At 72.3% G+C, this 54203-nt stretch carries 62 protein-coding genes and 2 pseudogenes (2 of these 64 running past the window's edge); 35 read left to right on the top strand and 29 right to left on the bottom strand.

The window, feature by feature from the left end; genetic code table 11:
* Positions 1–580, top strand: partial view of an NADP-dependent oxidoreductase gene (locus Aut01nite_RS26810; RefSeq protein WP_043527305.1) — the 3' portion only. 356 nt of this gene lie to the left of the window's left edge; the window shows 580 of its 936 coding nt (coding positions 357–936); its start codon lies off the left edge, out of view; it ends in the stop codon at positions 578–580.
* Positions 581–618: 38 nt separating this feature from the next.
* On the opposite strand, the gene Aut01nite_RS26805 is transcribed toward Aut01nite_RS26810, so the two are convergent.
* Positions 619–1077 carry an SRPBCC family protein gene (locus tag Aut01nite_RS26805; protein ID WP_043527303.1) on the bottom strand — a complete coding sequence of 153 codons (459 nt, stop codon included), beginning with the start codon at positions 1075–1077 and terminating at the stop codon, positions 619–621.
* A gap of 52 nt (positions 1078–1129) precedes the next feature.
* On the opposite strand from Aut01nite_RS26805, the gene Aut01nite_RS26800 reads away from it, so the two are divergent.
* Both Aut01nite_RS26800 and Aut01nite_RS26795 read left to right on the top strand, forming a co-directional pair.
* The gene (locus Aut01nite_RS26800) at positions 1130–1750 is read left to right on the top strand and encodes a hypothetical protein (protein WP_043527301.1); all 621 of its coding nucleotides are present in this window, start codon (positions 1130–1132) and stop codon (positions 1748–1750) included.
* Between the two features lie 54 nt (positions 1751–1804).
* A complete protein-coding gene (locus Aut01nite_RS26795) occupies positions 1805–4099 on the top strand; it encodes a glycoside hydrolase family 9 protein (RefSeq protein ID WP_052163990.1) in 2295 nt (764 codons plus the stop codon).
* Here Aut01nite_RS26795 and Aut01nite_RS26790 read toward each other — a convergent pair.
* Positions 4096–4680, bottom strand: a complete 585-nt coding sequence (locus Aut01nite_RS26790; protein ID WP_043527298.1) for a TetR/AcrR family transcriptional regulator — start codon at positions 4678–4680, stop codon at positions 4096–4098. The two genes, Aut01nite_RS26795 and Aut01nite_RS26790, sit on opposite strands and share 4 nt — an antisense overlap.
* A gap of 1049 nt (positions 4681–5729) precedes the next feature.
* Between Aut01nite_RS26790 and Aut01nite_RS26780 the strand changes: the two genes are divergently transcribed.
* Both Aut01nite_RS26780 and Aut01nite_RS26775 read left to right on the top strand, forming a co-directional pair.
* Entirely contained in the window at positions 5730–6116 is a 387-nt protein-coding gene (locus tag Aut01nite_RS26780) for a VOC family protein (protein ID WP_173476703.1), read from the top strand.
* Positions 6117–6192: 76 nt separating this feature from the next.
* Positions 6193–6519: a hypothetical protein gene (locus tag Aut01nite_RS26775; protein WP_043527296.1), complete on the top strand. Its 327-nt coding sequence runs from the start codon at positions 6193–6195 to the stop codon at positions 6517–6519.
* Between the two features lie 11 nt (positions 6520–6530).
* Here the strand turns inward: Aut01nite_RS26775 and Aut01nite_RS26770 are convergent, their stop codons facing one another.
* Complete coding sequence (locus Aut01nite_RS26770; protein WP_043527294.1) at positions 6531–6827, bottom strand: helix-turn-helix domain-containing protein; 297 nt, start codon at positions 6825–6827, stop codon at positions 6531–6533.
* Positions 6828–6872: 45 nt separating this feature from the next.
* Between Aut01nite_RS26770 and Aut01nite_RS26765 the strand changes: the two genes are divergently transcribed.
* The gene (locus Aut01nite_RS26765) at positions 6873–7718 is read left to right on the top strand and encodes an SGNH/GDSL hydrolase family protein (RefSeq protein ID WP_083999294.1); all 846 of its coding nucleotides are present in this window, start codon (positions 6873–6875) and stop codon (positions 7716–7718) included.
* A 108-nt stretch (positions 7719–7826) separates the two neighbouring features.
* Positions 7827–8291, top strand: coding sequence for an SRPBCC family protein (locus Aut01nite_RS26760; protein WP_201775550.1), 465 nt, complete (start codon positions 7827–7829; stop codon positions 8289–8291).
* A gap of 51 nt (positions 8292–8342) precedes the next feature.
* Here Aut01nite_RS26760 and Aut01nite_RS26755 read toward each other — a convergent pair whose 3' ends face one another.
* Positions 8343–8699 (bottom strand): YciI family protein, encoded by a 357-nt coding sequence (locus Aut01nite_RS26755; RefSeq protein ID WP_043527293.1) that lies wholly within the window; start codon positions 8697–8699, stop codon positions 8343–8345.
* A 124-nt stretch (positions 8700–8823) separates the two neighbouring features.
* Here Aut01nite_RS26755 and Aut01nite_RS26750 point away from each other — a divergent pair, with 124 nt between their 5' ends.
* From Aut01nite_RS26750 to Aut01nite_RS26725, 6 genes are all read left to right on the top strand, one after another.
* Positions 8824–9051, top strand: a complete 228-nt coding sequence (locus tag Aut01nite_RS26750) for a hypothetical protein (RefSeq protein WP_043527291.1) — start codon at positions 8824–8826, stop codon at positions 9049–9051.
* Positions 9052–9101: 50 nt separating this feature from the next.
* On the top strand, positions 9102–9545 hold the full coding sequence (locus Aut01nite_RS26745; protein ID WP_043527289.1) for a DUF4440 domain-containing protein: 444 nt from the start codon (positions 9102–9104) through the stop codon (positions 9543–9545).
* Between the two features lie 211 nt (positions 9546–9756).
* Positions 9757–10401, top strand: coding sequence for an AzlC family ABC transporter permease (locus Aut01nite_RS26740; RefSeq protein ID WP_043527288.1), 645 nt, complete (start codon positions 9757–9759; stop codon positions 10399–10401).
* Positions 10402–10420: 19 nt separating this feature from the next.
* Positions 10421–10687 (top strand): AzlD domain-containing protein, encoded by a 267-nt coding sequence (locus Aut01nite_RS26735; protein ID WP_201775549.1) that lies wholly within the window; start codon positions 10421–10423, stop codon positions 10685–10687.
* A gap of 198 nt (positions 10688–10885) precedes the next feature.
* The gene (locus Aut01nite_RS26730; protein ID WP_043527286.1) at positions 10886–11326 is read left to right on the top strand and encodes a hypothetical protein; all 441 of its coding nucleotides are present in this window, start codon (positions 10886–10888) and stop codon (positions 11324–11326) included.
* Positions 11327–11725: 399 nt separating this feature from the next.
* Positions 11726–12964 carry an RNA polymerase sigma factor gene (locus tag Aut01nite_RS26725; protein WP_043527284.1) on the top strand — a complete coding sequence of 413 codons (1239 nt, stop codon included), beginning with the start codon at positions 11726–11728 and terminating at the stop codon, positions 12962–12964.
* A gap of 85 nt (positions 12965–13049) precedes the next feature.
* Here Aut01nite_RS26725 and Aut01nite_RS26720 read toward each other — a convergent pair whose 3' ends face one another.
* The gene (locus tag Aut01nite_RS26720; protein WP_043527282.1) at positions 13050–13709 is read right to left on the bottom strand and encodes a TetR/AcrR family transcriptional regulator; all 660 of its coding nucleotides are present in this window, start codon (positions 13707–13709) and stop codon (positions 13050–13052) included.
* Between the two features lie 80 nt (positions 13710–13789).
* Between Aut01nite_RS26720 and Aut01nite_RS26715 the strand changes: the two genes are divergently transcribed.
* Together Aut01nite_RS26715 and Aut01nite_RS26710 are read left to right on the top strand one after the other, a co-directional pair.
* A complete protein-coding gene (locus Aut01nite_RS26715; protein WP_043527281.1) occupies positions 13790–14686 on the top strand; it encodes an alpha/beta fold hydrolase in 897 nt (298 codons plus the stop codon).
* Positions 14687–14762: 76 nt separating this feature from the next.
* A pseudogene (locus tag Aut01nite_RS26710) lies at positions 14763–14954 on the top strand (transposase); the annotation flags it as partial.
* Here the strand turns inward: Aut01nite_RS26710 and Aut01nite_RS26705 are convergent.
* The gene (locus Aut01nite_RS26705; RefSeq protein WP_204037695.1) at positions 14954–15523 is read right to left on the bottom strand and encodes an ester cyclase; all 570 of its coding nucleotides are present in this window, start codon (positions 15521–15523) and stop codon (positions 14954–14956) included. The pseudogene Aut01nite_RS26710 and the gene Aut01nite_RS26705 overlap by 1 nt on opposite strands.
* Between Aut01nite_RS26705 and Aut01nite_RS26700 the strand changes: the two genes are divergently transcribed.
* Positions 15517–15984: a MarR family winged helix-turn-helix transcriptional regulator gene (locus tag Aut01nite_RS26700; protein ID WP_043527277.1), complete on the top strand. Its 468-nt coding sequence runs from the start codon at positions 15517–15519 to the stop codon at positions 15982–15984. The two genes, Aut01nite_RS26705 and Aut01nite_RS26700, sit on opposite strands and share 7 nt — an antisense overlap.
* A 282-nt stretch (positions 15985–16266) precedes the next feature.
* On the opposite strand, the gene Aut01nite_RS26695 is transcribed toward Aut01nite_RS26700, so the two are convergent.
* On the bottom strand, positions 16267–16794 hold the full coding sequence (locus Aut01nite_RS26695) for a GNAT family N-acetyltransferase (RefSeq protein WP_043527353.1): 528 nt from the start codon (positions 16792–16794) through the stop codon (positions 16267–16269).
* Positions 16795–16976: 182 nt separating this feature from the next.
* On the opposite strand from Aut01nite_RS26695, the gene Aut01nite_RS26690 reads away from it, so the two are divergent.
* Positions 16977–17384 (top strand): alpha-L-rhamnosidase-related protein, encoded by a 408-nt coding sequence (locus Aut01nite_RS26690; RefSeq protein ID WP_043527275.1) that lies wholly within the window; start codon positions 16977–16979, stop codon positions 17382–17384.
* Here the strand turns inward: Aut01nite_RS26690 and Aut01nite_RS26685 are convergent.
* From Aut01nite_RS26685 to Aut01nite_RS26670, 4 genes are all read right to left on the bottom strand, one after another.
* Positions 17353–18462: an EAL domain-containing protein gene (locus tag Aut01nite_RS26685; RefSeq protein WP_161790672.1), complete on the bottom strand. Its 1110-nt coding sequence runs from the start codon at positions 18460–18462 to the stop codon at positions 17353–17355. The genes Aut01nite_RS26690 and Aut01nite_RS26685 overlap by 32 nt on opposite strands.
* Before the next feature lie 337 nt (positions 18463–18799).
* Positions 18800–20125, bottom strand: a complete 1326-nt coding sequence (locus Aut01nite_RS26680; protein ID WP_083999290.1) for a serine hydrolase domain-containing protein — start codon at positions 20123–20125, stop codon at positions 18800–18802.
* Positions 20126–20129: 4 nt separating this feature from the next.
* Positions 20130–20405 (bottom strand): hypothetical protein, encoded by a 276-nt coding sequence (locus Aut01nite_RS26675; RefSeq protein ID WP_043527273.1) that lies wholly within the window; start codon positions 20403–20405, stop codon positions 20130–20132.
* Positions 20406–20408: 3 nt separating this feature from the next.
* Complete coding sequence (locus Aut01nite_RS26670) at positions 20409–20717, bottom strand: ArsR/SmtB family transcription factor (RefSeq protein WP_043527271.1); 309 nt, start codon at positions 20715–20717, stop codon at positions 20409–20411.
* 249 nt (positions 20718–20966) lie between these two features.
* On the opposite strand from Aut01nite_RS26670, the gene Aut01nite_RS26665 reads away from it, so the two are divergent.
* On the top strand, positions 20967–21521 hold the full coding sequence (locus tag Aut01nite_RS26665) for a DM13 domain-containing protein (RefSeq protein WP_236642826.1): 555 nt from the start codon (positions 20967–20969) through the stop codon (positions 21519–21521).
* 20 nt (positions 21522–21541) lie between these two features.
* On the opposite strand, the gene Aut01nite_RS26660 is transcribed toward Aut01nite_RS26665, so the two are convergent.
* The 6 genes from Aut01nite_RS26660 to Aut01nite_RS26635 all read right to left on the bottom strand — a co-directional run bounded on the left by Aut01nite_RS26660 (position 21542) and on the right by Aut01nite_RS26635 (position 25227).
* Positions 21542–21697, bottom strand: coding sequence for a hypothetical protein (locus Aut01nite_RS26660; RefSeq protein ID WP_161790671.1), 156 nt, complete (start codon positions 21695–21697; stop codon positions 21542–21544).
* 61 nt (positions 21698–21758) lie between these two features.
* The gene (locus Aut01nite_RS26655) at positions 21759–22490 is read right to left on the bottom strand and encodes a class I SAM-dependent methyltransferase (protein WP_043527267.1); all 732 of its coding nucleotides are present in this window, start codon (positions 22488–22490) and stop codon (positions 21759–21761) included.
* 80 nt (positions 22491–22570) lie between these two features.
* The gene (locus tag Aut01nite_RS26650) at positions 22571–23326 is read right to left on the bottom strand and encodes a 3-keto-5-aminohexanoate cleavage protein (protein WP_043527265.1); all 756 of its coding nucleotides are present in this window, start codon (positions 23324–23326) and stop codon (positions 22571–22573) included.
* A gap of 208 nt (positions 23327–23534) precedes the next feature.
* Complete coding sequence (locus tag Aut01nite_RS26645) at positions 23535–23996, bottom strand: Crp/Fnr family transcriptional regulator (RefSeq protein WP_043527264.1); 462 nt, start codon at positions 23994–23996, stop codon at positions 23535–23537.
* Between the two features lie 22 nt (positions 23997–24018).
* Positions 24019–24672: a CBS domain-containing protein gene (locus Aut01nite_RS26640; RefSeq protein ID WP_043527262.1), complete on the bottom strand. Its 654-nt coding sequence runs from the start codon at positions 24670–24672 to the stop codon at positions 24019–24021.
* 78 nt (positions 24673–24750) lie between these two features.
* The gene (locus tag Aut01nite_RS26635; protein WP_043527261.1) at positions 24751–25227 is read right to left on the bottom strand and encodes a Crp/Fnr family transcriptional regulator; all 477 of its coding nucleotides are present in this window, start codon (positions 25225–25227) and stop codon (positions 24751–24753) included.
* Between the two features lie 146 nt (positions 25228–25373).
* On the opposite strand from Aut01nite_RS26635, the gene Aut01nite_RS26630 reads away from it, so the two are divergent.
* On the top strand, positions 25374–26075 hold the full coding sequence (locus Aut01nite_RS26630; RefSeq protein ID WP_052163982.1) for a B3/B4 domain-containing protein: 702 nt from the start codon (positions 25374–25376) through the stop codon (positions 26073–26075).
* Between the two features lie 80 nt (positions 26076–26155).
* Here Aut01nite_RS26630 and Aut01nite_RS26625 read toward each other — a convergent pair whose 3' ends face one another.
* The gene (locus tag Aut01nite_RS26625; RefSeq protein ID WP_052163981.1) at positions 26156–26902 is read right to left on the bottom strand and encodes a L,D-transpeptidase family protein; all 747 of its coding nucleotides are present in this window, start codon (positions 26900–26902) and stop codon (positions 26156–26158) included.
* Positions 26903–27014: 112 nt separating this feature from the next.
* Here Aut01nite_RS26625 and lon point away from each other — a divergent pair, with 112 nt between their 5' ends.
* Together lon and Aut01nite_RS26615 are read left to right on the top strand one after the other, a co-directional pair.
* Positions 27015–29324 carry an endopeptidase La gene (lon, locus tag Aut01nite_RS26620; RefSeq protein WP_043527259.1) on the top strand — a complete coding sequence of 770 codons (2310 nt, stop codon included), beginning with the start codon at positions 27015–27017 and terminating at the stop codon, positions 29322–29324.
* A gap of 159 nt (positions 29325–29483) precedes the next feature.
* Positions 29484–30896, top strand: coding sequence for an FAD-dependent monooxygenase (locus tag Aut01nite_RS26615; RefSeq protein ID WP_152628834.1), 1413 nt, complete (start codon positions 29484–29486; stop codon positions 30894–30896).
* Positions 30897–30927: 31 nt separating this feature from the next.
* On the opposite strand, the gene Aut01nite_RS26610 is transcribed toward Aut01nite_RS26615, so the two are convergent.
* Entirely contained in the window at positions 30928–32274 is a 1347-nt protein-coding gene (locus tag Aut01nite_RS26610; RefSeq protein WP_204037693.1) for a M20/M25/M40 family metallo-hydrolase, read from the bottom strand.
* Positions 32275–32324: 50 nt separating this feature from the next.
* Positions 32325–34520, bottom strand: a complete 2196-nt coding sequence (locus Aut01nite_RS26605; RefSeq protein WP_083999288.1) for an Orn/Lys/Arg family decarboxylase — start codon at positions 34518–34520, stop codon at positions 32325–32327.
* 65 nt (positions 34521–34585) lie between these two features.
* Between Aut01nite_RS26605 and Aut01nite_RS26600 the strand changes: the two genes are divergently transcribed.
* From Aut01nite_RS26600 to Aut01nite_RS26590, 3 genes are all read left to right on the top strand, one after another.
* Positions 34586–35737, top strand: a complete 1152-nt coding sequence (locus Aut01nite_RS26600) for an MFS transporter (RefSeq protein WP_043527258.1) — start codon at positions 34586–34588, stop codon at positions 35735–35737.
* A gap of 22 nt (positions 35738–35759) precedes the next feature.
* Complete coding sequence (locus Aut01nite_RS26595) at positions 35760–36959, top strand: FAD-dependent monooxygenase (RefSeq protein ID WP_043527256.1); 1200 nt, start codon at positions 35760–35762, stop codon at positions 36957–36959.
* Between the two features lie 75 nt (positions 36960–37034).
* The gene (locus Aut01nite_RS26590; RefSeq protein ID WP_052163980.1) at positions 37035–38498 is read left to right on the top strand and encodes an aldehyde dehydrogenase family protein; all 1464 of its coding nucleotides are present in this window, start codon (positions 37035–37037) and stop codon (positions 38496–38498) included.
* Between the two features lie 115 nt (positions 38499–38613).
* Here Aut01nite_RS26590 and Aut01nite_RS26585 read toward each other — a convergent pair whose 3' ends face one another.
* Positions 38614–38973, bottom strand: coding sequence for a hypothetical protein (locus Aut01nite_RS26585; protein ID WP_236642831.1), 360 nt, complete (start codon positions 38971–38973; stop codon positions 38614–38616).
* Between the two features lie 77 nt (positions 38974–39050).
* On the opposite strand from Aut01nite_RS26585, the gene Aut01nite_RS26580 reads away from it, so the two are divergent.
* Positions 39051–39512, top strand: coding sequence for a DUF427 domain-containing protein (locus tag Aut01nite_RS26580; protein ID WP_043527253.1), 462 nt, complete (start codon positions 39051–39053; stop codon positions 39510–39512).
* Here the strand turns inward: Aut01nite_RS26580 and Aut01nite_RS26575 are convergent.
* The 4 genes and pseudogenes from Aut01nite_RS26575 to Aut01nite_RS26560 form a co-directional block, all read right to left on the bottom strand.
* A complete protein-coding gene (locus Aut01nite_RS26575; RefSeq protein WP_204037691.1) occupies positions 39481–40383 on the bottom strand; it encodes a hypothetical protein in 903 nt (300 codons plus the stop codon). The genes Aut01nite_RS26580 and Aut01nite_RS26575 overlap by 32 nt on opposite strands.
* Before the next feature lie 244 nt (positions 40384–40627).
* On the bottom strand, positions 40628–41257 hold the full coding sequence (locus Aut01nite_RS26570) for a lipoprotein (RefSeq protein ID WP_236642821.1): 630 nt from the start codon (positions 41255–41257) through the stop codon (positions 40628–40630).
* Positions 41258–41450: 193 nt separating this feature from the next.
* A pseudogene (locus Aut01nite_RS44890) lies at positions 41451–41576 on the bottom strand (VOC family protein); the annotation flags it as partial.
* Positions 41577–41657: 81 nt separating this feature from the next.
* Positions 41658–42635 (bottom strand): sialidase family protein, encoded by a 978-nt coding sequence (locus Aut01nite_RS26560; RefSeq protein ID WP_161790670.1) that lies wholly within the window; start codon positions 42633–42635, stop codon positions 41658–41660.
* An 82-nt stretch (positions 42636–42717) separates the two neighbouring features.
* Here Aut01nite_RS26560 and Aut01nite_RS26555 point away from each other — a divergent pair, with 82 nt between their 5' ends.
* Positions 42718–43416, top strand: a complete 699-nt coding sequence (locus Aut01nite_RS26555) for a hypothetical protein (protein WP_052163977.1) — start codon at positions 42718–42720, stop codon at positions 43414–43416.
* 66 nt (positions 43417–43482) lie between these two features.
* On the opposite strand, the gene Aut01nite_RS26550 is transcribed toward Aut01nite_RS26555, so the two are convergent.
* Complete coding sequence (locus Aut01nite_RS26550) at positions 43483–43908, bottom strand: hypothetical protein (RefSeq protein ID WP_052163976.1); 426 nt, start codon at positions 43906–43908, stop codon at positions 43483–43485.
* A gap of 97 nt (positions 43909–44005) precedes the next feature.
* Here Aut01nite_RS26550 and Aut01nite_RS26545 point away from each other — a divergent pair, with 97 nt between their 5' ends.
* On the top strand, positions 44006–44977 hold the full coding sequence (locus Aut01nite_RS26545; protein WP_043527247.1) for a hypothetical protein: 972 nt from the start codon (positions 44006–44008) through the stop codon (positions 44975–44977).
* Complete coding sequence (locus tag Aut01nite_RS26540; protein WP_043527246.1) at positions 44964–45389, top strand: DUF1810 domain-containing protein; 426 nt, start codon at positions 44964–44966, stop codon at positions 45387–45389. The genes Aut01nite_RS26545 and Aut01nite_RS26540 overlap by 14 nt, the downstream gene beginning before the upstream one ends.
* Positions 45390–45473: 84 nt before the next feature.
* On the opposite strand, the gene Aut01nite_RS26535 is transcribed toward Aut01nite_RS26540, so the two are convergent.
* A complete protein-coding gene (locus tag Aut01nite_RS26535; RefSeq protein ID WP_043527244.1) occupies positions 45474–46220 on the bottom strand; it encodes a ribonuclease FAU-1 family protein in 747 nt (248 codons plus the stop codon).
* 378 nt (positions 46221–46598) lie between these two features.
* Between Aut01nite_RS26535 and Aut01nite_RS26530 the strand changes: the two genes are divergently transcribed.
* Positions 46599–46997, top strand: a complete 399-nt coding sequence (locus tag Aut01nite_RS26530) for a VOC family protein (protein ID WP_043527243.1) — start codon at positions 46599–46601, stop codon at positions 46995–46997.
* A 69-nt stretch (positions 46998–47066) separates the two neighbouring features.
* Here Aut01nite_RS26530 and Aut01nite_RS26525 read toward each other — a convergent pair whose 3' ends face one another.
* Positions 47067–47432, bottom strand: coding sequence for a hypothetical protein (locus tag Aut01nite_RS26525; RefSeq protein ID WP_152628831.1), 366 nt, complete (start codon positions 47430–47432; stop codon positions 47067–47069).
* A gap of 83 nt (positions 47433–47515) precedes the next feature.
* Here Aut01nite_RS26525 and Aut01nite_RS26520 point away from each other — a divergent pair, with 83 nt between their 5' ends.
* The 3 genes from Aut01nite_RS26520 (at position 47516) to Aut01nite_RS26510 (ending at position 49095) form a co-directional block, all read left to right on the top strand.
* On the top strand, positions 47516–47854 hold the full coding sequence (locus Aut01nite_RS26520) for a hypothetical protein (protein ID WP_152628830.1): 339 nt from the start codon (positions 47516–47518) through the stop codon (positions 47852–47854).
* Between the two features lie 9 nt (positions 47855–47863).
* Positions 47864–48673 carry an NAD(P)H-binding protein gene (locus Aut01nite_RS26515; RefSeq protein ID WP_043527238.1) on the top strand — a complete coding sequence of 270 codons (810 nt, stop codon included), beginning with the start codon at positions 47864–47866 and terminating at the stop codon, positions 48671–48673.
* Positions 48674–48885: 212 nt separating this feature from the next.
* Positions 48886–49095: a DUF4177 domain-containing protein gene (locus Aut01nite_RS26510; protein WP_043527236.1), complete on the top strand. Its 210-nt coding sequence runs from the start codon at positions 48886–48888 to the stop codon at positions 49093–49095.
* A 68-nt stretch (positions 49096–49163) separates the two neighbouring features.
* Here the strand turns inward: Aut01nite_RS26510 and Aut01nite_RS26505 are convergent, their stop codons facing one another.
* Complete coding sequence (locus Aut01nite_RS26505) at positions 49164–52409, bottom strand: DUF4132 domain-containing protein (protein ID WP_052163975.1); 3246 nt, start codon at positions 52407–52409, stop codon at positions 49164–49166.
* 42 nt (positions 52410–52451) lie between these two features.
* On the opposite strand from Aut01nite_RS26505, the gene Aut01nite_RS26500 reads away from it, so the two are divergent.
* The 3 genes from Aut01nite_RS26500 to Aut01nite_RS26490 all read left to right on the top strand — a co-directional run.
* The gene (locus tag Aut01nite_RS26500) at positions 52452–53585 is read left to right on the top strand and encodes a hypothetical protein (RefSeq protein WP_204037689.1); all 1134 of its coding nucleotides are present in this window, start codon (positions 52452–52454) and stop codon (positions 53583–53585) included.
* A complete protein-coding gene (locus Aut01nite_RS26495; RefSeq protein ID WP_043527231.1) occupies positions 53582–53992 on the top strand; it encodes a hypothetical protein in 411 nt (136 codons plus the stop codon). The genes Aut01nite_RS26500 and Aut01nite_RS26495 overlap by 4 nt, the downstream gene beginning before the upstream one ends.
* Positions 53993–54065: 73 nt before the next feature.
* A protein-coding gene (locus Aut01nite_RS26490; protein ID WP_043527230.1) for a hypothetical protein crosses the window boundary here: on the top strand, positions 54066–54203 show its 5' portion. It continues 51 nt past the right edge of the window; the window shows 138 of its 189 coding nt (coding positions 1–138); its start codon is at positions 54066–54068; its stop codon lies beyond the right edge, outside the window.

The raw sequence follows: 54203 nt of genomic DNA, 5'->3' as shown, positions 1-54203 counted from the left end.
CGCGGCGGGTCTCCCGCTCGCCGGGCTCACCGCCTGGCAGGCCCTGGTGGACCGCGCCCGGGTGCGGCCCGGCCAGCGGGTCCTCGTCCACGCGGCGGCCGGCGGGGTCGGGCACCTCGCGGTGCAGATCGCCAAGAACCTGGGCGCGTACGTGATCGGCACCGCTCGCGCCGGCAAGCACGACCTGCTGCGCGACCTGGGCGCGGACGAGGTGATCGACTACACCGCGGTGGACGTCGCCGAGGCGATCGAACCGGTCGACGTGGTCCTCGACCCGATCGGTGGCGAGAACGGGCCGCGCAGTCTGCGCACCCTGCGCCGGGGCGGCGTTCTGGTGTCGATCAACTCCCCGGCCGAGCAACGGCTGGCGCCGCAGGCCGAGGAGCTGGGGGTGCGGGCCGGGTTCCTGCTCGTCGAACCGGACCGGTCCGGCCTGCTCGCGCTGGCCGACCTGGTGCGGGCCGGCCGGCTGCGGGTGCTGGTCGAGGCGGAGTTCCCCCTCGCCGACGCCACGAAGGCGCACGAGCTGAGCGAGACCGGCCGGGCCACCGGCAAGATCGTGCTCATCACCGGCGCCTGATCACGCCTCGCCCTCTCGACGTCGCGGGCGAGGCGTGATCAGGCCGCCCGCTCCAGGTCGCGGGCCAGCCCGCGCAGGGTGGCCGTGAACCCGGCCCGCCCGATCAGCGTCACCACCGGCCCGAGAAACCGGGTGATCCGGCGGGGGGACACCGTCACGTCCTCGACCCACGTCACCCGGCTCCGGCCGCCCGGCAGCGCGGCCACCGAGAACCAGGCGCGCCCGTGCACCACCCGCCCGTGCTTGGTGATCTCGCACCGGCCGGGCCGGTCACCGGACGGCGGCTCCCACACGACGATCTCCATCGGATCGTCGAACCCCAGCGGTCCCAGCCCGGTGCGGGCGACGAACCGGGCGCCGACCCCGTCCGGCCGGCCGCCGAGCACGCGCACCGTGGTCAGCGGCACCCAGTCACCGTGCCGCGGCCAGTCGACGAGCATGTTCCAGGTGTCGGTGGCGCTTGCGCGCAGATCGCGGGTGACGGTGAACCGGGCCATGCCGTCACGGTACCCAGGTGGACCGGCGCCGACTCCCGGGTATGACACCGGAATGGATCATGTGCGTCTGCGTTTCGACGGGTGGATCGCCGGGCTCGGCACGGCGGGCGGCACCCGTCTCGTCGTCGGTCACTGGCCCCGCTCCCCGCTGGGGCCGGTCACCGACGTGATGGTGGAGCTTCCGGACGGCCATCGGCTGCTGCTGGCCGAGACCGCCGAGCTCGCCGACTTCGTCGCGAAGACCTACACCTTCGACGAGGTACGGGTGGAGCCCGTCACCGTGGAACGCACGGCGTCGGCGTGGACGGTGACCGCCGGGCCGCTCACACTGCGGTTCACCACCGGCGGCCGCGGCCTGCTCGGCCGGCTGCTGAGAGCGGTCCCGCCGACGCTGGCTCGGCGGCTGTGGTGGGTGCGGCTGATCGACCGGCCGGCCCGTCTGCTGCGCGGCGTCCGCACGTACGGCAGCGCCGGCAACGGCAGGCGCGAGTGGTACGCCGTCCAGGACCTGCACGTGATCACCACCGCCGCCGCCACCCTGGACGGGCTGGACCTGGGCCCGCTCGCCGACGTGCATCCGCCGGTGCGGTTCGGGTTCGGTTCGGCGCCCCGCTCCCCCGCCCTCGTCCGGATCACCACCACCGTGGAAGTAACACGTCCGCAACACCATTGAACTGGGAGCGCTCCCATGCAACGATGACGGTCACTGTCTCACGAGGTGGTCGCCATGTTGAAGAAGTTCGCCGGTGCCGTGACGGCCGCCCTGCTGGGGGCCGGCCTGCTCGGGGTCGCCGCATCGTCCGGGGCGGCCGCCGCGCCGGACCGCGGTTACGGTGCGGCGCTGCAGAAGTCGCTGCTGTTCTACGAGGCCCAGGTGTCCGGGAAGAAGCCGGACTGGAACCGGGTCTCCTGGCGCGGCGACTCGGCGATGACCGACGGCGCGGACGTGGGTCTCGACCTGACCGGCGGCTGGTACGACGCCGGCGACCACGTCAAGTTCGGCCTGCCGATGGCGTTCACCACCACGATGCTGGCGTGGGGCGCGGTGGAGAACCGGCAGGCGTACGCGGACTCCGGGCAGTTGACCCACCTGCTCGACAACCTGCGGGTACCCAACGACTACTTCATCAAGGCGCACCCGGCGCCAGACGTGCTGTACGGGCAGGTCGGCAAGGGCGACGACGACCACAAGTGGTGGGGGCCGGCCGAGGTGATGCCGATGGCGCGCCCGGCGTACAAGATCGATGCCACCTGCGGGGGAAGCGAACTCGCCGCGGAGACCGCCGCCGCGATGGCCGCGAGCTCTCTGGTCTTCCGCCCGACCGACCCGGCGTACGCGGACGAGCTGGTCGGCCACGCCGAGCAGCTCTACTCGTTCGCCGACCGGGTGCGCCGCAACTATCACGAGTGCATCACCGACGCGACGTCGTTCTACCGGTCGTGGAGCGGGTACGCCGACGAGCTGGTGTGGGGGGCGATCTGGCTGCACCGGGCCACCGGTGACGCCGCCTATCTGGCGAAGGCCGAGGCGGGCTACGACGCGCAGGGCAACGAGAACCAGACCAGCACCAAGATGTACAAGTGGACGATCTCCTGGGACAACAAGCAGTACGGCAACTACGTGCTGCTGGCCCGGCTGACCGGCAAGCAGAAGTACCTCGACGACGCGAACCGGTGGCTGGACTGGTTCACCGTCGGCGTCGCCGGCGAGAAGGTGCGCACCTCGCCGGGCGGCATGGTGGTCGTCGACTCGTGGGGCGCGCTGCGGTACGCCGCCAACACCGCGTTCGTCGCCCTGGTGCACAGCGACCATCTCAGCGACGCCACCCGGAAGCAGCGTTACCACGACTTCGCGGTCCGGCAGATCGACTACGCCCTCGGCGACAACCCGCGCAACGCCAGCTACGTGATCGGGTTCGGCGCGGACTCGCCGAAGAACCCCCACCACCGTACGGCCCACGGCTCCTGGTGGGACAGCCAGCAGGTGCCGGCCGAGACCCGGCACGTGCTGTACGGCGCGCTCGTCGGCGGCCCGTCGGCGCCGGACGACAAGTACAGCGACAGCCGTGGCGACTACGTGATGAACGAGGTGGCCACCGACTACAACGCCGGGTTCACGTCGGCGCTGGCCCGGCTGTACGGCGAGTACGGCGGGGCGCCGCAGGCCGGCTTCCCGGTGGCGGAGAAGCCGGACATCCCGGAGCTGTCGGTCGAGACGACGGTCATGCAGAACGAGACCCGGTCGACCGGGGTGAAGGTGGTCGTCTACAACAAGTCCGCGTTCCCGGCCCGCGCGCTGACCGCCGGGAGGTTCCGGTACTACTTCACCCGCGACGACGCCACACCGGTGCAGGTCGGTTCGCCGTACACGCAGGGCTGCCCCGGGCCCACGTCGGCGCGGCAGCACTCCGGCGACGTCTGGTACGTCGAGGTGGACTGCTCCGGCCACACCATCGCCCCGGCCGGGCAGTCGGCGCACCGGATGGAGGTCCAGCTCAAGATCGGTGTCGGAGAGGGTGGTGTGTGGAACCCGGCGAACGACCCGTCCTACCAGGCGGCGGCCGGGCCGAACGCCCGCGTGCCGCTGTTCGACGGGACCACGCTGGTGTGGGGCGCGGTGCCGGACGGCACGTCACCCTCGCCGTCGCCGTCGCCGTCCGACTCGCCGTCGCCGTCCCCGTCGGTGTCGGTGACCCCGCCGCCGCCGGCCGGGTGCCGGGTCGCGTACACCACCAGCGACTGGGGTTCCGGATTCACCGCGACCGTGACGGTCACGAACGGGCCGGTGGCGGCGAGCGGGTGGACGCTGACGTTCCCGTACGCGGCCGGTCAGAAGGTGTCGCAAGCCTGGTCCGCCGAGGTCAGCCAGTCGGGCAGCCAGGTGACGGCACGGAACGCCGCCTGGAACCCGGGCCTGCCCGCGGGCGCGACGGTCAGCTTCGGCTTCAACGGCACGCACACCGGCGCCAACCCGGCGCCGTCCACCTTCACCCTCAACGGCACGGCCTGCGCCGCCGGCTAACCCGCCCGGCCGCGGACCAGCGGCAGGAAGACCTCGTCGACGATCTCGACCAGGATCTCGTCCGGAACCGACGGGATGCCGCGGGTCGCGTACTCCCCGCGCAGCAGCGTCATCGGGGTGGCCGCGACCCGCGGGTGCGCGGCCTCCCCCGGCGCCTCGCCCCGCGCCACCGCCCGCTGGATCATGGCCAGCCAGGCGCGGTCCATGGTGTCCGCGCCGGACCGCTCCCGCATCAGGGTGAGCAGCTCCGGGTCGTCGGCCGCGGCGGCGAGCAGGCCGCGCAGGATCGCGCCGAACGGCGACGACCAGGTCTCGTTGGCCCGCCGCAGCATCTCCAGGGCGTCGCCGCGCAGGGTGCCGGTGTCCGGGTCGGGCATCGCGGCGTCGGCGAGATGCCGGTAGGCCGCGATGCCCAGGGCGGCCCGGTGCGGCCAGCGGCGGTAGATGGCGTTCTTGTTCGTGCCGGCACGGGCGGCGACCCGGTCCATGGTCATCCCCGGATATCCGGACTCGCGCAGCTCCTCGGCGGCCGCCGACAGGATCGCGTCCTCCAGGTCCTTGCCACGGCGCCTCGTCGTCACGTCTCATAGGGTACACGCCGTACCTTAAGAGAGGGGTTTCGTTGATGCGCGTCTTCGGCATGAACTACGACACCGGCTTCGTCAGCGCCGGATCGACCACCCACGAGCCGTTCGATCCGGAGACCGTGCGGCGCGACCTGCGCGTCATCCGGCAGGAACTGCACTGCGACGCGGTGCGGATCAGCGGCGGCGTCCAGGACCGGCTCGAGACGGCCGCCCGCATCGCCGCCGAGGAGGGCCTCGAAGTCTGGTATTGCCCGTTCACCAACGAGCTCGACCAGGATCGGCTCCGGAGCTTCCTGCTCGACGGCGCCGAGCGGGCCGAGCGGCTGCGGCGTTCCGGAGCCTCGGTCGTCTACCTCGCCGGGTCGGAGATCTCTCTGTTCACCGACGGGTTCCTGCCCGGCCGCGACCTGACCGAGAGGCTGGCGGCGATCAGCGATCCGCTACGGATCAGGGAGACCTTCACGGCCGCGCGGGCGGCGGTGCGCGCGTTCTTCGCCGACGTGGCGCCCGAGGTGCGCAAGCGGTTCGGCGGGCCGATCGGGTACGCGTCGCTGCCCTTCGAGGACGTGGACTGGTCGCTGTTCGACATCATCGCCAGCGACGCCGGATACCGGGACGCGAGCAACGCGGCGACCTTCCCGCAGAGCCTGGCGGCGGCGGTCGCGCAGGGCAAGCCGTACGCGGCGACCGAGTTCGGCTGCTGCACCTTCCGCGGCGCGGCCGACGTCGCCGGCGGCCGGGAGCCGGTGACGTTCGACGACCACGGCCGCGCCGCGACCCTCACCGCCGGTCTGGAACGCGACGAGCAGGAGCAGGCCCGCTACCTGGTGGATCTGCTGCGCGACTACGAGGCGGGCGGGGTGGAGGCGGCGTTCGTCTACACGTTCGCCAACCGGCACCTGCCCACCACCGACGACCCGGACCGCGACTTCGACCTGGCCGCGCGCGGCATCGTGCGGGTGCTGCCGGACGGCTCATGGACGCCGAAGGCCGCCTTCCACGCCCTCGCGGCCTACGGCGCCGCACGTGGTCAGGGTGACGGCATGGCGTCGATCAGGAGGTTCCAGGTGACCTTCGACTGCGCGGACCCCGACCGGGTCGCCCGTTTCTGGGCCGAGGTCCTGGGCTATGTCAAGCAGCCGGCCGAGAACCAGGGCACGTGGGCGGCCTGCGTGGACCCGTCCGGGGAGGGGCCGCGGCTCTACTTCCAGAAGGTGCCCGAGGGCCGGGTCGCGAAGAACCGGGTGCATCTGGACGTACGGGTGGGCACCGGTCTCGTCGGCGACGAGCGGCTGGCCGCGCTGCTGGCCGAAGCGGAACGCCTCGAGGCGCTCGGCGCGAAACGCGTGCAGGTGCTGTACGCCGACGGCGTGAACGAGTCGTGCATCCCGATGCAGGACATCGAGGGCAACGAGTTCTGCGTCGACTGACGGTCAGCCCCCGGCACGCCGCGCTCATCGGCGCCACGATCTTTACTGACGGGCGCGTTCGGGAGAGACTGCGGGAATGGGCGAGGTCTATCCGATGCCGACGGTCGGTGACGTGTTCAGCGACGTACGCGGCGGTGGTCGAACGATGCGGGTCAGCTACCACGAGAACCGCCAGGTGGTGGTGATCTCCCTGTGGGCGGACGCGCTGTGCCGCGGCTCCTTCCAGCTGCCCGCGGACGAGGTGGGCCGCCTGGCCGACCTGCTGTCCCGGATCGAGCCGCCGGCCGGGGCCGTCCCGCAGCCGGAGCCGGCCGGTCTTCCCGCACCGTCGCCGTCACCGGATCAGACCGGCGACGTCTCCCGCTCGGCGCTTCCGGCGATCGGCATTCCGCGAGTCGCCTGACCGATCGCCGGTCACAGCTGCGGGACGGTGGGCGCCTGTTCAGGAACACCCGCTCCGTCCCGGTGCGGAGTGGCGGTCGCCGCGTCGTGTGCCGCCAGCGCCGCGCTGAGCGTCAGAAGGTCGCGATGTGCGGTGGTGTCCAGGCCGGTCAGGACGGCGACACGCCGGATCCGGTAGTCGACCGTGTTGGGGTGGACGTGGAGCTGGGTGGCGACCTTGCGCCGGTTCAGGTCCGCCTCGAGGTAGAGGCGCAGTGTCGGAACCAGGTCCCCTTGCCAGGCCGGACCTCCTGACTTGGAATCCATCATGAATGGGCCGGTAACACGCTGGTAATACTCGTCGAGGGAGCCGCCATGCGCCTACGCCCACTCAGCCGGATCGCCGCCGTGTTCGCCACGGCCACCGTGTTGCTCCTCGGCAGCGGAGTGGCCGCTGCGGCCGACACGGTCCACTACGTCGCGCTCGGTGACTCGGCTGCCGCCGGCCCGCTGGTCGGCGGGCAGGACGGGAACCTGCTCTGCCTGCGATCGCGCAGTCAGAACTACCCGGCCGTCGTGGCCGGCCTCCTCGGTGCACGGCTGACCGACGTGACGTGCTCGGCGGCGAAGGTGCCCGACCTCTCCGCCCGCCAGTACGGGATCATCGCGCCGCAGCTCGACGCGCTGCGGACCACGACCGACCTGGTGACCCTGACCGTCGGCGGCAACGACAGTGAACTGGTGTCCCTCGCGCTGGGCTGCATCAACCTGCTGCGCGAGCCCTTCGGCGCCTCGTGCGCCGACCGGCAGCAGCAACAGGGGAACCCGGCCAGGGCGAGGATCGACGCGTTCGCCTCCGCGCTGGGCTCGACCCTCGACGAGATCCACCGGCGGGCGCCGCGGGCGAAGCTGGTCGTCACGGGGTATCCGACGTACATCCGGCCGGGTGGCTGTTTCCCGGCCCAGCCGATCTGGGCCCGGGACGGCGACTACCTTCAGTCGCTGGTGGCCGGCCTCAACACGGCCATCCAGCGGAAGGCCCGGGAGCACGGGGCCACCTACGTCGATCTCGCCGCGGTCAGCGTCGGCCACGACACCTGCGCCCCGGCCGCGCAGCGATACGTGGAAGGGCTCGTCCCGGTCAGCCCCGCCGCGCCGCTGCACCCCAACGCCAGGGGCATGGCCGCCTTCGGTCGCGCTGTCGCCGACGCCGCGCGATAGCCGGACGGCCGACGGGCCGCCGTATTCTTCGACGCGCGAATCGACGCAACTTGTTTGGGGCGCTGCGGGCCGGGTAGGTCAGGGTCACCCGGAACGAAGGAGAAGATCGTGAGCACCGTGACCGAGTCCGTGGACGTCAACGTGCCGATCAGCACGGCCTACAACCAGTGGACCCAGTTCGAGGACTTCCCGAAGTTCATGGACGGCGTCGAGTCGATCACGCAGATCAATGACACCCGTACCCACTGGGTGACCAAGGTGGCGGGGCAGACCCGTGAGTTCGACGCGGAGATCACCGAGCAGCACCCGGACGAGCGGGTCGCGTGGCGCAGCACCGGCGGCGACACCAAGCACGCCGGCGTCGTCACGTTCCACCGCCTCGCCGACGCGGAGACCCGGGTGACCATCCAGCTGGACTGGGAGCCCGAGGGTATCGCCGAGAAGGTCGGCAGCGTCATCGGCGCCGACAGTTTCCAGGTGAAGGCCGACGCCAAGCGGTTCAAGGAGTTCATCGAGAACCGCGGTGGCGAGACCGGCTCGTGGCGCGGCGACATCGCCCGCCCCGGCGCCTGATCGCACGGCCGGACCGCGGCGGGCATGCCCGCCGCGGTCCGGCCGTCCTGCTCACCCGTGGAACACCGCCGGCCGGATCTCCACGCCGCTGTGCGACGCCCGCGCCTCCGGCAGCAGCGACGCCAGCGCGATCGCCTCGTCCAGATCCGCCGCCTCGATCACGTAGAACCCGCCGAGCGACTCCTTGGTCTCCAGGAACGGCCCGTCCGTGGTCAGCGGCTCCCCGCCCGCAGCCCCCCGCAGAGTCGTCGCGGTCTGCGGCAACTCCAGCTCCTCCCCACCGAGGATCCGCTCCCCCGCGGCCTTGCTGAACGCCTCGTGCGCCGCCATGTGCGCCGCCTGCTCCTCCGCGGTCATCGCCTCCCACCGCGCCGGGTCGCCATAGAGCAACAGCATGTACTTCGCCACGTCGTCTCCCTCCAGATCACGGCCCGGAAGTGGGCCTCAACCGTACGACGATCGGCACGCACCCCGAATCGACAGCCGCGATAATCAGGTGACGCCGGGCCGCGCGGGCGATGAGGATACGGCGATGTCTGGCGTACCTGAAGGTTTCACCTATCGTCTCCGCAAGAACGGGGACGTCGAAGTTCTGCATCATGGTCGTTCCGCCAGCGTGCTGCGTGGCGCCGCGGCTGCCCGGTTCCTGGTCGACGTGGACAACGGGGATCCGCAGGAGCTGATGGCGCGGGTCACCGGGAACTACCGGCACGGCAATGAGCGGACCGCCCGCAACCATCCTCGCAACCGGGGGCGGTAGGCCGCTCAGAAACTCGGTATAATGTACGGAGTTTCTATCGGGAGGTTGCCTTGACCGAACAGAGCCCGTTCACCACCACCCCGTTCACGCCCACACCGGAGGAGACCCGGACGCTGCTGGACTGGTTCGACCGGTACGACGAGTACGCCCGCCGCAACGACACCGGCGCGATGGCCGACGTGGCCCGGTTCCCGCTGACGGTGACCACCAACGACTCCCGCGGCGAGTGCGTGACCCAGGAGTGGGACCGGGACACGTTCGTGCAGAGCATGAGCATGAACGGGTCCACCGCGAAGATCGACAACGAGCGCCGGCCGTTCTTCCTCGACAGCGACCTCGCCGTCGTGATCACCGACTCGACGGTGACCGGGGAGGACGGGACCCACCACATGCGCTACGCCGACGTGATGGCCAAGGTCGGCGGCGAATGGCGATTCACCCACATGATCCAGGCCGGCTGGGGCGACATGCTGCTGCAGTACCAGGCCGCCTGAGCCGGCGGTCGCGCGCCGACCCCGGCGGGGTAGGCGCGCGGCCCGGCGGCGGTTCAGGCGGCGATCACCGCTTGCGGCCGCCCGACGACGACCGCGGCGGTACGGGTGAACCGCCGGCCCCGTCGACCGGCGGTGTCCGGTGGCCGCCGACCGGGTAAGACGGCTGCCGGGGGTGGGCGTGGACGGGCGGCGGGACAGTTTCCTCGCAGGCATGCGGGTCGGGGTGGGGCTGGCCACGGCCGGCTTCGTGCTGGCCGTGACGTTCGGGGCGAGCGCCCGTGAGCAGGGCTGGAGTGCGCTCGCCGCGATCGTCGCCTCGGTGCTGATCTTCTCCGGCTCGGCGCAGTTCGCGTTGATGACGGCGCTCGCCTCCGGTGGCGCGGCGGGACCGGCCGTCGCGGCGGCGTTGCTGATCAACGGGCGTTTCCTGCCGATGGGGCTGGCGGTCGGGCCGAGCCTGTCCGGCGGCCGGTTCCGCCGGGCGTTGCAGGGGCAGGCCGTGGTCGACGGCTCGTGGGTGGCCGCGCATCTGGGCGGGGGCCGTTTCGACAGGTGGCGGATGTTCGGCGCGACGATCGTGCAGTGGCCCGCATGGGTGGCCGGAACCGTCGTCGGGGTGTTCGGCGCCCCCTCCCCCGAACTGGTCGAGACACTCGGCCTGGACGTGGTCTTCCCAGCGTTCTTCCTGGCCCTGCTACTGGACGAACTCCGGGAGGGCCGGCTCCCACTGATCGCCGCCGCTCTCGGCGCCGCCGTCGCGGCGGGTCTGCTGTGGTGGGTCCCGGCCGGCATCGCCCTGGTCGGCGCCACCGCCGGCGCCCTGGTCGGTCTCCGCTCCACCACAGTGCCGGAATGACGATGGGAAGAGTGCCGGGATGACGATCTGGCTGGTGATCCTCGTGGTGGCGGCGGGAAGCTTCCTGCTCAAGGCCGCGGGGCCGGCGCTGCTCGGTGACCGGGAACTGCCGTCGTGGAGCCGCGGCGTGATCGGTCTGCTGGCTCCCGCGCTGCTCGCCGCGCTGGTGGTGACCGAGGTGCTGGGCCGCCGCTGGAGCGCCGTCGACGTGACGGTCGTCGCCGCGCTGGCCGGTGTCGTGGTCGCTCCCGGCTGCTGCGGGCCCCGGTGCTTCTGGCCGTACTGATCGGGGTCGTGATCGCAGCCGCAAGCCGCGCGCTGACCTGAACCCCCTGACCGTCCGGGTGGTCCCGTCGCGCCGGATCGAGGCCACAGGCGTAGCGACAACCGCATCGACTCGCGGCATGTCCTGGGCTCCCGAGCAGCCCGCCGAGGCCGATGCCGGCGGGAGGAGGCACGGCCGGGGCTAATAGAGTCGTCGCTGATGAGCTCTCTTGAAGAAGTCGCCGAACGCGACGGCTGGCGCTGCTGGGTGTGCGACGAACCGGTCGACGCCGGCATGTCGGTCAACGATCCGCGTGGCCCCAGCGTCGACAGCCGCACCGCCGACCGGAAGGCCCGGCTCGCCGAACGGCTCGCCCACCGGGCCTGCAACTCCCGCAAGGGCGCGGTCAAAGTGGTGATCGCCTGGCCGGACCGGCTGAACGTGATCGAACCCGCCCCGCTGATCACCGTCGCCGAACGCCTCGAACGCAAGGGCGGCCGGGAGCTGGTGGGCCGCTGCCCGAGCCGCCGGGACGCCCAGGAGGCGGCGGACTGGCTGGCCGACCGGTTCTCCCGGCTGGTGCCCGGCCTCCCGGTGACCACCAGCGTCGAACCGGGTGGCGGGCAGTTCCTGGTCGCGCTGGCCACCGGCCGCCGCTGACGCCCGGTCTCCCGCATCCGGGACGGACCATCCTGCAGGACCCGCGTTCGTCTCGTCCCATGAGGTGATGGCCACCGTGCCCGCACCTCAGGTTCCCGCCGGCCCGACGATGGCGCGGCCCGCTGACGGACGCTTCGCGAGGCTGGGCACCGACGACGGCGGGCAGTATTTCCCGGCGGTACGGGCCGACGAGGGCGCCCTCCGGCCACGATCGTCCCGGCACCGGATCGGGCTTCGTGCTCACCTTCACGATTCCGGAACACGCCCGCCCCGCCCGGCTCACCATCCGTCTCGGCGAGTTCCAACCACACGCCCGGTGGATCGTGCACGGCTGACGCCGGTTGTCGATCGGGGCTGGTCGCCGTTCGTCGTGGGATAAACGACGGGGAGGTACGGGCGGTGGATGAGACGGTCGCGGCAGCGGTGGCAGAGGCGCACCGGCGGGAGTGGGCGCTGGTGCTGGCGACGACCGCGCGGTTCACCCGGGATCTGGATCTGGCGGAGGAGTGCACGCAGGAGGCGTACGAGCAGGCGCTCCGGGTCTGGCCGGAGGCCGGTGTGCCGGACCGGCCGGGCGCCTGGCTGACCCGGGTAGCCCGCAACCGGGCCCTGGACGTGCTGCGCCGGGAGACCGGGCTGCGCCGCAGGCTGCCGCTGCTGGTGGACGGCGAGACGACGCCGGGACCGGACGAGGGCGCCGACGACCGGCTGCGGCTGATCTTCACCTGCTGTCATCCGGCGCTCGGCAGGGAGACCCAGGTGGCGCTGACCTTGCGGCTGGTCTGCGGGTTGTCCACCGGTGAGGTGGCGCGGGCGCTGCTGGTGCCGAAGGCGACGATGGCGGCCCGTGTCACCCGGGCGAAGCGGAAGATCGAGACGGCGCGGATCCCCTATCGGGTGCCGTCGGCGGAGCAGCTCGGCGAGCGGGTCGGCGCGGTCCTGCAGGTGGTGCACCTGATCTTCACGACCGGGCACACCGCCCCGGACGGCCCCGAGCTGATGCGCCGTGATCTGGCGGCCTGCGCGGTCGATCTGGCCCGGCTGCTGCGGCTGCTGATGCCGACCGACCCGGAGACCGGCGCGCTGCTAGCGTTGCTGCTGCTGAACCAGGCGCGGGCGGCGGGCCGGGTGGGCCCGGACGGGCGGATGCTGCTGCTGTCCGAGCAGGACCGGTCCCGCTGGGACGCCGCGATGATCGCCGAGGGGGTGGCGCTGTTGTCGGAGGCGTTGCGGCGGGCGCCGAGCCGGTACGCGGTGGAGGCCGCCATCGCCGCCGTGCACGCCGAGGCCCCGGCCTGGGAGGCGACGGACTGGGACGAGATCGTCGGCCTGTACACGGCGTTGCGGCGGATGTGGCCGGGATCGCCGGTGGTCGCGTTGAACCGGGCCGCGGCGATCGGCATGCGGGACGGCCCGGAGGCGGGGCTGGCGGCGCTGGAGCCGTTGCTCGGCGAGCCGGCCCTGGCCACCTACGGATATCTGAGCGCCGCCCGCGCCGACTTCCTGCGCCGCCTCGGCCGGCGAGCGGAAGCCGCTGTCGCGTACACCGAGGCCATCGCGCTGACCGGCAACGACGTGGAACGGGACTTCCTCGCCCGGCGACTGCGGGAGGTCCGGGAAAGCCCCGGCCACGGGTAGCCGACGGGGTCTGAACTCGCGCCTCGGGGCCGACTTGTCGGTGCTGTTCGGCGCGACGACGGGTGTCCTGCGTGCCGCCGGCTGGTCACTGCCCCAGCAGGCCGACGAGGACTCGCGACACTGTGTCCTCGAAGCGTGGCGCCGGCACCAGCGGAGCGCTGGTCAGCGCCGCCGCCAGGTGGGGGTGTCGGCCGGCCGTGATCGCGTGTGCCAGGTATGCGCCCTGCCTCCGGCAAGCACCGGAGTCACCGTTGAGCTCGTTGAGGGCGAAGGCAGCAGTGAGCGTGTTCATCACCGCGAAGGTCTCCAACTTGCGGCCCACGTCCGCGGGGTGCCCGGCGAGGACCGCCAGCGTGTGTTCCAGCAGGTCGGTGCCGTGTGGGCCGAGTGCCGAGCGGGTCAGCACCAGCTCCGGCAGCCAGCCGTGCCGCAGCATCAGCTCGCGTCCCTGCCGACACACCTCCAGCAGGCCCGGCAGCCAGGGACCTTCCGGTGCCGGCAACTCATATCCGGCCGCCACCTCATCGCTCATCAGGTCGAGCAGGTCGTCCCGGCTGTCGACATAGCGATACAGCGACGCCGCGCCGGTGCCCAACTCGGCGGCGACGCGGCGCATCGAGACCGCGGCCAGACCCTCGCGGTCGGCCAGCGCGATCGCCGCAGCGGTCACCTCCGCTCGGGACCGCTCGGCAGGCCGGCCCACTCCCGTACGCCGTTCCCGAAGCCATACCGGCACCGCCTCCATGTCACCCCTCTCGATTGCGCCCACTCTACCGTTCCGACTACGTTGTTCGCGAACAGCGTTCCCGAACAAGCGAGGCGGCGATGACCAGAATTCCCTACACCGCACGCAACGGCGACGTGCATCTCGCCGTCGATGACCTCGGCAGCGCCGGCGGTGACCCGCTGCTACTCATCACGGGGCTCGGCGTCTCCCGCTTCCATTGGCCCGACGGCCTGGTCACCGCGCTGATCGAAGCCGGCTTCCACGTAGCCTCGTTCGACGGCCGCGACGCCGGCGGCTCCACCCACTTCGACGACGTCCCGGTCGGCAACCCGCTGTCCGCGTTGTTGCGCCGGCGACCGCCCGCCTACACCGCCGAGGACATGGCCGACGACACCGTCGCCGTGCTCGACGCGCTCGGCTGGCAGCGCGCCCACCTCTTCGGCGTCTCCCAGGGCGGCCTGGTCGCTCAGCGCACCGCTCTGCGCCACCCGGACCGGGTGCACACCGTGACCTCGTTCGCCGCCATACCCAGCGACGTCCGTGGCGCCGCCGTCCTGCGCTACGTGCGCCTGCCGTTCCTGGCCCGCCTGGCACGCATGCGCCACCCCGCCGGCCGCGACGGCGACGTGGCAGCCGGCCTGGACCTGTTGCGGGCGATCGCCTCACCCGGCTACCCGTTCGACGAGAAGGACGCCCGCCTCCGGGTGGAGCGCGAACTCGACGCCGGGCTGCCCAGCGGGGTCCGCGACAGCCGTGCCCAGGCCCGGCAGGTCGGTGCCTCCTGGCACGGTCCGCGCCTGCGCGAGATGCGCGTGCCCACCCTGGTGCTGCACGGGGAGAAGGACCCGCTGGGCCGCCCCGCCGCCGGCCGCCGCATCGCCGCGTCGGTGCCGGGCGCCCGCTACGTCGAACTTCCCGGCACCGGTCACGACCTGCCCCGGGAGATCTGGCCCACCGTGGTCAACGAGATCCGCGCCCATGCCACAGGCCGATGAACGCGTACGAGCAATTCAAGGCCTCGCCGGACGGCGCCGAGGGGCCGACGGTGCCGCCTCCGTCGTGGCAGGCAGTGGCCACGGCGCCATGCACGACGCGCTCAACCACGGCCGCATCGACGTCGAATCGCTGCGCCGGCAGCCGGCCGGCTTACCGTCGCCGCGGGCGGCGGACGGCCGCCTGGTCCTCGCGGTGGATGTCTCGCCGTGGCTGCGCCCGGACGGTGACTGCAGTCCGCAGCGCTCGTTCTGCCACACCTATGGCCGCTACGTCAAGATCGGGTCAGGGCCGGCGGCCGGCCCGTTGGGACCGGCGATCGCCCCGAGTTGAGTAAGGCCGTCCAGGACATCGGTGCAGGTCCAGTACTCGACGAATCTGCCGCCGGACACGCGCAGGATGTCATGGCCGCTGAAGGCGATCCTGGTGCCGATCGGCGCGGTCGCCTGCGGAAGTCCCCCCGCGAACGTGGCGTGCATGGTCCACCGTGCGGAGATCAGGTCTTCCTCGACGATGGGTCCGACGTCGACGGTGATGGTGATGTCGCCGAACGCTGCCATGGTCTGCTCGATCTCGGGAAGCAGCCGTGCGGGACCGGTCGTCGCGGTGGAGTCGGTGCCGTCCGGCCGCGCCTGGTGGACGACGAAGTCAGGGTCGAGGATCTCGTCGGCATGACTGAAGTCGCCGCGCCACATCTCGGCCCAGCGGCCGTACAGGTCGCGGATCTGGACATCGGACGAGGTGTTCACAATGATCTCCTGTCGACGAAGCAGATGTCTGCGCCGCGCATTATCTGCGTGACGCAGATAATTTCTAGGGAGGAGGTCGAAGGGTGTCAACCGAAAATCGCGCCGAACTACTGTCGGCCGTCACCGCCGCCGCCCGGCGGCATCATGCCGCCTACACGCTGTTCAACCAGGCACTCGCCGACCGGCTGGGCCTGCACCCGACGGACGTGCAGTGCGTAAGCCTGCTCGCCCTCGAACCGGAACCGCTCACCACCGGCAAGATCGCGAAGTTGACCGGTCTGACCTCGGGATCAGCGACCCGGCTGGTTGATCGGCTGGAGCGGGCCAACCTCGTCGAAAGAAGACCGGACCCGCAGGACCGCAGGAAAGCACGGGTCTCGCTGACCACACAGCGCGACGCGGAACTGGAGGCGGCATGGCGTGTGCCCGGCAGCGCCTTCGCACAAGCGCTCGAAGGCTTCACCGACGAGGAACTCGCCGTGATCGAGCGCTACCTGCGGCTCACCACCGAAGTCGGCAGTCAGCAAACAGAGGGGCTGCACACGAAATAGCCCCCGCGACGGCATCAGATCGACGGTGGACCCGACGTGCACGGATGGGGCGATGTGAGGCGGTGGCCACCCTGGAACGGGGTGGGCACTAGGAAATTACGCCGCAGCCCTTCTGCATGGCGCATGGTCTCCTGACGGTGCCGAATCACTCGAGCTGACCGGGCCTTTGCTCGACACCGCAAGTGCCGACCGGACGGCTCCCGCGTGACGAGCGACTCGTTGCTCGTCGCTGTGGTGGCGCGGCACGGGAGCACGGCCGGAGGTTGAACGGCGAACTGAGCACTACAGCGTGATCCAGTAGCGGCGGGTCAGACCGAGCGCGGTCTCGCGTACGTCCTCGAGGATCCCGCCGTGCCTCTCGATCACCCGTACCGAGCCGGTGTTCTCGCTCTCGCAGGTAATGAGGACGGTGTCGAGGTGCCGTCGCCGGGCGACGGCCAGCACCTCGCCGAGCGCCCACGTCGCGACGCCACGGCCGCGCGCCGACCGGCGGACCCCGTAGCCGATGTGGCCGGCGGCCTCCAGCAGGAAGTCGTCGAGGGCGTACCGCAGCGTGATCGCGCCCAGAACGGTGTCGTCCGCGTCGGCGATCCACCAGTACCGGGCGTGCACCAGGCCCGGCACCGGCGGCAGGCTCTCGTCGCCTTCCCGGCGCAGCCGCTCCAGCCAGGCCGCGAATCCGGCCGGCGAGTCGACGTCGTCACCGGAACGCAGGCCGCTTCCGGGCTGGTGGACGCCGGCACCCCACTCGTCGCGCGACGCCAGCCACGCCTGACGCAACTCCACCGTCGGATCGATCAGTCTCAGCACGCCCGAGATCACCACACCACCCGGCCTCCCGCAACCCGTTTCGTCCTCAGTCGGCGCGGCGTCCTGCAGGTCTCACGGCCGCGTCGAGACAGCCGTGAGACCTGCCGGACAGGATCCACGGGAGCCCGGCCGACCGGACGAGGCTGGTGTCCCGGGTGGGGTGAGGTCAGCGGGGCAGGGCGGTGAGCAGGGACGTCCTGTGGGACGGGTCGTTCCACTGGGGCGAATGGTGCGAGCCCGGCGAACCGGGCCCGGCCGGGGACCCGATCGCCTGGTTCACGGCCGACAAGGGCGAGGTCGGCACCGCCTACCTGTACCGGTCGGTCAGCACCCTCGCCACGATCGCCGGCGAACGGGGGATCGCGGGAACGCCGTACGCCGAGATCGCCGTGCGGATCCGCGACGCCTGGCGGACCGGGTTCCTCGACACCGGCATGCGCACCCAGGCGAACCGTGTCCGCGCCCTCGCCTTCGGCCTGGTCCCGGCCGAACGCCGCGCCGAGATCGCCGACCGCCTCGTCGCCCTCGTCCGGGACACGGCCGGTCCCGGCCACACCGTCATGCGGACCGGTGCAGGAGAGCCCGGCTGACGGCGGCGGCGGTCGGCAGATCGTCCACGACGACCATCTCGGCCGCTCGCACGCACACGGCGTGGCCGTAGCCGGGGCCGACCACCGCGATCGCGTACTCGCCGGGCAGCCCCTCGTCCAGCACGATCGTGGACGTCGCCCGGACCGGCCGGGCGACGTCCGGCTGCGAGGCCACCGACACCGCGATCTCCGCGGCACCGGCGATGTCCCGCAGCCGGTCCAGGGCCCCCGCGACGGCGTCCTCGGTCGCCGCGGCCGGCGACCGATGCCGGGCGGCGATCTCGAACGGGGTCCCGGCAGGCCGGTGGAAACCGGGCCGCGGCTTGCGCAGCGCCCGTGCCGCCTCCGCATCGAAGTCGCGGCCGATCTGACCGGGCCGCCCGAACAGCCAGCCCTGCCCCCACCGCGCCCCGAGCCGTCCGGCGGTGTGCAGGTCCTCCTCGGTCTCGATGCCCTCGGCGATCACGATCGCGCCGGTACGCCGCGCCTCCGCCCGCACGGCCGCGGTCACCGCCCGAGTGTGCTCGGCGTCCGGATCGCGGATCAGGCTCATGTCCAGCTTGATCACCTCGGGTTCGAGGATCGGCAGGAAGGCCAGCGACATCGGGTCCACCCCGACGTCGTCGAGCGCGATCCCGTTACCGTTGACCTGGATCGTGGCGGTGAGCCGCAGCAGGCTCCCCGGCACGGCGGGCAGCGCCCGTTCGGTGTACTCCAGGATCGACCGGAACGCCGGCCCGGAGGCCAGCAGCTCGAGCAGCCGCGGAGACAGCGGCTGGCCCATCACCTCCGGTTCCCCGTTCGCGAACAGCAGCGGCAGGACGACAGGCGCCGCGATCGCGCCCTCCAGCGCCCGTTCGAAGCAGAGCATGTCCAGCTCACCGAGCCGCCCCGCCGACCGGGCCGCCGCGAACAGCCGGTCCGGGAACTCCAGCTCCGTCCCGGCCGGGCCACGGGCCAGGGCCTCGACCCCCACGACGGTACGGGTGGACAGATTGACGATCGGCTGATAGCGCGACCTGACCAGCCGCCGTGCCACAACCTCGTCGATCGTCAGAGCGCTCACCTGAGCAGGCATGATCCGGACTCCTCGGAAAGGGACTGACCTTCCCATCGGCTGAAAGCTCGCGCGGTCAAGCCCGGCGGGCGTTCGACGCGACGCCGGCCGCGGGTCGTACGCCGATGGGTCCCCGTCGCGCCAGGTGTGCGGACATCGGATGAGCCCAGCACCGCCGGGTGCCTCATCCTGCTGCTGATCGTGACGGTTCCGCCGGCGAAACGGCACGGACGGCTCGGAACGGCACGAGCAGCGCGATCCGGGTCAGGGCGAGTGCTGCCGACAGGACGACCACGGCGACGATGGCGTGGCCGACATCGGGCGCCCACAGTGTGAGCTTGGCCAGGCCGGCGCCCTTTCAGAAGCTGGGGACCAGCCAGGCGGCGCAGGCGGCGAGCGCGGCGCATCCGGTGATCCAAGTGGCGAGAGCCGCGATGGTACGGCCACGCGAGCGCGCCTTCCGGGGAGCGCCGCGCAGTAACCGGAACACCGACCGGGACAGCACGATCAGCAGGATCGCCGCGATGCCGAGGAGGCCCGCGAGCGCCTGGACGTGCATCGGGGCCGCGGCCGCGGCCGCCGGGGCGGCGCCGTGCAGGATCCGGGCCAGGTTGAACGCTCCGGCGCTGAGCACCGGGTCCATCGGCAGGCCGTAGACGTTCGCCATGATGATCACGGCCAGGTCGGAGTCGGGCACGAGCACGATGTGGGGGAAATAGTCCGGGGTGGCGCCGGCGTGCCAGACGATGCGGCGGCCGGTGCCGTCGAGGGTGCTGTTCTGCCAGCCGAAGCCGTAGGTGCCGTGCCCGGTCGCCACGGCACCGGTGTGCATCTGCCGCATCGCGTCCGGGCCGAGGATCCGGGCGCTGCCGTAACGGCCGTCGTTGAGCTGCGCGATCGCATAGTGGGTGAGGTCGTCGAGGCTGGCGGCGAGGAACCCGTACGGAACCCCGGCCGTGTCGAACGGCGCCTCGAAACGTTGCGGCCGGCCGAGGTAGTAGCGGTGACCGGGTGGAACCCCGGCAGCGCGGGCCTCGCCGGCGGTGGCGGCCGCGTGTGTCATGCCGAGCGGGCCGAGGACATGACCGCGCAGGTAGGCGCCGAAGGTGTCGCCGGTGACGCTCTCCACGATCGCGCCGAGGATCATGTAGTTGGCGTCGCTGTACTCGTAGGCCTGCCCGGGCGCGGCGACCGGCCGCACACCGGCCAGATCCCGCACCGAACGCGTCAGGCCGCCGGGCTCGTCGTCGTAGCGGTCGGTCAAGCCGGTGCTCCACACCTGCGGCAGCCCGCTGGTGTGGTTGAGCAGCCGCCGCACGGTGACCGCGTCGTCGAGTCGCAGCCACGGCAGGTACCGCGACGCCGCCGCGTCCAGATCGACCCTGCCGCCCTCGGCCAGCTGGGCCACGGCGAGGGCGGTGAACGACTTGCTCGTCGAACCGAGCAGGAACGGCGTCCGCGTCGTCATCGGCCGCCCGTCGCCGTCACGGCCCCAGGCGCCGCGCTCGATCACGGCGTCTCCGCGGATCACCGCGTACGCCAGGCCTGGGCTCTTGATCTGCTCCATGTAGGTGCGCAGGTAACTCTCGCCCGCCGTCGACCCGTCGGCGGCGGCCGGGCCGGCGGCCGTCACCGCCACGGTGACCGCGGCCAGGATCCCGCTCAGCACTCGCGTCGCTCGCATCGTGTCAGCCGATCTGGCTGAGCAGCTTCTCCAGGGCGGCCAGCCGCTCCCGGACCTCGCCGAGCTCGGTCCGCACGCCGCTGAGCTGATCCGCCGCGGCCCGGGCGCTGTCGGCGCTCCGCTCGGCCAGCTCCCGGTAGCCCTCCTCGCGGACGGCCGCGTCCCGGGCACGGAAGAAGGCGGTGCCGACGAGACCGGCGACCAGGATCACCGCCAGCCCGATCACCGCCACCGCGATCGTCGACGTCTGCGCCATGTCCAGCGCCAGCTGCTCGGTCATCGTCTATCTCTCCTTGTCGGTCAGGGTCTGCGCGGCCCGGGTGATCGCGTCCAGGTCGAGGGCGAGGGCGAACGGGACGGCCTCCACGTACTTCACCGAGCTGCCGTCCGGCGCCGTCACCAGCTCGCCGGTCACCAGGCCGGCCGCCTCGAGTCTCTGCAGGTGCATGTAGAGCAGCGGCCGGTTCATGCCGAGACGGCGGGCGAGCTCGCTGACATAGGTCCGGCCCGCCGCCAGGGCGGCGAGGATCCGCAGCCGATGCGGGCTGGCCAGCGCGGCCAGCAGCGCGACCAGGTCGTCGCCGTCACTCATCCGGAACCGTCCTCTCCACGAGGGTGTCAGTTTTCCATGACGCCCCCTGTCAGGAAACCATGACAGCCCCATCATCACGTGTCAATGCCATCGGACGGCCCGGCCGGTCAGACGGTGCCGACCGGAGGCGCACCCGAACAACCAAGGCGCACACGATCGCCCGCCAGAGGGCCCGGTCCGTACGCCGTAAGCACTTCGTAAGCGCCCGCCGTCTGTCCCCGCCGGCCGCCCGCCGGTTGACTGGACACCGTGACCCGCAGACCTCTCATCTGGATCATCGTCGGGGTGCTCGGCCTGGCCGGCGCCGGAGCGCTGTACTGGTTCCAGCCCTGGCGCCTGTTCACCGACACGACCGTCACGGAGACCCTGGCCGCGGTCCCGTCCACACCACCGTCCGCTGTGCCTGCGGCGCCGCCCGGTTCACCGTCGTCGCCGGCCACGCCCCCGGCGATGGCCACCGTGGTGTCGCAAGGCTCCTTCATCACCCACGAACACGACACCACCGGCAAGGCCCGAATCGTCCGCAACCCCGACGGCAGCCACCAGCTCGAACTGGTCGGCTTGGACACCAGCGACGGCCCCGACCTGCGGGTGTGGCTGTCCGACCAGCCGGTCCGCTCCGGAACCGCCGGCTGGAAGGTGTTCGACGACGGCGCGTACCGCGAGCTCGGCAAGCTGAAGGGCAACCACGGCGACCAGGTCTACAAGATCCCGGCCGGCGTCGACCCGGCCGCCTTCCCCAGCGTCAGCATCTGGTGCGCCCGCTTCGCGGTCTCCTTCGGCGCCGCCGCCCTCACCGCCTGAGCCCGCCGTGGACGCTGCGGTCAGGTGCTCCATTGTGCGTCAGGGATGGCGGCGTCCACCGCGGCCAGATCGTTCTCGGTCTGGGCGGCACGTGCGAACCGGCGGAGGAACTCCCGCGTTCCCGGCGCGTCACCGAGCCCGGCCCGCAGTTCCGCCGCCGTGTCGAATCCCGTCATGCACGCCCCTCCCACCGCAGCACCCGGCCGGCGCCGGTGACCGCTGCCGGCCGGGTACGGCTCACCGCAGCACCAGCAGATCGAGGGCGTCCACGACCGCGCCGGACTGTGTACGGGCGGCCTCGTTCAACCTGGCGACGCCTGCCGCGTACGCCTCGTCGCTGATCAGCCGCAGCGGAGTGTGCGCCTCGCGGCGGAGCCCGGCGGCGGCCTCGGCCAGCGAGGCGGCGGTGACCTGGGGAACGGGTTCGCAGCCCGCGGTGGTGAAACCGGCGGTGGCGAACGCGGCCTCGACACCGGCGATGCTCGGATAGCGATCGAGCACCTCGACGGCTTCCGGGAACCAGTGGAACAGGCTGATGGCCTCGTGCCGGCCGGCGAACGCGGACCGGATCAGCACCGGGGCGCCCGGTTTCAGCACCCGCCGGATCTCCCTGGCCGCCGCCTGCAGGTCGGCGATGTGATGGATGACGGTGGAGATCCAGATCCCGTCGAGGCTCGCGTCCGCGGCGGGGATGTCGTCGGCGGCGCCCGGCAGGACCGGCTGGATCACCGCGCGCTCGCGCATCGCCGCGGAGGGATCCACCGCGACGACGTCGAGTTCCGGCCACCAGTCGCGGAACGCCCGTGTCCAACTGCCGGTGCCACAACCCAGGTCGAGCAGACGCATCCCCGGCCGCGGGTGGAAGTAGCGGCTGATCGCCGCGCGCCAGCCGGCCAGGTCCTCATCCCGCAGATGACGGGTCTGCTCGAACGCGGCGGCCTCGGCTCTGCCGTACGGAATGAGCGCCATGCCCTGAGCCAACCGGCGGCGACGCCGCCCCGCAAGAGCGGAATGGATCACCTCACATCACCGGATCATGCCGCGGCCCGTCATCCGTGCCCAGCGGTCCAGATCTCCAGCGCCGCCCGGACCAGGGCGGCGTTGTCGGGGACGGGTTCGCCGTCCGGGCCGGTGAGGGTGTCCTCCAGGCCGATGCGGGTGGGCAGACCGCGACGGCCGGCATGGGTGATCAGCGGCCAGCACGTCGCGTTCTCGCCGTGCAGCAGACGCGGGCCGGGGACCCGGTGTTCGTCCAGGCAGGTGAGGACGGCGTCGGCGGTGGCGACGGCGGTCTCCGCCGTGCCGTCGACGATCTCCACCAGGATGCGGTCCGGGCCGGCGGACGTCATGCCGGCCAGCGTCCGGGCGTCGGCGACCGACCACACCCCGGCCTCCACCTCGATGCCCGCCCGGTGCAGCAGGCCGGTGAGGTCGGTGAAGCCCGGCTCGCCCACGTTGACCGAGGCGAAGTCGGGCCGGGCCGCCGGTGGCAGGCCGGCCCAGCGGGCCACCGTCGCCGGCCGGCCGGCGACGTCGTCGCTGATCCAGAGGCCGGTCGTCACTCCGACCGGCACGCCCGGGCAGGACCGGCGCACGGCGGCCACGGCCGCGCCCACGTCGTCGGCGTGCAGGGTTTCCGCACCGGTGTGATCGCGGGGATGCAGGTGCAGCGCCTCGGCGCCGGCGGCCACCGCACCGGCCGCCTGGACAGCCAGTTCGGCGGGCGTGACGGGCACCGCCGGGTGCTCGCCGGGACGCCGCCCGCCGTTGAGGCATGCTTTGATCCGTTCGATCGGCGATCGCACGATCCCCCTCCCGCCGGCGGCTTCAGCCTAACGGGACGAACCGGTCACCGAACGACCTCTCCCCCGGCGCGGTCCTGCTGGCCCTGAACCTGCCGGAACCCGCGCCGGGCTGCCTGCCGCTCACCGACCTCGACGGCCTGTCGACCGGACCGCACGGCAGCGTCACGGTGGCCCGCCCGGACCGGTTCCTGCGGGGTGTGCTGCGGGGTCAGAGGAACACGTGGGGCGGAACGTCCGGGTAGGAGTAGAGCTCGGCGAGCCGGTTGCGGGCCGCCTGCAGACGGTCGGCGAGGATGGCCAGGAAGCGGGCGTTCAGGTCGCGGCCGACCGCCGGGTCGGCGGCGATCAGGGCGCGGACGGCGCGGGCGTCGAACTCGACGCCGCGGACGTCCTCGGTGACCACGGCGCCGAACCTCCATCGGTACGGGGGGAGCAGCCACGACCAGCCGACGACCGACCCGGGGCCGAGCCGTTCGATGACGATGTCACCGCGGCCACGAACCGGCAGGTCCAGCGCCACCCGACCGGTGTTGATCAGCCAGAACCGGTCGGCGGGGGAACCGGCCGCGAAGAGGCGGGTACGGCTGGCGCGGAACACCGGCCGCCCGTGGTCCGCCAGCCGGCCGGTGATGTCGGCCGGCAGGCCGGCGGTGAAGTCGTGCGTGCTCATCGAGGTCCTCCGCGGCCGCGGGTCAGGCGATCGGGTACGGCAGGATCGGCCGGCGGTCGTCCCACACCCAGTGGATCTCCTGGACGACGGTGACGACGCCGGGCACCCGCCGGGCCAGCAGATCGGCGGCGTCCGCGGTCGAGGCCCGGTCGACCCGGCCGGACAGCGTCACCACCCCGTCGCGCACCTCGACGTCCACGCCGGTCACACCGCTCCGTACGTCGTCGCGGATCTCGTCGTCCGGCCGCAGGTGGGTCTTCAGCAGGTCGCTGCGGGTGACGATGCCGATCAGCCGGTCGGCCGCGTCGACCACCGGCAGCCGTTTCACGTTCCCGGCGTCCATCAGCCGGGCCGCCGCCGCGATCGGCGTCCCGGAGACGGCGAGCACCGGCGGGGCGGTCATCAGGCCGGCGACCGTGCCGCCGGTCGCCTTGGCGCGTTCGCCGCGACGCCGGCGGCCGTCGAAGAGTCGCGGCCGCTCGTCCCCGGCGTACTCGATCTTGCGAAGCAGGTCCGTCTCGGACACCACGCCGATCACCCGCAACGAATCGTCGACGACCGGCATCGCACTGATCCGCCGGCCGATCAACAGGTCGACGACCTCCCGGTAGGAGGCCTCCGGGCCCACGGTCGTGACCGCCTCTGTCATCACATCGTCGACTGTCCACGTCCTCATGGCGTCCTCCTCGGTCGCCTTCGACGCTATGCGCGGGCGGCGCCGCCGAGCAGGTCCGTCGGTCCCGCCCGGTGCGGGTCAAAGGTCCCGGCGGTGGCCGGTGGCCCGCTGGCAGTCGGCCATGCGGCGCCGGGCGGCGTGCAGCCGCCGGCCCATCACGCTCAGGAACCGGGTGGTGAGTTCGCTGCCCAGCCCCGGATCGGACTGGAACAGGGCGCGGACGAGCGGCCCGTTGAACGTCAGCGCGTGCGTGGTGTCGATGGCGACGGCCCCGAACGTCCAGCGGTACGGCGCGAACAGCCACGAACAGCCCAGGACCGTCGGCGCTCGCAGCTTCTCCAGCACGAAGTTGTCGTGCCCCGGCACTTCGGTGTCCAGATAGACCTGACCCTGGGTGAGCAGCCAGAACTGTTCGGCGGGCGCGCCCTCCCGAAAGATCCGGTTCCCGGCGTGGAACATGGAACGGCTGGTCAGCGGGGCGAGCAGGCTCAGCTGGTGGTCGGTGAGGCCGGACAGGAACGGCTGGTCGGCGAGCGTTTCGACAGTGGGGAACACGGCTCCTCCTCGACGCGGCGGCGTATCCGTCCAGTCAATGCCGTCGGGCCACCGCGGGTGAAGGCCGAAAGTCCCGTCGTGCCCGCCGCGGCGCAGCCATGTCGTACTCTGCGTAGGCCCTGCCCGCGCTGCCTCGGAGACCACCCGTGCTCGATCAGTTCCTGGCCGGCGCCCACGTCGGCGCCGACGTGTTCGCGCTGCGTCCCGACTACCGCGCGCTGCTGATCGCGGTCGACGGCATCGTCCCCGGCCCGAGCGACACCGCGAGCGACGCGCTGCTGACGTCCGCCGAGGAGTCGGCCCGTGAGCTGCTGGACGCCCAGCCGGTGGAGCAGGTTCCGCAGGTGGCGGCGTGGCGTGACGCCTACCGGGCGTTCGGCGCCAAACCGCAGCGCACCCGCAACAGCCTGGAGGCCCTGCTACGCCGCGCCCCAGCCGGGCTGCCGCGGGTGAACCGGCTCACCGACGTCTACAACGCCGTCTCGGTACGGCACGGCCTGCCCCTCGGCGGCGAGGACCTCACCCGCTACTCCGGTTCGCCCCGGCTGATCCGCGCCACCGGCGCCGAACCGTTCGACACCACCGCCGACGGTGCCGACGTCATCGAGCACCCCGACGAGGGCGAGGTCGTGTGGTGCGACGACGCGGGGGTGACCTGCCGCCGCTGGAACTGGCGTCAGGGCCGCCGCACCCGGCTGCGCGACGACACCACGGCGGCCCTGTTCATCCTGGACGCCCTCGCCCCGCTGACCGACGAGTCCTTGAAGGCCGCCGCCGACGACCTGATCACCCACCTGACCGGCCTCGGCCCGGACGTGCGGATCGCCCAGCGCCTGATCTCCGCCTGAACCCGGGCGGTTCCGCAGGCGGGACGTGACCGCCGCCGGCCCGCGTCGAGCACCGGCACACCCGGCGAACCTGGGCGGGGTCAGGCTGCTCTGATGGCGACGGCGGGAGCCATCACGATGCGGGGCTTGGCGGCCGGGTCGAGCCAGGTCAGCAGGCGGACCATGGTGGGCAGGCCGACCGACACGCATCCGGCGGTCGAGCCGGCGCCGCTGGCGTGCAGGAAGATGGCCGAGCCGAGGCGGGTGTCGGCGGGCTGGTCGGCGACGGTCTGGCCGCGGCCGGTGTCGTACCGGACGCCGCGCGGCTTGTTGAAGTCGATCACCACGGCGTGCGCGTACTGGGTGGGGTAGGCGGCGAGGCGTTCGGCTTCGGAGGTGCGCCAGGTGCGGTACGGCGACGCCCACGCCTGGAAGGTGTTGTACGTCTTCGCGTCCTGGTTGTCGCCGGCCCAGTAGTCGTTGCCGTCGACCTTGCGGTACGGCAGCCGGGCGCCCGGGTCGGCCCGGACCCCGAACGCCTCGGTGAGGGTGAACGTCCCGGCCGGGGTCTGCCCGGTGTCCTGGCGGCGGTCGGCGGCCCACTTCCATCCGCCGTACCCGATGCGGGCCGGTACGGCGGTGAGCACTTCCCGCCAGCGGTCGTCGGGGCCTTTGCGGTAGGCGCGCACGGTCGCCTGGGTGGACGTCCAGCTCTGCCCGGTGACCACGATCAGTTGCCGGGCGTCGCCGACGTGGGACAGCATGTCGGGCAGCGCGGCGCCGGCCGGCGAGGCGGGCAGCAGCATGACCGTGATCACGAGCGCCGACAGGGCCGCGAGTCGTCTCATGAGCGTCGATCTTAGGGCTCGTGTTCGCTCTGAGTGAACCCGTGCCGCCGGGCGGAAGATCCGGAACACCGGCGGAGTTGAGTCGTGCGTACTCAACTTCCCGGAGGTAACCGTGACCAGCAAGCGACTCCCCGTGCTGTTCCTCGACGACACCGTTCTGCTTCCGGGCATGGTCGTTCCGATCGTTCTCGACGAGGCCGCGCAGGCCGCCGTGGACGCGGCCCGGACCTCGGCCGGCTCCGAGCTGCTGATCGCCCCGCGGCTGGAGGACCGGTACGCCTCGTACGGCGTGATCGCCACCCTGGAACAGGTCGGCAAGATCCGTGGCGGCTCCCCGGCCGCGGTGTTGCGCACCGGCCCGCGGGCCCGCATCGGCAGCGGCGTGACCGGCCCCGGCGCGGCGTTGTGGGTGGAGGCCGAACCCGTGCCCGCCACCACACCGGCCGCGGAGGTTCGCGACCTCGCCGAGACGTACAAGAAGCTGGTCGTCTCGGTCCTGCAACGCCGTGAGGCGTGGCAGGTCATCGACTCGGTCAGCGCGATCGACGACCCCAGTGACCTGGCGGACACCGCAGGGTGGGCGCCGTACCTGTCCAACGACCGCAAACGCGAGCTGCTGGAGACGCCGGACGTCGAGACCCGGCTGCGGCTGCTGATCGAGTGGACCCGGGACTTCCTGGCCGAGTCCGAGGTCAGCGAGACGATCGAGAAGGACGTCCGCGAGTCGGTCGAGAAGCGCAACCGCGAATATCTGCTGCGTGAGCAGCTCAAGGCGATCCGCAAGGAGCTCGGCGAGGGCGAGCCGGACGGCACCGACGACTACCGGGCTCGGATCGAGGCCGCCGATCTGCCGGAGGCCGTCCGGGAGGCGGCGCTGCGGGAGGCCGCGAAGCTGGAGCGCGCCGGCGACCAGAACCCGGAGGCGTCCTGGATCCGGACCTGGCTGGACACCGTCCTCGACCTGCCGTGGAACGTGCGCACCACCGACCACACCGACCTGGCCGCCGCGCGGGCGGTGCTGGACGCCGACCACCACGGCCTCGACGAGGTCAAGGAGCGCATCGTCGAATACCTGGGCGTCCGGGCCCGCCGCGAGTCCCGCGGTCTGGAGACGATCGGCGGCCGCGGCTCCGGCGCGGTGATCCTGCTGGCGGGCCCGCCCGGGGTCGGCAAGACGTCGCTCGGCGAGTCGGTGGCGCGCACGCTGGGGCGCAGGTTCGTCCGGGTGGCGCTCGGCGGCGTCCGCGACGAGGCGGAGATCCGCGGGCACCGGCGCACCTACGTGGGCGCGCTGCCCGGCCGGATCGTGCGGGCGATCAAGGAGGCCGGCACGCTGAACCCGGTGGTGCTGCTCGACGAGGTGGACAAGGTCGGCAGCGACTACCGCGGCGACCCGGCGGCCGCGCTGCTCGAAGTCCTGGACCCGGCGCAGAACCACACGTTCCGCGACCACTACCTGGACGTCGACCTGGACCTGTCGGACGTGCTGTTCATCGCCACCGCCAACGTCCTGGAGACGATTCCGCAGGCGCTGTTCGACCGGATGGAGCTGATCGCCATCGACGGCTACACCGAGAACGACAAGGTCGCCATCGCCCGCGACTTCCTGGTGCCCCGCCAGCTGGAACGCGCCGCCCTCTCCCCCGGCGAGGTGACGGTCACCGAGGCCGCGCTGCGCGAGATCGCCGCCGACTACACCCGGGAGGCGGGGGTACGGGTCTTCGAGCGCCTGCTCGCCAAGGCGTTCCGCAAGGTGTCCCTGCGGGAGCTCCCGGCGACCGTGGACACCGGCGACCTCAAGGACCTGATCGGCCGTCCCCGGTTCACCCCGGAATCCGGTGAGCGCACCGCCGTCCCAGGCGTCGCCACCGGCCTGGCCGTCACCGGGATGGGCGGTGACGTGCTCTGGATCGAGGCGTCGCTGCTGCCCGGCAACACCGGCGGCCTGTCGGTGACCGGTCAGCTCGGTGACGTGATGAAGGAGTCGGCGCAGATCGCGCTGTCCTGGGTCCGGGCGCACGCCGGCGAGTTCGGCATCTCCCCGGAGCAGCTGGACCACCCGATCCACCTGCACGTGCCGGCCGGCGCGGTGCCCAAGGACGGGCCGTCGGCGGGCGTCACCATGGTGACCGCGCTGGTGTCGCTGCTGCTGGGCCGCAACGTGCGTGCCGAGGTCGGGATGACCGGCGAGGTGTCGCTGACCGGCCGGGTCCTGCCGATCGGCGGCGTCAAGCAGAAGCTGCTGGCCGCCCAGCGGGCCGGCCTGACCGAGGTCTACCTGCCGGAACGCAACGAGCCGGACCTCGACGACGTGCCCGCCGACGTCCGCGCGGCCCTGACCGTGCACATCGTGTCGGACGTCCGGGAGATCCTGCGCACCGCTCTGGAGCCGGTCTCCGCCGAAGCGGTGACCGTGGGCTGATCCGGAGGAACGCACCGGGATCCGGCTCTCGACTGTCGGATCCCGGTGCGGCGCCCGATCGGGCTTCGGACTTTACGGCCGCCCGGGCGGCGGGAGCGGCCACTCTGGAGAGGCTCGTGCCCCCGGTGTGGGGGCACCGCGATCGGAGAGGCCATCAGAGTGAGGCAACGACCAGCCGAGATGTTCACCGGGCTGAGCAGCACCCGTCAGCCCGAGGTGCCGGCGAGATCGCTGCGGCGCGCGATCGTGCTCGGCGGCAGCGTCGCCGGGCTGCTCGCCGCGCGCGTGCTCGCCGACCACGCCGACGAGGTCGTCGTGGTGGAGCGGGACGAGGTCGGCGAGGACGACGCCGGCGGCCGGCGCGGCGTGCCCCAGCAGTTCCAGGTGCACACGCTCCTGCCGGCCGGGCGCGCCCAGATCGAGCGCTGGTTCCCCGGGTTCACCGGCGAGGCCGTCGACCGGGGCGCGGTGCTGTCCCTGTCGCACCAGGTCCAGGCGTGGGCCGACGACGTGGCCGCCGTGCAGGCGCCGAACGTCGTGCTGCTGAGCGAGAGCCGGACCTTCCTGGAGACCCTGCTGCGCCGGCGCACCCTGGCACTCGGCAACGTCCACCAGGTCAACGGGGTCGCCGAGGGGCTGCGGTACCGCGACGGCCGGGTCACCGCGGTCCGGGTCGGCGGCCGGGACCTGTCCGCCGACTTCGTGGTGGACGCCATGGGCCGCGCGAGCAGGCTGTCGGACTGGCTGCACGACGACGGATGGGACCGGCCCGAACTCGAACGGATGCGCATCGACGTCAACTATGCGACGGCGTACTTCCGGCGGGCCGAGCAGGACCCGCCGACCGGCGCCGCGATCTCGCGTTTCTCCCCGCACTATCGAAAGCGGACGCAGGCGGCGCTCACCGCGGTCGAGGACATGCAGTGGATGCTGATGCTGACCACGTACGGAGCGGACCGTCCGGCGCCGGACCTCGACGACTTCCGCGCCCGATGCGCCGACCTGCCCGGTCTGTTCCAGGACATCGCGCGGCAGGAGCCGGTCAGCGAGGTGCGCACCTACCATCAGGCCGACGCGCGACGCCGTCACTTCGACCGGGCGAACCGGTTGCCGGCCCGGCTGGCCGCCGTCGGTGACGCGGTGGCCTCGTTCAACCCCGTCTACGGCCAGGGCATGTCGTCGGCCGCGTTGCACGCCTCCTGTCTGTCGGAGTACCTGTGCGCGGGTCCCGACCTGGACCGCCCGGCGACGGGCTTCTTCCGGTCGCAGAAGGTCGTGGTGGACGCCGCGTGGGACCTCTCCACGTCGGGCGACGCCCAGCGGACGGAGACCACCCGGCCCCCGTTCCCGGTACGCCTGCAACGCGCGCTGGTCAATCAGGTGATCACGGCGTCGACGGTGGACCTGCGTATCGCGACGAAGTTCAACGACGTCGCCTTCATGCTCGCCCACCCGAGCACCCTCGCCACCCCGTCGGTGCTGCTCAGATCACTGCTGGTGAACCTCCGTCACCGTCGTTCGCGCCGGGCCGTCCCGGAGCCGGCCGCCGTGGAACCGGTGCCGGTGCCCTGACCGCTGTAGTCGAGGGCCTCCCGGAGACGGATCAGCTCTGTGGTCTGGGGGCGGCGGCCGGGCTGCGGTGGCCGCCGGCGCCGACCGCCCGTACGCCGAAGAAGACGTTGTCCTTGGACAGGTCGACGGTGACCGAGCCGGTCTTGCCCACCGGGAGCGAACGCTGCCAGTCCGGTGCGGTGGTCTCCCGCCACACCACCTCGTATCCTGCCAGGTCCGGCTCGGTTCCCACCTGCCAGCGAAGGGTGGTCTGGTTGGTCAGCTGGGTGGTGTCGACGACCACGCCCTTCGGGGTGCCGGGCGCCTGGGCGAGCGACCACAGCGCTGCCGCGTTGACCCGGGCCACCCGGGTGATGTACCGGAAATCGCAGAACTCCGGCAGGTCGCCGTACTGGATGCCGTTCTCCACCCGGACGTCCTGGTGTTCGTGGGCGAAGTTCTCCCGGGGCTCGGTGAAGCGGGCCGCCGGATAGCCGCGCAGCAGGAACGAGATGTGGTCGCTGCCGCGCAGGTAACGGTCGCGGCGCCAGATCACCCGCACGTTCGCGTCGTCCGGCTCGACGTCCTTGACGAAGCGGCCCAGCTGCCGGGACGGGCCGTCGTTCTCACCGCCGACGCTCTTGCGGACGTTCGCCTCGGCGGCGGTCTCGGACGTGGGCACCCCTTCCACGAACAGGCGGACGGTACGCGGATCGTTGCGGGTGCCGTCGTGGGCGTCGCCGGTGCCCACGATGTCGTTGCTGAACATGGCCTGGATGTCGGCGCCGGCGTCCCGGTACCGCTGGGCCATGTGGTCGGAGCCGTACAGGCCCTGCTCCTCGCCGGCGACCGCCGCGAACACCAGCGTCGCGTTCGGCTGCCGGGTCGCCAGCACCCGGGCCAACTCCATGATCACTGCCACGCCGGAGGCGTCGTCGTCGGCGCCCGGCGCGTCCTTGACCGCGTCCATCACGTCGGTGACCCGCGAGTCGTAGTGGCCGGTGACCACGTAGATCCGCTCCGGGGTGACGCTGCCGCGTAGGGTGGCGACGACATTGGTGATCCGGGTCGGCGCCGGGATCCGCGGTGCGACGGGCTGGATGAACGACTGCTGCTCCACGGTCATCCGCCCGCCACTGGCCGCGGCATGCCGTTGCAGCTCGGCGAAGATCCAGTCCCGGGCGGCGCCGATGCCGCGGTTCGGGTCGTCCTGCGCGGACAGCGTGTGGCGGGTGCCGAAGGACACCAGCTTGCGGACGATCGCCTCGATCCGGCGGGGGTCGATCTCACGGAGGATGGTCCGCAGCTCGCGGTCCGGGGCGGCCTCGGCCCGGCCGGGAACGGCGACGCCGGCCGCGGACGCCGCGCCGGCCATCAGGATGGTGCGCCTCGTCGACATGCGCCCCACTCTTCTCCACGAGCCCGCACATGTCCATGTTCGTCGATGTCTCAGGAGGCGGGGAGGCAGGCGACCGTGTCGCCGGTGACGCCGTGGGTGATGCCGGTGAAGCCGGGCCAGCGCTGCGCCAGGATCTGCTCGTGGCGCAGGTAGCGCACGATCGGCGCGCTGATCCGCTCCCCGGGGACCAGCAGCGGGATCCCCGGCGGGTACGGCGTGAGCAGCACCGCCGTGGTCCGGCCGGCCAGTTCGGCGACCGGCACGTGCTCGACCCGCCCGGCCGCCATCGCCGTCCACGCGTCGGCGGGCAGGGCCGCCTGCTCCACCGGTGCGGTGTAGATGGTGGTGGTCAGTTCGGCCAGGTCGGCGTCGCGGTAGGTGGCGTGCAGGTCGGCGCAGAGATCCCGGAGACCGCGTCCGGCGTACCCCGGGAAGCTCGCCGCGAACGCCGGCATCAGCCGTTCCACCCGCGCGTTGCCGTCGTAGGCGGCCTTGAACCGGTGCAGTTCCGCGACCAGGGAGTTCCACCGTCCCTTGGTGACCCCGATGGTGAACAGCACGAACAGCGAGTACAGGCCCACCTTCTCCACCACCACGCCGTGCTCGGCCAGGTAGCGGGCCAGCACCACGCCGGGGACGGCGGGTTCACCGGGGGCGCTGAACTCGCCGTGCACGGTCAGGCCCGGCATGGTCAGGGTGACCTTGATCGGGTCGAGCATGGTGAACCCGTCGTCGACCCGGTCGAAACCGTGCCAGGTGGCGTCGGCGGTCAGTTCCCACTCGGCGCGTTCGGCCAGCCCGGTGCGGGGCGGTGTGTCGGGGCCCCAGACGCCGAACCACCAGTCGCTCAGCTCCGTGCCGATCCGGATGATGGCGCGGCGGAACTCCATCGCCTCGGTGATCACCTCCTCGACCAGGGCGGGGCCGCGTTTGCCGGCCATCATCTCGGCGGACACGTCGCAACTGGCGATGATGGCGTACTGCGGGCTGGTGGAGGTGTGCATCCGGTACGCCTGGGCGAACACCCGGTCGTCGAAACGCCCGCCGGCGGTGTCCTGCACGAGGATCTGCGAGGCCTGGGAGAGCCCGGCGAGGAGCTTGTGGGTGGACTGGGTGGCGTAGACGACGGTGCGGCTGGTGCGGTCGCGGTCGTTGGCGACGCCGTGCATGCCGTCGTACAGCGGGTGGAAGGCGGCGTGCGGCAGCCACGCCTCGTCGAAGTGCAGGGCGTCGACCACCCCGTCGAGGGTCCTCCGGAGCTCCTCGGCGCGGTAGATGATGCCGTCGTAGGTGGACTGGGTCAGCGCCAGCAGCCGGATCGGCCGGCTCTTGTCGGCGATCAGCGGGCTGGCCTCGATCTTCTCCCGCAGCGCTGCCGCGCTGAACTCGCGGCGCGGGATGGGCCCGATGATGCCGGCCTTGTTGCGGGTCGGCGTCAGATAGATCGGTACGGCGCCGGTGAGCATGATCGCGTGCAGCACCGACTTGTGGCAGTTGCGGTCGACCGCGACGATGTCCCCCGGCCCGACCAGCGAGTTCCACACGATCTTGTTGGAGGTGGAGGTGCCGTTGGTGACGAAGTAGAGGTGGTCGGCGCGGAACGTGCGGGCGGCGAGACGCTCGCTGTCGGCGATCGGGCCGGTGTGGTCGAGCAGCTGCCCGAGGTCCTCGACGGCGTTGCACACGTCGGCCCGGAGCAGGTTCTCGCCGAAGAACTCGTGGAACAGGGTGCCGACCGGGCTCTTCAGGAACGCGGTGCCGCCGGAGTGGCCGGGGCAGTGCCAGGAGTAGGCGCCGTCGGCGGCGTACCGCATCAGCGCCGCGAAGAACGGCGGCGCGAGCTGCCCGACGTAATGGCTCACCTCGCGTTTGATCTTGCGGGCCAGGAAGTCCGGGGTGTCCTCGTAGGCGTTGACCACCCCGTCGATGCGGGCGAGGACCGTCTGCGGGATCCCGCGGGCGGTCAGCTGCTCGCCGAACAGCAGGATCGGGACCCGGTCGTTGTGTGCCCGGATCGCCTCGACGAAGTCGGCCGCGACCCGGGCGCCGGGGCCGTCGGCGGGATGCAGCGCATAGACGATCGTCGCGCTGGACCGGGCGATGTGCGCCAGCATGCCGGGGCGTTCCGCACCGAACCGCCGCCGCTCCAGACCGGCCCGGACCAGGGCTTCCTCGAGCATCTCCAGCGGTCGCAGCGCCCCGGTGGCGCCGTTCGCGGGCGTGACGATCGTGACCGGGAACGACATGCCGTGACGCTAGCCGGGGAGCGGGCGGCCCGTCCCGGAAACCGGAGACATGAGATGATCTTGACATGCAGCGGATGGTGATCGCCGCCGTGCAGGTGCTGGCCCTGGCGGTGTGGTTCTCGGCGTCCGCCGTGGTGCCCGCGCTGCGCGAGTCATGGGGCATCAGCGCGAGCGCCGCCGTCTGGCTGACCGCCTCGGTCCAGCTCGGTTTCGTCGCCGGGGCGGTCGTCTCGGCCGCGTTCAACCTGGCCGACCGGGTCCGCGCGCACCTGCTGATGGCGGTCTGCGCGGCCCTGGCCGCCGGGTGCACCGCGGTCTTCGCCGTCGCCGCCGACAGCCTGGCCGGCGCGGTGCCGCTCCGGTTCCTCACCGGCGTCTTCCTCGCCGGGGTCTACCCGGTCGGCATGAAACTCACCGCGTCGTGGACGCCGCCCGGCCGCCGGGGACTCGCCTTCGGCGTCATGATCGGCGCGCTCACCCTCGGTTCGGCCCTGCCGCACCTGATCCGCGGCCTCGGCGACCTGCCGTGGCGCGGGGTGATGGGCGCCGCCGCCGGATGCGCGGCCGCCGGCGCGCTGCTGGCGGCCGCCCTGGTGCGGGAGGGCCCGCAGTTCGCCCGGGGCGTGCCGCCGAAACCCCATCCCCGGTACGCCGTGACGATGTTCCGGGAACGCGGGCCCCGGCTGGTGAACCTGGGCTATTTCGGTCACATGTGGGAGCTGTACGCGCTGTGGACCTGGCTGCCCACCTTCCTGGCGGCCAGTGGCGGCGGCAGCATTCTCGCGTTCGTGGCCGTCGGTGTCGCCGGGGTGGCCGGATGCCTGCTCGGCGGCCTCGCCGCGGACCGGTTCGGCCGGGTGCCGGCCGCGGTCACCGCCCTGGCCGTCAGCGGCCTGTGCTGCCTGCTCTCCCCGCTGTTCTTCGCCACCCCGCCGGCCGTGGTCGCCGCGCTGGCCGTGGTGTGGGGCGCGGCTGTCATCGCCGACTCCGGGGTCTTCTCCACCGCGCTCAGCGAGGTCGCCGACGAACGCTACGTGGGCACCGCCCTCACCGCGCAGACGGCGATCGGTTTCGCGCTGACCGTCGTCACCATCCAGCTGGTTCCGGTGCTGGCCGCCGCGGTCGGCTGGCGCTGGGCGTTCCTGCTGCTCGCGCCCGGCCCGTTGGCCGGCGCGTGGGCCATGGTGCGCGCACGGGGTTCACTGAGGAGTACGTGAACGTTTCTCCCGGGAGGTCGCCGTGCGCGCACTGATCTCCGGCGCGGGTGTCGCCGGACCCGTCCTCGCCCACTGGCTGCATCGCTCCGGCTGGGAGGTGACCGTCGCCGAACAGGCCGCCGATCCACGGGCCGGAGACGGCGGCCACGCCGTCGACCTGTTCGGCCCGGCCGTCGACGTGATCGACCGGATGGGCCTGTACGAGCGGGTGCACGCGGCCCGGACCCGCAACGACACGGTCACCCTGCTGCGGCCCGGCCGCGCGCCGGTCGTGCTGCCGACCGCCGACGTGGCGGCCGGCTTCACCGACCGGCACATCGAGGTGATGCGGGGCGCTCTCGCCGGGATGCTGCACGACGCCTCCCGCGACCACGCCGACTACCGGTTCGGCACCGTCGTCGAGCAGTGGGACGGCGGCAGCGCGCTGCTCTCCGACGGCACCTCCGTGGACGCGGACGTGCTGATCGGCGCGGACGGCCTGCATTCGGGGGTACGGGCGCTGGTGTTCGGGCCGGAGTCGCGGTTCCGCCGGTTCCTCGGCGGCTACCTGGGCGTCTACAGCCTTCCGGACGTGCTCGGCACCGGCGCGACGGTGGCCGCGTTCGCCGCCCCGAACGTGCTCGCCGCCGTGTACCCGACTCTCGTGCCGGGCCGGTGCCGGGCGGTGCTGCTCGTCCGTACCCCGCGGGAGATCGCCGTCGATCGCCGTGATCCCGCCGCGCAGCGGGCGGCCCTGCGCGGCCTCGTCGGTGACACGCTGGACACCCGTGCCGATGCGGTCCTGGCGCACCTGGACACCGCGGACGACCTGTACTTCGACGACATCTCGCAGATCTGGATGGACTCCTGGTCGAGCGGCCGGGCGACCCTGGTGGGCGACGCCGGGTACGGCCCGGGCCCGGCCGTGGGCGGCGGCACCAGCCTGGCCGCGGTCGGCGCCTACCTGCTCGCCGCCGAGCTCGCCGAAGCGGGGCGGGACGGGGTGCCGGACGCGTTGCGGCGGTACGAGGCCGCCCTCGCCGATCCGGTCCGGCACAGCCGCCGGGTCGGCCCGTCGATGCTGAACTCGCTGGTGCCCCGCAACCGGGCTCAGGTGTGGCTGACCGCGCAGGCGATGCGGCTGATCCCGCGGCTGCCGGTGCCGGTACGGCGGCGGCTCACCTCGTTCGGCGGCGGCCCGGCGGCGATGCTCGACGGCCTGACCCTGCCCGCCGAACCGTGACGTCTGCCCGTTCCCGGTGGGTAGTTCGCCCGCCCGCGGGAATGACAGGCAGGTCACGAGAGAAGGAGGCGCGCTGTGGGACTGCTCGACGGCGTCGACTGGCAGGGGAACATCTTCAAGAACGGCACCTGGACCACCGGCCGGGGCGGCGAATACCCGGTCGTCGAACCGGCCACCGGCGCCGAACTGGGCCGGATGGGCCTGGCCGGAGCCGAGGACGTCGCCGAGGCCGGCGCGCACGCCGCCGACGCGCAGCGGAAGTGGGCGGCGCTGCCGCACACCGCCCGGGCCGCCGTGCTGCGCCGGGCCGGGGACCTGTGGCAGCAGCACGCGGACGAGATCAGCTGGTGGAACATCCGGGAGGTCGGCGCGGTCCCCGGGATGGCCGGTTTCGCGCTGCACGTCGCCGCCGAGGAATGCTACGAGGCGGCCGCGCTGCCCAGCCGCCCGTACGGTGAGCTGCTGCCGTCCGAGCAGCCCCGGCTGTCCATGGCCCGCCGCATGCCGGCCGGGGTGGTCAGCGTGATCTCCCCGTTCAACGTGCCGATCATCCTGGGCATCCGGTCGGTGGCGCCGGCCCTCGCCCTGGGCAACGCGGTGATCCTGAAGCCGGATCCGCGGACCGCGGTCACCGGCGGCACCCTGATGGCCCGCGTCTTCGAGGAGGCCGGACTGCCGCCGGGCGTACTGCAGATGCTGCCCGGCGGGCCGGACGTCGGCGAGGCGCTGATCACCGACCCGCACATCCGGGTCATCTCGTTCACCGGCTCCACCCCGGTCGGCCGCCGCATCGGCGAACTCGCCGGCAAGCACCTCAAGCGGGCCCACCTGGAGCTCGGCGGCAACTCCGCGCTGCTGGTCCTGGACGACGCCGACGTGGACGCGGCGGTCGACCTGGCCGCCTGGGGATCGTTCTTCAACCAGGGCCAGATCTGCATGACCACCGGCCGGCACCTGGTCGCCGACCGGCTGTACGACGAGTTCGTGGAACGGCTCGCCGCCAAGGCCGGCGAGCTGCCGGTCGGCAACCCGGCGACCGAGCAGGTCGCGCTCGGCCCGATCATCGACGAGAGACAGCGCGACAAGATCCACGGCCTGGTCACCGCCAGCGCCGGTCAGGGTGCGAAGATCGCGGCCGGCGGCGCCTACCAGGACCTGTTCTATCAGGCGACGGTGCTGGCCGACGTGCCGATCGAAGCGCCCGCGTTCGCCGAGGAGGTGTTCGGCCCGGTCGCCCCGGTCACCCGGGTGCCGTCGGTGGAGGCCGCCGTCGAACTCGCCGCCGCCGGCGAGTACGGCCTGTCGCTCGGCATCGTCACCCGAGACGTGATGCGCGGACTGGCCGTCGCCGAGCAGATCCCCACCGGCATCGTGCACATCAACGACCAGACCGTCAACGACGAGGCGAACGCCCCGTTCGGCGGCGTCCGGGCGTCCGGCACCGGTTCCCGTTTCGGCGGCCCGGCCGCCAACATCGAGGCCTTCACCGAGACCCGCTGGATCACCATGCGCGGCGAACCGGCCTCCTACCCGTTCTGAGCCGCGGCGCCGCATCGGTGGGACGGCTCCGCACCGATGCGGCGCGGCAGGCTCATCAGGATCACGTACGCGACGATCAGGTGCCGGTTCGGCGGTTCGGATCCGGTCGTGGAACTCAACTGCAGACCCGGCCCTCGGCGGTGTCCACGATGTAGCAGGCGCACTGCAGGATCTCCAGGAGCGCGGCCCGCACCCGCCGGATCCCCTCGTCGTCCACATCGAGCCGCACCCGGCAGTCCCGCGCGTACCCGACGTCCGCCACGGTCCGCGCGCCGAATTCGAGGCGCAGCTCGTGGCCGATGAGGGTGAAGGCGCCCGGCCCCGGCGCGGCCGCTCCCGCCGGGTTGATCACCTCGTCGTCCCAGCCCTCGTACCGCACCCGGAGCCGCATCACCTCGGCGCCCGCGGCACTGAGGACCAGGGTGAGGTCGTCCTCGGTCTGCCGGACGTCGACGCCGTCGGCGACCAGACTCATGGTGTCCACCGGCGGACCGTACCGCCCGGCCGTCCCCTCCCGCGACGGAGATACCGCCGAACTGGCAGTCTGGAACGATGGAATCGGTGTGGGACTACCCGCGCCCACCACGTGTGGAGCGCACCACGGCCCGGGTGACGATCGTGCACGCCGGGCGGGTGATCGCCGACAGCGACCGCTGTCATCGGGTTCTGGAGACGTCGCACCCGCCGGTCTACTACGTCCCCCGAGAGGACATCGCCGCCGGTGTGCTGGAAGCGGCCCCGGGACGTTCGTACTGCGAGTTCAAGGGTGACGCCACCTACTGGGATCTCGTCCTCGGCGACCTGCGCGTGCCCCGGGTGGGCTGGTCCTACGAGAACCCCACTCCCGGGTACGCGGTGATCACCGGAGCCGTCGCCTTCTACCCGAGCCGTGTCGGCGAATGCCGCGTGGCCGGCGAACCGGTTCGCCCGCAGGAGGGTGACTTCTACGGCGGCTGGATCACCGCCGACATCACCGGCCCCTTCAAGGGCGGCCCCGGGACGCGAGGCTGGTGACCGGGTCGGCCATGTCGGCTACGAACACCGCCTGACCGGTACGCAGGTACAGGCGGCTACCGCGCGTGCTGACGATGTCGATCCTCTTGGGTGCGGTCAGGACGGCCGGACCGGGTTCGACGACGGCCCCGTCACGCAGCCGGCATTCGGTGAGCCCGGACGGAGCGCCGTAACCGCCGATGAAAATCACCGAGTCACCGTGGACCAGCACTCCCCGCGCCCCGCGGACCGGGCCGGGCGGGAAGGGTGCGGTCTCCGTATCGGTGATCCGGAGCAGCGGGAAGCCGGTGTAGTAGTAGGCCCAGGTCGTCCGGGCGCCGACGTTCAGCGCATAGCAGTGCGCGACGTGGTCGAAGCCGTCGGCCGGCTGATAGGTCCACAGCTGCCGGCCGTACTCGTCGAAACGAGCGAGACCGCCCGCGCTGAGGGGATCCCCGCCGTAGATCCCCTCGTCGCCGTACCCCGCCCAGATGGTGCCCGGCTCGTCGACGGCGAGGTGCGTGACACCGTCACCGATCCGGAACGACCGTGACGCCTGACCGGAGGCGTCGAAGACCTGCGCGCCGTCGGGTGTCGGCTCGAACGGCCGCCGGACGGTGCGGGATTGAACGAGCAGGATGTCACCGTCGGGCAGCAGATCCACCTTGCTCGGCCTCATCGTCACCCCGGTCAGCGTCACCGGGCGCCAGTCGTCCCCGCTCTCGTGCAGGTGAACCCGTACCCGTGGGCTGGCGAGTCTGTTCTCCCGGCTGCCCCGCTCCGAGACAGCGACCAGCCGGCCGTCGACGGTGGCGTTCAAGGCGACGAGCTCTTCGGTGTCCTCCAGGGCCGGAAGCCTCGCCATCCGGCGGCCGTGCAGCGTACGCGTCAACGTCTTTCATCACTCCCGGATCGACCGGCATCGTAACGCCGTGGGACGGCACGGTCTGCGAGTGGACGACCGTCCGGCAGGGACGGCGTCCACCGGCCTACGTCGGAGACGGCGGACGCAGTCGCCGTTACCGGGCCGGCAACCGCCAGTGGCCGGCGCTGGCCGCGGCGACCGCGGCCAGCGCCCTCGCGCTGGCGGTGATGGTCTCCCCGCTGGGCTGGGAGATCTTCGACTGGTACGTCTCCTAGGACGCGACCGCAGCCGACTGCACGGCGAGCTGGAAGGCCGGCAGCATCTGCTCGTACTCGATCTCGTCGAACGCGTTGAGCACCACGACGACCGCGCCCGCCTCGGTGTTCATCGCGAACGCCGAGTAGCGGGTGGTCATGTCGAGCGACGTGCTCTTGAGGTTCCAGGTCACCTCGGCGCCCTGCTGCGCGGCCACCTGGATGTCCTTGTAGACCTCCCCGGAGACCTCGCGCCGCCCGGCCTTGACGAACGCGTCCAGGTGCCCGCGCGGCTGGCCGCTGCGGCCCTCGGCGAGGTAGACGCGGAGGAATCCGATGTTGCCGGCCGGCTTGGCGTCGATCTCGCAGACGTTGGTGAACTCGCCGACCTTGGCCAGCTCGGCGAACTCACCGAGCGTCTTGACGTCGACCGCCTTCGGTTTCCAGTCGGCGGCCGCGTCGAAGCTGAACGGCAACTCGCAGGGACTGCCCTTGGGGCCGACCTTCACACCCGCCGCGGTGACCGCGACGGAGGGAGCGGCCGGCGCGCTGCTCGCCTCGAACGTCGGCTCGGCCGGTTTCTCGGAACTCGAACAACCAGCGACGGCCAGGACCCCGGCCAACGCGAGGATTCTTAGGGTCTTCACAGGTCGGGGAGCTTACACACGGGGTACGACATCCACGCTCTGCACGTACTCCATGTTTCTTGACGAGGACGAGGACGGGGACGCCGAGCCGCCGGTTGATCTCCTCCTCGGACGGTTCGGCGGCCCGCTGGTGGATCCACCACAGGTTCCCGAACGGGTCCTCGAACCGGCTGACCCGGTCCCCCCAGAACAACTCGGTCGGCTCGGTGACCACCCGGGCGCCGCGTTCGGAGGCCCGGCTGAGGACGGTGGCGTCGTCGGACACGTACAGCCGCAGGAAGGCCGGGGTCCGCGGCCCCTGCGACCTGTCGAAGAGCATCACCACCGAGTCGCCGATCCGCACCTCGGCGTGCCCGATCACTCCGCCGACCTCCATCCGCCCGAGGTCCTGGGCGTCCGGTCACTTCCGGTAGTCGCCGGCCTCGGTGAAGACGCCGATCACCGTCGCTTTCGGCACGTCGAACCCGAGCGTCAGGAACCGGCCCGGCGCCACCTCCGCACTCGACGGGTTCGCCTGATCGGGGTGCCCGGAGTCGTAGAGGTGAATGTCCGGGTACCCGTCCCAGCTGCCCTCCGGCCGCGTCACCAGGCGCCCGACCGTGTCGCGGTGCGAGGAGAACCGTGGCTCCAGATCACCGTAGGTGACGAGCACCTCGCCGCTGCCGAGCACCAGCGCGTGATGCGACGACGCGGGCATGTCCGTCGGTTGCGGCACGCTCCACTCGCGGCCGCCGTCGGAGGACCTGGCCAGGTACGCGTGGCCGGCGGTCGTCCGGATCAACGCCACCACCTCGTCGCCGAGGACGATCAGCGTCGGCTCCTGCAGATCCACGCCGTCGTCGGCGATCTCCACCGCCTCGCCGGCCGCCCAGGTCCGCCCGCCGTCATCGCTGCGCACGATGACCGCCCGTTCCCGCACGTCCCGGTTCGGCCGCCCGTACAGCGGCAGCAGCACGTCGCCGTCCGCCAACTGGACCGCCGCCCCGTGCGACACCGCCCACCGCGGATCTCCCACGGCGGCCGGCTCACTCCAGGTCCGCCCGCCGTCGGTGCTGCGGCACACGTACGTCCCGTGGCTGGTGTGTCTCGGCCTGGTCCCCCACTCCAGGACGAAGAAGCTCAGCAGCACCGTCCCGTCGGCGAGCACCGCCAGCTTGGGATCCCGGTCGTCGAACGGCCCGTCCGCCGCCGTGCGCGGCTCGCTCCAGGTCAGACCGCCGTCGGCACTGTCGGTGACCCGGATCCGGCCGTCGGAGTCGACGTGTCCCGGACCTTCCCGCCAGGTCGCCAGCAGCCGCCCGTCGGCGAGCTTGACGATGTCGGGGAAGTGGGCCAGAAGACCCGGTTCGGCATGGGCCACGATGATCGGCTCCGTCACGTGCACGCCTTTCGCTCGTCCTCCACCAGCGGCGGCAACGTTACATCGATTAGCCGCCGATCCGCCGGGTATGCCGGATCGCATGAGGTTGATGTGGATGGCCGGCGCCGGTCTGACGGTGGCCGCGGGGATACGGCTGGCACGCTCGCGGCACCGGCGCTCGCTGCATCCGGCGGGCCGTTCGCTGACCGGCACCCTGGACGTCTGGGGCTGCCCCGACCCGGTCGGTTCGGTCCTGCTCGACCGGGCCGGGCAGCACCCGGTGACCGTACGCCTCTCCAAGGGTCTCGGCACCCGTGGCAGCCGCCCGGACGTCCGCGGTCTCGCCGTCCGCGTCCCCACACCCGGCCGCGACCTGGACCTGCTGCTGTCCACCGTGGCGGGCCGGGGCCGCTTCGGCCGGCACGTGCCGATGCCGCGCCGCACGTTCGACACCACCTACGGCTCGATCGCCGCCTATCGCACTCCCACCGGCCTCCTCCACCTGGCCGCCGCCCCCGATCCGGGCACCCCGCTGGGCGATTCGCTGTCCGAGATCAAACCCCATGCGACCCTTCTGCTGTACGCGATCCGCGGCGGCCGTTCACAACCCTTCGCCCGCCTCACCCTCGGCACCTCGCTGTCCCCGGCCGCCGACGAGGCCCTGACCTTCGACCCGATCCGCAACTCCACCGAGGACCTGCACCCCACCGGCCTGCTGCACGGCGTTCGCGCCCTCGCCTACCCCGCCAGCCAACGCTGGCGCGGCCGCACCCCGGTTCCGCCCGGGCGCCCGCACTGATGATCTCCCCGGAGACTCCGGGCACCCGGCGGCCCGGTCCGCACCGCTTTCCAGCGGTCTCCCGCATCACCAGTCCACGACGCAGCGGCCGGTCTGCTCGTCGCGCCTGATCTCCGCCCGGCCGATCGGGAACCCGAACTCCGCGGCCGCCCAGCCGGCGACGGCCGGCGCCAGCGCCTCCTCGATGTAGTCCACTTCGAAGATCTCCACCGCCCGGAGTACGACGACGACGTGCCGGACGGGTTCGGCTCGCGCGATGTCCGCCGCGACGTGCTCCAACCCGGTCCGCAGCCAGCCGATCTCGTCCCGGGTCAGCCGCAACGGCGTACCCCGGAAGCCCTCGACGACCCGCCCCACGTCCAGCCAGAGCCGATCGGTGACGGCCTCCAGCCCCGGCGGCGGGCCGTCCGCCCGCACCCCCTCCGCGATGACGCCGACGAACACACCCATCCGGTTGGTCTGCCGCTTGAACCGATAGTTACGCACCGTCACCGCCGCTCGCTGGACTGGCCTGACATCGACTTAGGTATAGACGTTGTAGACCGACGGCCGCAGCCGGGGACCGGCCGGTGGTGGTGTGCTCGCGGGTATGAAGAGAATGAGCGGTGGCGTACCCCCGGCGCTGGTTGTTCTGCTCGTCGCGCCGTTCTTCGGGGAGGTGCTGTCGACGGCGACGCCACCGCTGGACCTGATCCTGCCGTGGCGGTTTCCCGTGGTCGTCGCGCTCTACGGATGCGGGGCGCTGCTCTGCCGCGAGATCGCCCACCGCTTCAAGCTGGGGCTGCCCGGCCTGTGCCTGCTGGCCGCGGCGTACGCGGTGTACGAGGAGGGGCTCGTCGACCGCTTCTGGTTCGATCCCCGCTACTGGGCGGACGTGGGTGTCGGCTCCTACAGCGAGGTCTGGCACACCAACCTGCTGATCGCCTCGCACCTGACCGTCTTCCACGTCGCGGTGAGCGTGTGCTCGTCGGTGCTGGTCGTCGAGTGGCTGTTCCCGGCCCACCGGAACCAGCCGTGGACCGGCCGTCGGGGCCGCACCCTGGCCGGGCTGGCGCTGCTGGGCGTCCTGCCGCTGACCTACACCGACTTCGCCCGGGTTCCCGCCGGTCAGATGCTCGCCGCCGGCGGCCTGTGCCTGCTGCTGATCGCGGCCGCCTTCCTGATCCCGCGCCGTCGGCGCCCACCCCGCGCCGTGATCCGTGAACCGCGCCGACGGCTTGTCGGCCTGATCGCCTTCGCCGGTACGGCAGCCCACTTCGTCCTCGTCTACACGGTGCCCTCGACCGGCCTCGCCTGGCCGGCCGGGATGGTCGTCACCCTGGCCCCGGTCGCCGCGGCCGCACTGCTGATCAACCGGCTGGCGGCGGGCGACGGCGCCTACGGTCCGGACGGGCTGTGGGCCGTCACCGGGATCGTGGCCTTCTTCCTGATGCTCGACGCGCTGGTCGGGCTGGGCGGCCGCTATGACCTCACGGCCGGCGCTCTCGCCACTACGCTTGCCTTCTGGTCACTCCACCGCTCACTCCACCGCCGAAAGGTCCCGTCACATGCCTGCCGCTGATGCTCTGGAGAGGTTCGTCTCGGCTCAGGCCGGGGTCTACGAGACGGCGCTCGCGGAAATCCGGGACGGTGCGAAGCGGACACACTGGATGTGGTTCGTCTTCCCGCAGTTACGCGGGCTGGGGTCGAGCCCGACCGCGCAGCACTACGCCATCAGCGACCTGGCCGAGGCGCGGGCCTACCGATCGCATCCCCTCCTCGGCCCGCGGCTGGTCGAATCCGCGACGGCCGTGGCCGACTCGGCGGCCCGCACCGCCGAGCGGCTGTTCGGATACCCCGACGACCTGAAACTCCGCTCGTCGATGACGCTGTTCCACCGCGCCGCCCCCGACGATCCGGTCTTCCAGCAGGTTCTCGACAAATACTTCGACGGCGAACCCGACCCGCGTACGGACGAACTCCTCGACAGGTGACCCTGCGTCGGCGTTCGAACTCCTCGTTCCTGGCCGGGGACCCGCACGGGGAGATGTAGCGTCCCCGTCCGGATTCATCGCCTCCTACGCCGCGGGGGGCCGGTGTGCGCCTTCTCGGCCAGGGCGGGCGCAGAGAAGACGCCAGCCGCGCTGTTGCCAGGGTTCGTCGCCCCGGCGGAGAGCCTCGGCGAGTTCATGGGCCGTGGTCCGGGCGAGAGCGGCGTCTTCAGCGCTCATCCATCCGGCCCGGCACGCCTCCTCGTACTCGTCCCAGTCCTCGATCTCGACCCGGAACTCGTACCCGTACCGAATCGGCCCTTCGTGGACGGCGTCGTCCTCGCTGCGCCTCCAGTCCTCGCGGGCGGTCGGGGTCTCGTCACCGGTCGGGGTCTCGCAAGTGCTGGAGTTCCCGCAAGTGCTGGAGTTCCCGCCAGTGCTGGGGGTCCCGCAAGTGCTGGGGGTCCCGCAAGTGCTGGGGGTCCCGCAAGTGGTGGGGGTCCCGCAAGTGGTGGGGGTCTCGTGACGGATCGGGTCGAGTTCGAGGTCGATGTAGCGCCACCCGGTCGGGGTCGGCTCCGGCGGCAGGCACACGTCGATCTCGAGCCGCGGATCGGCCGGGTCGGCGACCCACCACGCGACCCATGGCCGCCCCGTAGCCAGCAGCACCACCACCGGCATCGGAAGCACACCGCTGTCGTGCGGCGCTTCCCACCGCGACCCGATCGCCCCTCGGAGCCAGACTCCGTCCTCGTCCGACCGGATCAACTCCAGCGCGAACCAATACAGCCCACCGGGCCGTTTGATCTTCTCCAGGCGCACGCCCGAGCTCATGCCGCCCAATATGCCATCGATGCCTACCTTGCACCCCGGCCGGCCTTGCACCCCGGCCGGCTCTCAGTGCTGTCTCGGGCAGGAGACGCACTGAGAGCCGAGCCGGACAAGATTCGCTGCCGCTGCGCGGACCGTCCCGTGCTGTGCGTCTCGGCTTCCTGCGACGGTGGCCGGACCGATGCGGATCACCGGAATCCGAATCACCGACTACGCCTCCGCCAAAGGAGCGCGGCCGATTCTGCAGGCACCTCTGGCCGGTCGAGCGGATCCACGACGGCGGGTCGTCAACCGCCGTGGAGACGGTGGGGTCGGCAGTGGAGACGGTGGGGCCGGCAGCGGTGGAGGTGGGGCCGGCAGTGGGGAAGATAGTCTCGGCTGATGACGGTGATCGCGCAGATCTCTCTCGGTGTGCAGGATGCGCGGCGGGCGGGGGCGTTCTGGACCGAAGCGCTGGGGTACGTTCGCCGACCGCCCCGCTGGGACGGTGACGACTGGATCGTCATCGAGCCGCCCCCGGGCGTGCCCGGCGCTCCGATCGCGATGGACTGCAGCGAGACGCCCGTTCAGGATCTTCCCCGCATCCACTTCGACCTGGACGCCGGTGACGTCGACCTGGACGCTGAGGTGGACCGCCTGCTCGGGCTCGGTGCCCGGCGCGTGGACTGGCCGTTCTATCCGGGGCCGGGCGAGGCCCATCCCGCCGAACCGGCCTACGTCGTCCTCGCCGACCCCGAAGGCAACCGTTTCTGTGTCAGCGGCCGGCGTCGAACCGGCTGAAAGCGACGGCCAGCGTCGAACCGGCTGAAAAGTGGCGGCCGGCGTCAGACCGGCTGAAAAGCGGCTGCGTCAGGCGGGCTGAAAATCTTCGGGCGCGGTGGCGTGCCGGGCGGCGAGGGCGTCGGTGAGCCGTTCGCTGTCGGGCGCGAGCCGGTAATAGGTATCGGACAGCCGGTCGTCGGCGTCGTCGTCTTCGGCGGCCGCCGGCAGTTCGTCGATCACCGCGGCCAGGTCGGCCATCCCGAAGTAGCGGGCGGCGGCCGCCGCGGCGGCGAGTTCGGCCGGGTCGCAACTGTCTGCGGCGTGGTTCGGCCCGCCGTTGCGCACCATGCCGTCGACCAGCAGGAGCGCGCTCAGATACCGGCCGCCGACGCCGTCGCCGGCTCCGGCGCAGGCCCGGTTCCAGATGTCGCGGAGCAGATCAGGATCGGTCACCCCGACATTGTGCGGTGCGATCAGCCGTTTCCGGGCGGGAAAGGGGACCACGGGATCGCGGCGGAGCCGGTAGGTTCTGCGCCATGCCATCGATCAACATCTCGGACGTGATGGACTTCCTGGTCGACCGCCGGGCGGCGAGCCTGCCCCCGGAGGGCCTCGCGGAGATCCTCACATCGATGGCGTGGTCGCTGGACGAGCAGGCGAACGTTCTGCCGGTCGCGCGGGGCTGGCTCGGCGGCGACGACGAATATCGTGCGGCGGTCGCGCTGTGGATCGACGATTTCTTTCCCGCCGATTCGCGGGCCGGTCTGGTGGCCGTGGCCGAGGACATGGAGAGCCGTTTCCCGGCCCTGGCCGAACGCGCCCGGGAATGGATTCGCCGATGGGACGCCGCGCACGAGGCCGCAAGGTCGCGTTAGGGTCGGCTCATGGATCCGATTCTCGTACTGGGTGGTACCGGAACGGTCGGCAGCCGGGTCGCGTCGTTGCTTCGCGATTCCGGGCTGGACATTCGGGTGGCTGCCCGCCATGCAGAGCAACGGTTCGACTGGGACGATCCGGGGAGTTGGGCGGGCGCGCTCTCCGGCGTTCGGAGGATGTTTCTGCTCCTGCCCGATCAGACGGGGCTGCCGGACGGGTTTCTTGCCGCCGCGCGGCAGGCGGGGGTGCGGCGGGTCGTGCTGCATTCGGACCGTGGCCTCGAGGTGATGGGTTACGCGCATCTGCAGAGCGCCGAGCAGGAGGTCCGGGACAGTGGCCTGGACTGGACCATCGTGCGCCCCGACTGGTTCCACCAGGATTTCGAGACGTTCTTCCGCCCGGCCGTTCTCGCCGGGCGGTTGAACCTGCCGGTGCCCACCGCCCGGCAGGGTTTCATCGACGCCGGCGACATCGCGGCGGTCGAGGTCGCCGCCTTGACCGACGACAGTCTGATCGGTGAGCTGATCGAGATCACCGGCCCGCGGGCGATCTCGTTCGCCGAGGCGGTCGGCGAGATCTCCCGTGCTACCGGCCGCGAGATCGCCTTCGACGGCACCCCCGAGGCGTACCGTGCCGGGATGCGCTCCGACGGTCTCCCGGACGAGGTCGTCGACATGCTGGTGGCCGGTTTCACGGCTCTGGAGTCCCGCGGCGACACCGTCCCGACCGGGGTGGTGGAGAAGATCCTCGGCCGTCCGGGTCTGGACTTCAGCGCGTACGCCACCGCTGCCGCCGCGCGTGGCGTCTGGGATTCCTGACAGCTCAGTTGGACCAGGTGTACCCGGCGAGGGCCGCGCCCGGTCCGGTGAGGACCGCCGCGACGGTGGCGAGCAGGAATGTCACGACGGTCAGGATCACTGTCCGCAGACGCATGTCGTTCTCCTCACGCACGATGGTTTGCCTGCGACGCAGCGTATCGACTGCTGTCACGTCCCGGCGGGGGCTTGACCGGTCAGCCGACGATGGTGGCATGGCCGAACTGTATGAGTACCGAGTGGTGGAACTCCGGGAGAAGATGATCGGCGGCAAGATGTCCGGCGACAAGCTGGAGCGGGTTCTCAACGATCACGCCGCCCAGGGCTGGCGGCTCAAGACGATCACCTCCGCCGATGTGAAGGGCCGGATCGGGCCCGGCGGGGTGGACGGGCTGCTGGTCACGTTCGAGCGGGCCCGCCGCTGAGCGATCCGCGATGACCCCGGGGCGACCCGGGGTCATCGCGGCGCCGGCACGGTCAACGGCCGGCACGGTCAACGGCCGGGCCCGCCGGCTTCGGTGACGAGGGTCAGGTCCCGGATCACTTCGGAGGCGGCGACCGGCCCGAGTGCCGCGAACGGCTGCCGGCCCGCCTGGCCGTGGACGTAGATGTCCTCCAGTTTCTGGTCACCGAGTTCCTCGGGCAGTCCGACGGCGATGCCCGGGTCGAGTTCGATGACGACGGTGAGCCCGCCGGTGATCCGCTCGACACGGTTCTGCACGCCGGCGTCCTCCGGCGCGGTCCGCCGCCAGCCGCGCCGTTCCAGGCCGAGCAGCCGGCCGGCGGGCGCGACCGCTCCGACGAGACGTTTCAGGTCCTCGTCGGCCGCGGGGTACGTCTCCCGGGCCAACTGGGGGAACGGCTGGAGGATCTCGTAGTCGGCGAAGATCTCACTCCACCCGGCGAGGGCGCCCGCCAGGTCGAGGGGGTGCGCGACCCCGACCGTGACATCGCCGGGCAGCGTGTACGGCTCGTCGGTCACGTCGGCGTAGCTGCGGTCCTCGGCCATCCGGAACGCGTCGCCGTTCGACACGGTCCAGACGAGCCGCCGCACGATGTGCCCGAGCAGCGGATGCCCGGCGAAGTACCTGCTGAACTCGTCGGGTGTCCAGCGCCGCCCGGCGACCATGGCCTGCTCCAGCCGCCGCACCTGGTCGGCGGCGACGGCGCGCACGTCCTTCTTCAGCGCGGCGAACCGTCTCCGGGACTCCTCGGCGACCGGGGTCGCCGGTTTCGGCAGGTCCCGGAGGCGTTTCCCGGCGGCGTCCGCCACGTACGGCTTCAGCTGCTCGTCGAAGCCGACTTGGAACCGGCGGGTGCCGTAGTCGAGGGTGAGGCTGCCGTCGGCGGCGAGCCCGAAGTCGGGCACCAGCCGGTCGGCCAACTGCTCGGCGGCCAGCCCCAGCCCGTCGGCCACCTCGGTGATCTTCTCCTCGGCCGCCGTCTTGAGGCCCTTGAACTTGGCGCGCTGGGCGATCCCGTACAGCCGCGTCAGCGCGACGTCGCTGCCGATCGCCGCCAGCACCCGGACACCGGTGACCGCCTTCGCGTGCCCGCCCTCGCCCGGCCAGGCGAGGATCAGCGGGGTGAGCCGCTGGACCGTGGTGTCGTCGCCGAGCAGCGCCAGGGCGTCGAGCACCCATCCCTGCTTGGCGTCGGCCCCGGCCCGCTGCCAGGCCTCGAACAGCTCCCATCCGAACTCGGCGAGGTCGCCGGGCTCGCAGGCGGCGGCGACGTGGGTGATCCCGGCGTACGGCTCCTCCAACGTGCTGATCGCCAGCATGGTGATCAGCGCCTCGACCGTGGCGGGTGGCAGCGCGCCCGACCCGTCACGCAACCGGATCGGCGGCAGGATGGCCGGCACCGCCCACGCCGGGTGGACCGGGAGCCGGGCGGGCAGCAGCATCAGCGGGTCCCGGGCCAGCAGGGTGGCGATCGCCGCGGACGCGGCCGGGCCGTACCCGGAGGCGGCCGTGACGACCGTCTCGGCGGGCAGGACCAGCAGCGCCGTCTCGGCCTGCCGCCGGGCCGGCCCCACCTTGCCGAGCGCCGGCGGGATCAGCGCCCGGGCCGCGACGTCCGCGTGCCGCAGCAGCCAGGTGAGCGCGGCCGGCCGAGCGCTCTTCATCCGCGAGTACCGGTCGGCCATGAACACGGCGACCGACGGCGACGAGAACGGCATCAACACGTCGACCATGGCGGGCAGCCGCTCGGCCGCGTCCCGCACGAGTGGCAGCGCGTCGATCCCGAATCGCGCGGCGGCGACGCGTACCCACGGACCGAACTGGCGCGCCCACGCCGGCCGCCAGGTAGCCAGGATCGGCCGCACGATCTCGTCGGGACCGCCGGTGAACAGCGTCGGCGCATGCGACTCGTTCTGGGCCGACGTGACCAGCTCGGCGATGCGCTCCCAGGTGAACCAGGGACTCCCCCAGTCGCCCGGGGTGTTCAGCCACCGGTCGCGCTCGCCGGCACGCCAGCCGGCGGTCTCCGGGTCGTCGCAGCTCAAGCCCTCGATCACGACCGGTTTCGGGGGTTTGATCCGGTGCAGCCACGGCGGGCTCGCCAGGACCGGTGGGACGGCCGAGAGCGGCGCGTACGTGACGGCGGCAGCGGCGGAGGCCAGCTCGCGCACCCGGCCGGCCGCGTCGGGACCGAGCGTGGGCAGCACCTCCTCGACGAGATCGGGATGGGCCACCAGGTGGGCGCGCAGCATCGGGGATCCGGTCTCGGCGAACAGCCGCATCGCCCGGGCCGGGAAGCGCGCCGCCGCGTCGAGCACCGCCCCCGGCACGTATCTGCGGTCGAGCCGGGCGAGCAGCGCCTCGAAAACGGCGTCATCGTCCAGCTCGGCGAGCACCGACAGCAGCCGCTGCTGGGTCTCGGCGCGCTGGTAGGGAACGTCGAGCCAGGTCAGCAGGGTGCCGGCCGCGGCCGGGCCGGCCCCGTCGGCGAGCGTGGCGAACAGGCGCAGCGGCGGCAGGTTCCACCAGGAGGTGAGGTGTGGGGCGAGCGCGTCGATCTGCTCCGCCGTGCCCGCCGCCATCAGCAGGAGCGCCGCCACGTGCTGATGTCTGTCCAGGGACCCGGTCGCGGCGACGGTCCGCACGTCCTGCTCGACCCAGTCCGCCTCGCCGGGCAGCAGGACGGAGGTGGCGACGGCGGCGCTCCAGCTCCGGTCCCGGTAGGGGCGCAGCGCCGCGACCACCTCCGCGAACGCGCTGTCGGGGGCGGGGGCGAGCGCGGCACGGACCCGCAGCAGGATGTCGCGGTGCGGCCCGCGGTGGACGTTGTCGTACAGCGAGGCCTCGGCCAGGTAGAGGGCGCCGCGGTGCATCGGGTCGGCCCGTTTCCGCTCGCGACCGGCCAGCACGGTGAACTCGACAGCGGCGCGGGCGGCGAAGAGCAGGCCGTGCCGGGCGATCCAGACGTCGGCGAACGGGGTGAGCAGGGCGGCGGTGTCCTCCCAGTAGGGCAGGCGGGTGCTCAGCGCGGCGAGGACGACAGCCGCGCCGGCCGGCGTCACACCGGGGTCGCCGTCGAGCCAGGCGTGACCGGCGGTGGCGAGCGGCTCGGGTGTCCCCGGCTCGTCGAGGATCGCCACGACGGCGGCGCGCTCGGCCGTCAGCCGCTCCTCGGCCGCCGCGCCACCGGCCGTGTCGATCACGAAGGGTGGCGCGTCCACACTGCCCCGTCGCACATACCGGTGCCGTTTCACGATCGCCGGAACCTCGCCCACCCGGAACCACCCTCCCCATCAGAACTGTGGCGAAGACTAGCGGTGGGGTACGACATCCGCGGCACGCCGATGTGGTGTGATCCCGCGATGATCGGCGAGCCGTTCGCGCACACCTATCTCCTGACACTGCCCACCGAACCGGCCGCCCGGGCGGTCGCCGGCGAACTCGCCGGGCGCGGGCACCGGCTGGTCGCCGTCCGCGCTGTCGACCCCGCCGGTCCCGGCCGCCCCGAGTTCGCCGGCTGGTGGGACGTCTTCAGCGTGTTCTGCGACCCCTTCGCCGGGACCGTGCCGCCGGAGACCGCGGCGGTGGAGGCGATCGCCCGGGGTCACGGCGGTGTCTGCTACGGCCCCGGCGGCGGGGCTGAGTCCACCGTCCTCCGGACCTTCATCAGGGACGGTCTCGTCCACGAGCTCACCGCGGAGGAGGCCGAGCGCCGGCGCACGCCCCCGGCCCCGCCCGTCCCGTCACGGCCGGCGCCGCCCTCGGCCCCGCCGCTGCGTTACCGGGCGACACCCGACGAGGGGGCCGAGCGAGCCGCGGTCGCCGAGCGCCTGACGGCCGGCGGGCACCTCGACGACGAGGAGGTCGGCGACGACGCGGGCGAGATGGTGGACGCCCTCTTCGACAGCGTCCTGCACCAGGGGACCTGCGGCCCGGAGACGGCCGCCGCGGTTCCGGACCTCGTCGCGCTGGCCACCGACTCCCGCATCGGTGACCGGCTCCGCTCGTGGATCCTGGTGGGCCTGTTCGTGATCGCCACGGTGGGCCGGCGTGCCCTGAACCGTCCGGCGGTGGAGCCGCCCGAGGCCGCCGCCGCCCGGGTGGCGGTCTCCGCGTCGATGGGACGGTTGACCGCACGCTGGGACCAGGAGTCCGATCTGGTGCGTTTCTGTCTCGCGGCGCTGGTCGCGGCCTGTCCGGAAGACGGAGCCGCGGTACGGGCGGCGATCGGTGACCTGCGGGCGGCCGTGCCCGGCACCGGCCGGGAAGCGGCCCTGCGGCTCGCCGAGGCCCTCGCCGACACCGACCCGCCGCGGATCGTGGCCGCCCTGCGGGACATCGACGCCGACGGCAGCCCGTACGCGACCCCCGACCAGAACGGCCTCCGTGCCCTGATGAGCCTCCTCACCCCGGAACTGGGCCGCGCGACCGTGGTTGACTCTCGCCCATGACGTCCGAGGATCATGCGCAACCGCAGCGGTACGTACTCGAGCCGGACCCCGCCTGGGACTGGTCGGAGGAGCAGGACGGTGTCTTCGTCGTGGAGCTCAGCTGGGTGCCCGACGCGCTGGCGGGCCGCCTGGCGAAACTGGTGGTCAGCCCGGCGCTGGCCGCCGACCTGGAGTCGCGCGGGGTGGGCGGTTTCCGTACCGGCCCGGCCCGGGGTCTGCTCGGCGAGGACTCGTTCGCCGAACCCGGCACGCCGCCGCCTCCCCTGCTGCGGCTGATCCCCGGCGAGGACCCGGCGGAGGACATCGCCTTCCTTCCGGGGGTCGGTCTGACCGTCAGTGAACGCGCGCTGGAGGTCCTGCGAGCCCACTGCGGGCAGTTGCAGTCCACGGTCCTGCCGGCGCCATGACCGGGCGAGACGGCGCGGTGCCCGATCAGGTGGCCGGTGCCTCCGGCCGCCCGCTGCCGCCGGGCACTCCGGCATGAGCCGGCGACGGTACGTGGCCCGCGGCGTCCCCGGCGGCTACCGGATCTGGGACAACAAGGCCCGCCGCTGGTGGGGCGACCACTACGAGCTGTGCCCCGACGACCTGCTCGACGAATTGAACGGCCCCGCCGAC

The organism is Actinoplanes utahensis (assembly GCF_016862455.1).
GTDB lineage: Bacteria > Actinomycetota > Actinomycetes > Mycobacteriales > Micromonosporaceae > Actinoplanes > Actinoplanes utahensis.
The sequence above is the reverse complement of the archived record's forward strand: the minus strand, read 5'-3'. Positions and strand labels throughout refer to the sequence as shown.

Excerpts from the sequence above, each read along its gene's own strand:
- Aut01nite_RS26805 (WP_043527303.1), bottom strand. The coding sequence starts at position 1,077 with ATGGCCCGGTTCACCGTCACCCGCGATCTGCGCGCAAGCGCCACCGAC.
- Aut01nite_RS26800 (WP_043527301.1), top strand. The coding sequence starts at position 1,130 with ATGGATCATGTGCGTCTGCGTTTCGACGGGTGGATCGCCGGGCTCGGC.
- Aut01nite_RS26795 (WP_052163990.1), top strand. The coding sequence starts at position 1,805 with ATGTTGAAGAAGTTCGCCGGTGCCGTGACGGCCGCCCTGCTGGGGGCC.
- Aut01nite_RS26780 (WP_173476703.1), top strand. The coding sequence starts at position 5,730 with ATGGCGTCGATCAGGAGGTTCCAGGTGACCTTCGACTGCGCGGACCCC.
- Aut01nite_RS26775 (WP_043527296.1), top strand. The coding sequence starts at position 6,193 with ATGGGCGAGGTCTATCCGATGCCGACGGTCGGTGACGTGTTCAGCGAC.
- Aut01nite_RS26770 (WP_043527294.1), bottom strand. The coding sequence starts at position 6,827 with ATGATGGATTCCAAGTCAGGAGGTCCGGCCTGGCAAGGGGACCTGGTT.
- Aut01nite_RS26765 (WP_083999294.1), top strand. The coding sequence starts at position 6,873 with ATGCGCCTACGCCCACTCAGCCGGATCGCCGCCGTGTTCGCCACGGCC.
- Aut01nite_RS26750 (WP_043527291.1), top strand. The coding sequence starts at position 8,824 with ATGTCTGGCGTACCTGAAGGTTTCACCTATCGTCTCCGCAAGAACGGG.
- Aut01nite_RS26740 (WP_043527288.1), top strand. The coding sequence starts at position 9,757 with ATGCGGGTCGGGGTGGGGCTGGCCACGGCCGGCTTCGTGCTGGCCGTG.
- Aut01nite_RS26735 (WP_201775549.1), top strand. The coding sequence starts at position 10,421 with ATGACGATCTGGCTGGTGATCCTCGTGGTGGCGGCGGGAAGCTTCCTG.
- Aut01nite_RS26730 (WP_043527286.1), top strand. The coding sequence starts at position 10,886 with ATGAGCTCTCTTGAAGAAGTCGCCGAACGCGACGGCTGGCGCTGCTGG.
- Aut01nite_RS26720 (WP_043527282.1), bottom strand. The coding sequence starts at position 13,709 with ATGGAGGCGGTGCCGGTATGGCTTCGGGAACGGCGTACGGGAGTGGGC.
- Aut01nite_RS26715 (WP_043527281.1), top strand. The coding sequence starts at position 13,790 with ATGACCAGAATTCCCTACACCGCACGCAACGGCGACGTGCATCTCGCC.
- Aut01nite_RS26685 (WP_161790672.1), bottom strand. The coding sequence starts at position 18,462 with ATGCCTGCTCAGGTGAGCGCTCTGACGATCGACGAGGTTGTGGCACGG.
- Aut01nite_RS26680 (WP_083999290.1), bottom strand. The coding sequence starts at position 20,125 with ATGCGAGCGACGCGAGTGCTGAGCGGGATCCTGGCCGCGGTCACCGTG.
- Aut01nite_RS26675 (WP_043527273.1), bottom strand. The coding sequence starts at position 20,405 with ATGACCGAGCAGCTGGCGCTGGACATGGCGCAGACGTCGACGATCGCG.
- Aut01nite_RS26670 (WP_043527271.1), bottom strand. The coding sequence starts at position 20,717 with ATGAGTGACGGCGACGACCTGGTCGCGCTGCTGGCCGCGCTGGCCAGC.
- Aut01nite_RS26660 (WP_161790671.1), bottom strand. The coding sequence starts at position 21,697 with ATGACGGGATTCGACACGGCGGCGGAACTGCGGGCCGGGCTCGGTGAC.
- Aut01nite_RS26655 (WP_043527267.1), bottom strand. The coding sequence starts at position 22,490 with ATGGCGCTCATTCCGTACGGCAGAGCCGAGGCCGCCGCGTTCGAGCAG.
- Aut01nite_RS26645 (WP_043527264.1), bottom strand. The coding sequence starts at position 23,996 with ATGAGCACGCACGACTTCACCGCCGGCCTGCCGGCCGACATCACCGGC.
- Aut01nite_RS26640 (WP_043527262.1), bottom strand. The coding sequence starts at position 24,672 with ATGAGGACGTGGACAGTCGACGATGTGATGACAGAGGCGGTCACGACC.
- Aut01nite_RS26625 (WP_052163981.1), bottom strand. The coding sequence starts at position 26,902 with ATGAGACGACTCGCGGCCCTGTCGGCGCTCGTGATCACGGTCATGCTG.
- Aut01nite_RS26610 (WP_204037693.1), bottom strand. The coding sequence starts at position 32,274 with ATGTCGACGAGGCGCACCATCCTGATGGCCGGCGCGGCGTCCGCGGCC.
- Aut01nite_RS26605 (WP_083999288.1), bottom strand. The coding sequence starts at position 34,520 with ATGTCGTTCCCGGTCACGATCGTCACGCCCGCGAACGGCGCCACCGGG.
- Aut01nite_RS26600 (WP_043527258.1), top strand. The coding sequence starts at position 34,586 with ATGCAGCGGATGGTGATCGCCGCCGTGCAGGTGCTGGCCCTGGCGGTG.
- Aut01nite_RS26585 (WP_236642831.1), bottom strand. The coding sequence starts at position 38,973 with ATGAGTCTGGTCGCCGACGGCGTCGACGTCCGGCAGACCGAGGACGAC.
- Aut01nite_RS26580 (WP_043527253.1), top strand. The coding sequence starts at position 39,051 with ATGGAATCGGTGTGGGACTACCCGCGCCCACCACGTGTGGAGCGCACC.
- Aut01nite_RS26555 (WP_052163977.1), top strand. The coding sequence starts at position 42,718 with ATGAGGTTGATGTGGATGGCCGGCGCCGGTCTGACGGTGGCCGCGGGG.
- Aut01nite_RS26545 (WP_043527247.1), top strand. The coding sequence starts at position 44,006 with ATGAAGAGAATGAGCGGTGGCGTACCCCCGGCGCTGGTTGTTCTGCTC.
- Aut01nite_RS26540 (WP_043527246.1), top strand. The coding sequence starts at position 44,964 with ATGCCTGCCGCTGATGCTCTGGAGAGGTTCGTCTCGGCTCAGGCCGGG.
- Aut01nite_RS26535 (WP_043527244.1), bottom strand. The coding sequence starts at position 46,220 with ATGAGCTCGGGCGTGCGCCTGGAGAAGATCAAACGGCCCGGTGGGCTG.
- Aut01nite_RS26530 (WP_043527243.1), top strand. The coding sequence starts at position 46,599 with ATGACGGTGATCGCGCAGATCTCTCTCGGTGTGCAGGATGCGCGGCGG.
- Aut01nite_RS26520 (WP_152628830.1), top strand. The coding sequence starts at position 47,516 with ATGCCATCGATCAACATCTCGGACGTGATGGACTTCCTGGTCGACCGC.
- Aut01nite_RS26515 (WP_043527238.1), top strand. The coding sequence starts at position 47,864 with ATGGATCCGATTCTCGTACTGGGTGGTACCGGAACGGTCGGCAGCCGG.
- Aut01nite_RS26510 (WP_043527236.1), top strand. The coding sequence starts at position 48,886 with ATGGCCGAACTGTATGAGTACCGAGTGGTGGAACTCCGGGAGAAGATG.
- Aut01nite_RS26495 (WP_043527231.1), top strand. The coding sequence starts at position 53,582 with ATGACGTCCGAGGATCATGCGCAACCGCAGCGGTACGTACTCGAGCCG.